Source organism: Ideonella sp. A 288, from assembly GCF_002198735.1.
In the GTDB taxonomy this organism is placed as follows: domain Bacteria; phylum Pseudomonadota; class Gammaproteobacteria; order Burkholderiales; family Burkholderiaceae_C; genus Pseudaquabacterium.
Genome location: NZ_MWLO01000149.1, coordinates 1 through 56625, shown reverse-complemented (window position 1 = coordinate 56625; position 56625 = coordinate 1). Strand labels below are relative to the sequence as shown.

The 56625-nt window shown below is 71.1% G+C and carries 49 protein-coding genes and 1 pseudogene (1 of these 50 only partly in view); 31 read left to right on the top strand and 19 right to left on the bottom strand.

Going from position 1 to position 56625, the window contains the following annotated elements:
- On the bottom strand, window positions 1-389 hold the 5' end (the start) of the coding sequence (locus EOINJALH_RS25790; protein WP_088285587.1) for a LytTR family DNA-binding domain-containing protein. The gene continues 400 nt to the left of window position 1, outside the view; the window shows 389 of its 789 coding nt (coding positions 1-389); the start codon lies at window positions 387-389; the stop codon falls past the left edge of the window.
- A complete protein-coding gene (locus tag EOINJALH_RS25785; RefSeq protein ID WP_088285586.1) occupies window positions 386-1543 on the bottom strand; it encodes a histidine kinase in 1158 nt (385 codons plus the stop codon). The genes EOINJALH_RS25790 and EOINJALH_RS25785 overlap by 4 nt, the downstream gene beginning before the upstream one ends.
- Before the next feature lie 94 nt (window positions 1544-1637).
- Between EOINJALH_RS25785 and argH the strand changes: the two genes are divergently transcribed.
- The 15 genes from argH to EOINJALH_RS25710 all read left to right on the top strand — a co-directional run bounded on the left by argH (window position 1638) and on the right by EOINJALH_RS25710 (window position 17847).
- Window positions 1638-3041, top strand: coding sequence for an argininosuccinate lyase (gene argH, locus EOINJALH_RS25780; RefSeq protein WP_088285584.1), 1404 nt, complete (start codon window positions 1638-1640; stop codon window positions 3039-3041).
- 200 nt (window positions 3042-3241) lie between these two features.
- On the top strand, window positions 3242-4126 hold the full coding sequence (locus EOINJALH_RS25775) for a hypothetical protein (protein WP_144290170.1): 885 nt from the start codon (window positions 3242-3244) through the stop codon (window positions 4124-4126).
- Between the two features lie 16 nt (window positions 4127-4142).
- Window positions 4143-4751 (top strand): PilN domain-containing protein, encoded by a 609-nt coding sequence (locus EOINJALH_RS25770; RefSeq protein WP_088285580.1) that lies wholly within the window; start codon window positions 4143-4145, stop codon window positions 4749-4751.
- Window positions 4751-5473 carry a hypothetical protein gene (locus EOINJALH_RS25765; protein ID WP_088285578.1) on the top strand — a complete coding sequence of 241 codons (723 nt, stop codon included), beginning with the start codon at window positions 4751-4753 and terminating at the stop codon, window positions 5471-5473. Before EOINJALH_RS25770 ends, EOINJALH_RS25765 begins: the two co-directional genes overlap by 1 nt.
- A 2-nt stretch (window positions 5474-5475) precedes the next feature.
- Window positions 5476-6048: a hypothetical protein gene (locus tag EOINJALH_RS25760; protein ID WP_088285576.1), complete on the top strand. Its 573-nt coding sequence runs from the start codon at window positions 5476-5478 to the stop codon at window positions 6046-6048.
- Complete coding sequence (gene mshL / locus EOINJALH_RS25755) at window positions 6045-8081, top strand: pilus (MSHA type) biogenesis protein MshL (RefSeq protein WP_234414040.1); 2037 nt, start codon at window positions 6045-6047, stop codon at window positions 8079-8081. Before EOINJALH_RS25760 ends, mshL begins: the two co-directional genes overlap by 4 nt.
- Before the next feature lie 13 nt (window positions 8082-8094).
- Window positions 8095-9804, top strand: coding sequence for a GspE/PulE family protein (locus EOINJALH_RS25750; protein ID WP_088285574.1), 1710 nt, complete (start codon window positions 8095-8097; stop codon window positions 9802-9804).
- A gap of 14 nt (window positions 9805-9818) precedes the next feature.
- Window positions 9819-11096, top strand: a complete 1278-nt coding sequence (locus tag EOINJALH_RS25745; protein WP_088285572.1) for a type II secretion system F family protein — start codon at window positions 9819-9821, stop codon at window positions 11094-11096.
- Window positions 11097-11245: 149 nt separating this feature from the next.
- The gene (locus EOINJALH_RS25740; protein WP_088285570.1) at window positions 11246-11662 is read left to right on the top strand and encodes a hypothetical protein; all 417 of its coding nucleotides are present in this window, start codon (window positions 11246-11248) and stop codon (window positions 11660-11662) included.
- A gap of 21 nt (window positions 11663-11683) precedes the next feature.
- Window positions 11684-12082: a prepilin-type N-terminal cleavage/methylation domain-containing protein gene (locus EOINJALH_RS33385; RefSeq protein WP_088285568.1), complete on the top strand. Its 399-nt coding sequence runs from the start codon at window positions 11684-11686 to the stop codon at window positions 12080-12082.
- A 49-nt stretch (window positions 12083-12131) separates the two neighbouring features.
- On the top strand, window positions 12132-15533 hold the full coding sequence (locus tag EOINJALH_RS25730) for a DUF6701 domain-containing protein (RefSeq protein WP_088285627.1): 3402 nt from the start codon (window positions 12132-12134) through the stop codon (window positions 15531-15533).
- 10 nt (window positions 15534-15543) lie between these two features.
- Entirely contained in the window at window positions 15544-16047 is a 504-nt protein-coding gene (locus tag EOINJALH_RS33380) for a type II secretion system protein (protein WP_404872799.1), read from the top strand.
- Window positions 16037-16495 carry a prepilin-type N-terminal cleavage/methylation domain-containing protein gene (locus tag EOINJALH_RS25720; RefSeq protein WP_088285566.1) on the top strand — a complete coding sequence of 153 codons (459 nt, stop codon included), beginning with the start codon at window positions 16037-16039 and terminating at the stop codon, window positions 16493-16495. The genes EOINJALH_RS33380 and EOINJALH_RS25720 overlap by 11 nt, the downstream gene beginning before the upstream one ends.
- 15 nt (window positions 16496-16510) lie before the next feature.
- The gene (locus EOINJALH_RS25715; protein WP_088285623.1) at window positions 16511-17374 is read left to right on the top strand and encodes a type II secretion system protein; all 864 of its coding nucleotides are present in this window, start codon (window positions 16511-16513) and stop codon (window positions 17372-17374) included.
- Complete coding sequence (locus tag EOINJALH_RS25710) at window positions 17371-17847, top strand: MSHA biogenesis protein MshP (RefSeq protein WP_088285564.1); 477 nt, start codon at window positions 17371-17373, stop codon at window positions 17845-17847. Before EOINJALH_RS25715 ends, EOINJALH_RS25710 begins: the two co-directional genes overlap by 4 nt.
- Window positions 17848-17887: 40 nt before the next feature.
- Here EOINJALH_RS25710 and EOINJALH_RS25705 read toward each other — a convergent pair whose 3' ends face one another.
- The 3 genes from EOINJALH_RS25705 to EOINJALH_RS25695 are packed head-to-tail and all read right to left on the bottom strand — an operon-like array spanning window position 17888 to window position 21304.
- Window positions 17888-19138 (bottom strand): DUF5666 domain-containing protein, encoded by a 1251-nt coding sequence (locus EOINJALH_RS25705; protein WP_088285562.1) that lies wholly within the window; start codon window positions 19136-19138, stop codon window positions 17888-17890.
- Window positions 19135-20007: a DUF6502 family protein gene (locus EOINJALH_RS25700; RefSeq protein ID WP_088285560.1), complete on the bottom strand. Its 873-nt coding sequence runs from the start codon at window positions 20005-20007 to the stop codon at window positions 19135-19137. Before EOINJALH_RS25700 ends, EOINJALH_RS25705 begins: the two co-directional genes overlap by 4 nt.
- 13 nt (window positions 20008-20020) lie before the next feature.
- Entirely contained in the window at window positions 20021-21304 is a 1284-nt protein-coding gene (locus EOINJALH_RS25695; RefSeq protein ID WP_144290168.1) for a DUF5666 domain-containing protein, read from the bottom strand.
- A 321-nt stretch (window positions 21305-21625) separates the two neighbouring features.
- On the opposite strand from EOINJALH_RS25695, the gene EOINJALH_RS25690 reads away from it, so the two are divergent.
- Window positions 21626-22741: a DNA polymerase IV gene (locus EOINJALH_RS25690; protein ID WP_234414045.1), complete on the top strand. Its 1116-nt coding sequence runs from the start codon at window positions 21626-21628 to the stop codon at window positions 22739-22741.
- Window positions 22742-22837: 96 nt separating this feature from the next.
- Here the strand turns inward: EOINJALH_RS25690 and EOINJALH_RS25685 are convergent, their stop codons facing one another.
- The gene (locus tag EOINJALH_RS25685) at window positions 22838-23830 is read right to left on the bottom strand and encodes a hypothetical protein (RefSeq protein ID WP_144290167.1); all 993 of its coding nucleotides are present in this window, start codon (window positions 23828-23830) and stop codon (window positions 22838-22840) included.
- A 158-nt stretch (window positions 23831-23988) separates the two neighbouring features.
- Between EOINJALH_RS25685 and EOINJALH_RS30925 the strand changes: the two are divergent.
- The 9 genes and pseudogenes from EOINJALH_RS30925 to EOINJALH_RS25640 form a co-directional block, all read left to right on the top strand.
- A pseudogene (locus EOINJALH_RS30925) lies at window positions 23989-24144 on the top strand (DNA polymerase IV); the annotation flags it as partial.
- A 332-nt stretch (window positions 24145-24476) separates the two neighbouring features.
- Entirely contained in the window at window positions 24477-25790 is a 1314-nt protein-coding gene (locus EOINJALH_RS25675; protein WP_088285550.1) for an HD domain-containing phosphohydrolase, read from the top strand.
- Between the two features lie 12 nt (window positions 25791-25802).
- Window positions 25803-26381, top strand: coding sequence for a response regulator (locus EOINJALH_RS25670; RefSeq protein ID WP_088285548.1), 579 nt, complete (start codon window positions 25803-25805; stop codon window positions 26379-26381).
- Window positions 26381-27043 (top strand): ATP/GTP-binding protein, encoded by a 663-nt coding sequence (locus EOINJALH_RS25665; RefSeq protein ID WP_088285546.1) that lies wholly within the window; start codon window positions 26381-26383, stop codon window positions 27041-27043. Before EOINJALH_RS25670 ends, EOINJALH_RS25665 begins: the two co-directional genes overlap by 1 nt.
- Window positions 27040-28263, top strand: a complete 1224-nt coding sequence (locus EOINJALH_RS25660; protein WP_088285544.1) for a sensor histidine kinase — start codon at window positions 27040-27042, stop codon at window positions 28261-28263. Before EOINJALH_RS25665 ends, EOINJALH_RS25660 begins: the two co-directional genes overlap by 4 nt.
- The gene (locus EOINJALH_RS25655; protein WP_088285542.1) at window positions 28260-30521 is read left to right on the top strand and encodes an ATPase, T2SS/T4P/T4SS family; all 2262 of its coding nucleotides are present in this window, start codon (window positions 28260-28262) and stop codon (window positions 30519-30521) included. The genes EOINJALH_RS25660 and EOINJALH_RS25655 overlap by 4 nt, the downstream gene beginning before the upstream one ends.
- Window positions 30518-31933: an ATP-binding protein gene (locus EOINJALH_RS25650; protein WP_088285540.1), complete on the top strand. Its 1416-nt coding sequence runs from the start codon at window positions 30518-30520 to the stop codon at window positions 31931-31933. The genes EOINJALH_RS25655 and EOINJALH_RS25650 overlap by 4 nt, the downstream gene beginning before the upstream one ends.
- The gene (locus EOINJALH_RS25645; protein WP_088285538.1) at window positions 31926-34121 is read left to right on the top strand and encodes an EAL domain-containing protein; all 2196 of its coding nucleotides are present in this window, start codon (window positions 31926-31928) and stop codon (window positions 34119-34121) included. The genes EOINJALH_RS25650 and EOINJALH_RS25645 overlap by 8 nt, the downstream gene beginning before the upstream one ends.
- Window positions 34122-34162: 41 nt before the next feature.
- Complete coding sequence (locus EOINJALH_RS25640) at window positions 34163-37174, top strand: ATP-binding protein (protein WP_158219898.1); 3012 nt, start codon at window positions 34163-34165, stop codon at window positions 37172-37174.
- A 29-nt stretch (window positions 37175-37203) separates the two neighbouring features.
- Here EOINJALH_RS25640 and EOINJALH_RS25635 read toward each other — a convergent pair whose 3' ends face one another.
- The 5 genes from EOINJALH_RS25635 to EOINJALH_RS25620 all read right to left on the bottom strand — a co-directional run bounded on the left by EOINJALH_RS25635 (window position 37204) and on the right by EOINJALH_RS25620 (window position 40196).
- Complete coding sequence (locus tag EOINJALH_RS25635; RefSeq protein WP_088285534.1) at window positions 37204-37656, bottom strand: universal stress protein; 453 nt, start codon at window positions 37654-37656, stop codon at window positions 37204-37206.
- Between the two features lie 54 nt (window positions 37657-37710).
- The gene (gene glgC, locus EOINJALH_RS25630; protein ID WP_088285532.1) at window positions 37711-39030 is read right to left on the bottom strand and encodes a glucose-1-phosphate adenylyltransferase; all 1320 of its coding nucleotides are present in this window, start codon (window positions 39028-39030) and stop codon (window positions 37711-37713) included.
- A 129-nt stretch (window positions 39031-39159) separates the two neighbouring features.
- On the bottom strand, window positions 39160-39294 hold the full coding sequence (locus EOINJALH_RS33250) for a hypothetical protein (protein ID WP_255407142.1): 135 nt from the start codon (window positions 39292-39294) through the stop codon (window positions 39160-39162).
- A gap of 147 nt (window positions 39295-39441) precedes the next feature.
- Window positions 39442-39774, bottom strand: coding sequence for a nitroreductase family protein (locus EOINJALH_RS25625; protein WP_255407141.1), 333 nt, complete (start codon window positions 39772-39774; stop codon window positions 39442-39444).
- Complete coding sequence (locus tag EOINJALH_RS25620) at window positions 39771-40196, bottom strand: universal stress protein (protein ID WP_088285528.1); 426 nt, start codon at window positions 40194-40196, stop codon at window positions 39771-39773. The genes EOINJALH_RS25625 and EOINJALH_RS25620 overlap by 4 nt, the downstream gene beginning before the upstream one ends.
- Window positions 40197-40513: 317 nt before the next feature.
- On the opposite strand from EOINJALH_RS25620, the gene EOINJALH_RS25615 reads away from it, so the two are divergent.
- Both EOINJALH_RS25615 and EOINJALH_RS33375 read left to right on the top strand, forming a co-directional pair.
- On the top strand, window positions 40514-43405 hold the full coding sequence (locus EOINJALH_RS25615) for an AMP-binding protein (protein WP_088285526.1): 2892 nt from the start codon (window positions 40514-40516) through the stop codon (window positions 43403-43405).
- Between the two features lie 257 nt (window positions 43406-43662).
- Window positions 43663-45240, top strand: coding sequence for a methyl-accepting chemotaxis protein (locus EOINJALH_RS33375; protein ID WP_144290166.1), 1578 nt, complete (start codon window positions 43663-43665; stop codon window positions 45238-45240).
- 212 nt (window positions 45241-45452) lie between these two features.
- On the opposite strand, the gene EOINJALH_RS25605 is transcribed toward EOINJALH_RS33375, so the two are convergent.
- Window positions 45453-46565, bottom strand: coding sequence for an alpha/beta fold hydrolase (locus EOINJALH_RS25605; protein ID WP_088285524.1), 1113 nt, complete (start codon window positions 46563-46565; stop codon window positions 45453-45455).
- A 290-nt stretch (window positions 46566-46855) separates the two neighbouring features.
- Between EOINJALH_RS25605 and EOINJALH_RS25600 the strand changes: the two genes are divergently transcribed.
- Complete coding sequence (locus tag EOINJALH_RS25600; RefSeq protein WP_088285522.1) at window positions 46856-47641, top strand: SDR family NAD(P)-dependent oxidoreductase; 786 nt, start codon at window positions 46856-46858, stop codon at window positions 47639-47641.
- 151 nt (window positions 47642-47792) lie between these two features.
- Here EOINJALH_RS25600 and EOINJALH_RS25595 read toward each other — a convergent pair whose 3' ends face one another.
- The gene (locus EOINJALH_RS25595) at window positions 47793-48212 is read right to left on the bottom strand and encodes a YbaN family protein (RefSeq protein ID WP_088285520.1); all 420 of its coding nucleotides are present in this window, start codon (window positions 48210-48212) and stop codon (window positions 47793-47795) included.
- Between the two features lie 119 nt (window positions 48213-48331).
- Between EOINJALH_RS25595 and EOINJALH_RS25590 the strand changes: the two genes are divergently transcribed.
- From EOINJALH_RS25590 to EOINJALH_RS25580, 3 genes are all read left to right on the top strand, one after another.
- Window positions 48332-48820, top strand: coding sequence for a hemerythrin domain-containing protein (locus tag EOINJALH_RS25590; protein WP_088285518.1), 489 nt, complete (start codon window positions 48332-48334; stop codon window positions 48818-48820).
- A 132-nt stretch (window positions 48821-48952) separates the two neighbouring features.
- Window positions 48953-50104, top strand: a complete 1152-nt coding sequence (locus EOINJALH_RS25585) for an alpha-hydroxy acid oxidase (protein WP_088285516.1) — start codon at window positions 48953-48955, stop codon at window positions 50102-50104.
- 236 nt (window positions 50105-50340) lie between these two features.
- The gene (locus tag EOINJALH_RS25580; RefSeq protein ID WP_088285514.1) at window positions 50341-51453 is read left to right on the top strand and encodes an ABC transporter substrate-binding protein; all 1113 of its coding nucleotides are present in this window, start codon (window positions 50341-50343) and stop codon (window positions 51451-51453) included.
- A 46-nt stretch (window positions 51454-51499) separates the two neighbouring features.
- On the opposite strand, the gene EOINJALH_RS25575 is transcribed toward EOINJALH_RS25580, so the two are convergent.
- From EOINJALH_RS25575 to EOINJALH_RS25550, 6 genes are all read right to left on the bottom strand, one after another.
- Complete coding sequence (locus tag EOINJALH_RS25575; protein ID WP_088285512.1) at window positions 51500-51826, bottom strand: hypothetical protein; 327 nt, start codon at window positions 51824-51826, stop codon at window positions 51500-51502.
- A 103-nt stretch (window positions 51827-51929) separates the two neighbouring features.
- A complete protein-coding gene (gene dcd / locus EOINJALH_RS25570) occupies window positions 51930-52499 on the bottom strand; it encodes a dCTP deaminase (protein ID WP_088285510.1) in 570 nt (189 codons plus the stop codon).
- Window positions 52500-52581: 82 nt separating this feature from the next.
- On the bottom strand, window positions 52582-53157 hold the full coding sequence (locus tag EOINJALH_RS25565) for a nitroreductase (protein WP_088285508.1): 576 nt from the start codon (window positions 53155-53157) through the stop codon (window positions 52582-52584).
- Window positions 53154-53750: a molybdenum cofactor guanylyltransferase MobA gene (mobA, locus tag EOINJALH_RS25560; protein WP_088285506.1), complete on the bottom strand. Its 597-nt coding sequence runs from the start codon at window positions 53748-53750 to the stop codon at window positions 53154-53156. The genes EOINJALH_RS25565 and mobA overlap by 4 nt, the downstream gene beginning before the upstream one ends.
- The gene (locus EOINJALH_RS25555; RefSeq protein ID WP_088285504.1) at window positions 53747-54382 is read right to left on the bottom strand and encodes a molecular chaperone; all 636 of its coding nucleotides are present in this window, start codon (window positions 54380-54382) and stop codon (window positions 53747-53749) included. Before EOINJALH_RS25555 ends, mobA begins: the two co-directional genes overlap by 4 nt.
- A 21-nt stretch (window positions 54383-54403) precedes the next feature.
- Window positions 54404-56581: a 4Fe-4S binding protein gene (locus EOINJALH_RS25550; RefSeq protein ID WP_088285619.1), complete on the bottom strand. Its 2178-nt coding sequence runs from the start codon at window positions 56579-56581 to the stop codon at window positions 54404-54406.
- Window positions 56582-56625: the final 44 nt, after the last annotated feature.

Sequence of the window (56625 nt, the reverse complement as noted above, 5' to 3'; positions counted from 1 at the left end):
GCCTGCAGGCGCTCGCGGCGCACCGGCTTGGTCAGGTAGTCGGCGGCGTCCACCTCGAAGGCGCGCAGCGCATGCTCGCCATGCGCGGTGACGAATACCACCAGCGGGCCGTTCGGCCGGCGGCGCAGTTCGTCGGCCAGGCGCAGGCCGTTGCCGCCCGGCATGACGATGTCGAGCAGCACCACGTCGCAGGGCGTCTCGGCCAGGCACTGCAGCGCCGTCTCGGCGTCGCCGGCCTCGCCCACCACGCGCGCCGATGGCTCGGGACAGGCCTCGACCAGGCCGCGCAGGCGCAGGCGCGCCAGCGGCTCGTCGTCGACGATCAGCACGTCCAGCGGGGCGGGCCGGTCGGTGCCCCGGGGTTCGGCGCCGTGGGTGTCGGCGTTCACAGCGGCACCACGATGCGGGCCTTGAAGCGCCCGTCCTCGATGCCGGTGTGCAGCGACGCGGCCACGTCGTGCAGCAGGCGCAGGCGCTCGGCCACGTTGGCCAGCGCGATGCCGCTGCCCTGCCGGCCGGGTTCATCGGGCAGGGTGTTGGTGACCAGCACCTCGGCCATGCCGCGCACTTTGCGTGTTCGCACCTGGATGCGCCCGCCGCGCAGCGCCGGCTCCACGCCATGGCGCACCGCGTTCTCCACCAGCGGCTGCAGCACCAGCGGCGGCAGCGGTGCGGCGGAGGCCTCGGGGTCGAGGTCCCATTCCAGTTGCAGGCGATCGCCGAAGCGCAGCTTCTCGATGGCCAGGTAACGCTGCGCGAGGTCGATCTCGTCGTCCAGCGTCACCGCCGCGCCGGTTTCGGCCAGCGCCACGCGGAACAGCTGCGACAGGTCTTCCAGCACCACCTCGGCCTTGCGCGGGTCGACCTGCACCAGCGCCAGCGCGGTGTTCAACGCGTTGAACAGGAAGTGCGGCCGGATGCGCGACTGCAGTTCGGCCAGCCGCGCGCTGGCCTCCACCGGCTGGGCCGCCGCGGCGCGCAGGCCCAGCCAGTGCCACACCAGGGCGGCCAGGGCCGCACCGCACACGGCGCTGCCCGCCGCCGACGGCCAGCGCGGGGGCACCAGGCCGAGTCCGGCCACCATGGCCCAGCCCACCAGCGCCGATGCGCCGCCCAGGCCGGCCAGCGCCAGTTCGCGCGGGCCGCGGCCCAGGCGGGCCAGCACCGGGCGCAGCGCGCACACGGTGGGCAGCCACAGCAGCGCGCCGCCCAGGCCGGCAAAGGCCAGCACCACGGCGCGCGTGGCGGCGTCCAGCCAGCCCTGCGCCAACGGCAGCGCGGCCAGGGCCAGCGCCACCTGCACGAAGATCAGCACGCGCAGCCCCAGCGCCGGCCGGCACAGGTCGAACTGCGTGGCCAGGCGCCAGCGCTCGCGCGACTTCTGCTCGTACAGCGGGTCGAAGCGGGTGGCCTCGAAGTGCGAGCTGTGGCCGCCACCGCGCAGGCGGGCGGTGTCGGGCCAGACACCGGACGCACGGCTGCCCGGGCCGTCGGCGTCTGCGGCGGCGGCCTCGGCGGCGGGGGGGCGGTCGGTCGGGGCCATGGTGGCGGCCGGATAATACGGGCTTCGCCCGCGGCCTTCGCCGCTGCCCGTGGGCGGCCCCGGCCGCCCTCCTCCCTCGACGAGCCCCCACCGCATGTCCGGCAACCAATTCGACAAGAAATCCCAGGCCTGGTCGGCCCTGTTCTCCGAGCCGATGAGCGAGCTGGTCAAGCGCTACACGGCCAGCGTCGGCTTCGACCAACGCCTGTGGCGCGCCGACATCGACGGCAGCCTGGCGCACGCGGCCATGTTGTCGGCGCAGGGCATCATCGGCCCGCAGGACCTGGCCGACATCCGGCGCGGCATGGCGCAGATCCGCGCCGAGATCGAGGCCGGCAGCTTCGAGTGGAAGCTCGAGCTGGAAGACGTGCACCTGAACATCGAGGCCCGGCTGACGCAGCTCGTCGGCGACGCCGGCAAGCGACTGCACACCGGCCGCTCGCGCAACGACCAGGTGGCCACCGACGTGCGGTTGTGGCTGCGCGGCGAGATCGACGCGCTGGCCGCGCTGCTGGTGGACATGCAGCGTGCGCTGGTGGAGGTGGCCGCCAAGCACACCGACACCGTGATGCCCGGCTTCACCCACCTGCAGGTGGCGCAGCCGGTGAGCTTTGCGCACCACCTGCTGGCCTACGTGGAGATGTTCGCCCGCGACGCCGAGCGCCTGGCCGACGTGCGCAAGCGGACGAATCGCCTGCCGCTGGGCGCCGCCGCGCTGGCCGGCACCAGCTACCCGCTGGACCGCGAGGCGGTGGCGCGCGAGCTGGGCTTCGACGGCGTCTGCGAGAACAGCCTTGATGCGGTGAGCGACCGCGACTTCGCGATGGAGTTCCTGGCCTTTGCCAGCATCACCATGGTGCACGTGTCGCGCATGGCCGAGGAACTGGTGCTGTGGATGAGCCAGAACTTCGGCTTCATCGACCTGGCCGACCGCTACTGCACCGGCTCGTCGATCATGCCGCAGAAGCGCAACCCCGACGTGGCGGAGCTGGCGCGCGGCAAGAGCGGCCGCGTCATCGGCCACCTGATGGGGCTGATCACGCTGATGAAGGGCCAGCCGCTGGCCTACAACAAGGACAACCAGGAAGACAAGGAGCCGCTGTTCGACACGGTGGACACCCTGGCCGCCACGCTGCGCATCATGGCCGAGATGGTGGCCGGCATCGTCGTCAAGCCGCAGGCCATGGAAGCCGCGGCGCGGCGCGGCTATGCCACCGCCACCGACCTGGCCGACTACCTGGTCAAGCAGGGCCTGCCCTTCCGCGACGCGCACGAGGTGGTGGCCCATGCGGTGAAGCTGGGCCTGCAGCGGGGCGTGGACCTGGCCGACCTGCCGCTGGCCGAACTGAAGGCGCTGCACCCGAAGATCGGCGACGACGCGCCCGGCGTGCTCACGCTGCGCGGCTCGCTGGAAGCGCGCAACGTGCGCGGCGGCACCGCGCCGGCGCAGGCGCTGGCGCAGATCGCCCGGCACCGGGCGCGGCTGGGCGCCGGCTGAACCGGCCCGCGGCGATTGCCGTGGCGATCGCCGCGGGAATCCCAGCGGAAAGCGCCCTCCCGGCGGCCGATTCGGCCGTTTATCGCCCGTAATTTCGCCCTTTGCCCCAGTGGCCGCCATGAAACGATGGCGCTGTCACATGGGGGAAAAAGGTGCTCTCGTTCCGCGCTCGTTCGCTGCTGCCCGGCTGGATCGGATGCGTGCCCCTTGGCGCGCACTCGTCCGTCGCCCTGGTGCAGCGCCGCCCGGGCGAACGGCCGGCGCTGCGCTGGCTGGCCGACACCGACTGGACGCGGCCTGAGCAGGCCCTGCGCCAGCTGCGCCGCCAGCACGCACTGCACCGCCACCGCCGTGTGGCGCTGCTGCAGCCCGCGCAGTACCAGTGCCTCACGCTCGACGCGCCGGCCGACCTGCCGCGAGAGGAGTGGCGCGCCGCGATGCGCTGGCAGCTGGAAGACAGCGTCGACTTCGCCGTCGACAGTGCCGCGGTCGACCTGCTGGCGGTGCCCGAGGGGCTGAGCTACCGCGAGCAGCCGCAGGTCATCGTCGTCGCCGCCGCGGCCGAGCAGGTGCGGCCGCTGATGGAGCAGGCCCACGACGCCGGCATGCCCTGGCATGCCATCGACATCGGCGAGACCGCGCTGCGCAACCTCAGCGTGCTGGCCGAGCGCGAAGGCCAGGCGCAGGCCCTGCTGCACTGCCAGCCGGGCCATGCCACGCTGGTGATCACCTGCCGCGGCGAACTGCTGTCGATCCGCCGCATGGACCTGGCGCTGGAACAGCTCGACCACGAGGACGAACAGCAACGCCTGGCCGCCTTCGACCATGCCGTGCTCGAACTGCAGCGCACGCTGGACGGCTTCGAGCGCGCCTACGGCCAGGCCTCGCTGGCGCGCCTGCTGGTGGGCCCGATGCCGGGCCAGCAGCGCTTCCTGGACCACGTGACGCCGCTGCTGTACGTGCCGGTGGAGCGGCTCGACCTGGCCAGCCTGGTCGACCTCGACGCCCTGCCCGGCCTGGCCGACGACGCGACGCGGCTGAACCACCACCTGTACGCCATCGGCGCCGCGCTGCGCGACGACTGAACGCCACCGACCCGCCATGGCCCAGCAGATCAACCTCGCCGACCCGCGCCTGCTGCCGCAGCGCATCGCCTTCGGCAGCACGCACGCGCTGCTGGGCGCGCTGGTGGTGCTGGGGCTGGGGCTCGGTGCCTCGGCCGGCCTGCACGTGCTGGCCGGCCGCACCGCCGACGAGACCCGCGCGCTGCAACAGGCCGCCACCGCGCTGCAGGCGGCCGCGGCCGCATCGCAGGCCACCGGCACCGCGGCGATGGCCGCCGAGATCGACCAGCTGCGCCAGCTCGAGGCCGGGCAGCGTCGCATCCGTGCCGCGCTGGACGCCGGCGTGGCCGGCGAGCGCGAGGGGCCGGCCAGCTACTTCGTCGCGCTGGCGCGGCAGGCCCAGGGCTCGGTCTGGATCACCGGCTTCACCGTGGCCGACAACGGCCAGGACCTCGAGCTCGAAGGCCGCATGACCGACGCGCACGTGCTCACCGACTACCTGCGCCGGCTCGACGCCGAGCCGCGCTTCAAGGGCCGGCCGTTCGCACAGCTCAGCCTCAACGGCCACGACGCGAAGGCCGGCGCGGCCCTGCCCTACACCGAGTTCGCGCTGCGCTCGCGCCCGCCGGCAGGCAAGGGGCCGTGATGGACCTCGCCGTCCTCGGAACACTGGCCAAGACCTGGCTGCGCCGCTTCGACCAGCGACCGCAGCGCGAGCGCGTGCTGATGGCCGCGGCCGCGGCCGCCTTCGTGTTCATGTGCGTCGATGCCCTGTGGTTCGGCGCCGCGTTCAAGACCTGGCAGGTGGCCCGCCAGCAGCAGCAGGTGGCCCGCACGGCGCTGTCGCGCCTGGAGGTGGAGGCCGGCCGACGCCACGCCGACCACGGCACGCTGCTGCGCCAGCAACAGGCCGAGCTGGCGCTGTGGCGCCAGCGCGTGCGCGAGGGCGAGGACAGCCTGCGCAGCTTCGAGGCCTCGCTCGTCGGACCCGACCAGATGCTGGCCTTGCTGGAACAGATGCTGGCGCGCCACGGCCAGGTGCGCCTGCGGTCGATGCAATCGCTGGGCCGCAGCGACCTGCTGCCCGCAGAGGCCGCGCCGCAGCCCGCTGCGGCGGCCGCCTCGGGCGCTGCGGGCCGACCGCCGGCCACCACGGCACCGGCGGGCGCGGGCCTGTACCGCCATGGCGTCGAGCTCACGCTGGAAGGCGGCTTTGCCGACCTGCTGTCCTACCTGCAGGCGCTGGAGGCCATGCCCGAGCGGCTGCTGTGGGGCCAGGTGTCGTTCAAGGTGGAACAGTACCCGCGCGCCACGCTGACGCTGCGGGTGCACACCATCAGCCGCGAGCGGCACTGGCTGGAAATCTGACCATGCCCGCCCCCCTGCGCCTGCTGCCGATCGCCGCCCTGGGCCTGGCGATGGTGGCCTGGGCCGGCCCGCTGGCCGACCCCACGCGCCCGCCAACGATCGCCGTGCCGGCCAGCACCGCCGCGCCTGCCGGCCCTCGACCCGCCGCGGCCGCCGCGGCCGCAGCACGCGCGCCGGTGGCGCCCGTGGTGGCGCCGGTGCTGCAGTCCTTGCAGGTGAGTGCGCGGGGGCCGTCCAGCGCCATGGTCGACGGCCAGGTGGTGCAGGTGGGCGACCGCATCGGCGAGCGCCTGGTGCTGGCCATCGACCACGACGGCCTGCTGCTGCGCGCCGCCACCGGCCAGGGCACCGAGCGCCTGACGCTGCTGCCCGGCGGCACCAAGCAGGCCGCGGGCTCGATCTCGATCAACCGCGTGGCCGGCTACGCGCCCGCCGCTTCGGCCGCGGCCGAAGCCGCCCAAGCCGCCCCATCCGCCGACGCCGCCAGCGCGCCGACCCGTGACCGCCCGGCCGACGACACCGCCAGGTCGCCCCAGCCCAGCCCCCTGTCCCTGGCCGGGAGAAGCAAACCATGACCCGCACCCCCCACGCACTCGCCGCCGCCGCCCTGTGCGCAGCCCTCGGCGCCACCGGCCTGGCCCAGGCCGGCGACGAACTCGACTTCCGGCGCGTGCGCGTGCCCGATGGCCTGTCGCAACCCCAGGTGCACCGCACCCTGCTGGGCTGGGCCTCGGCCCGCCCGGCCGTCGCGGCGCCCGTCGCAGCGCCCGTTGCGGCGCCCGTCGCAGCGGTTCCGGCCGCCCGTGCCGCCGAGCCGGTGGCGATGGCCCTGCCGCGCGCGTCGGCGCCTGCCGTGCCGGTGGCCGCCCCCGTCGAGGCGCCGACGCCGGCGCCGGCGGCCGCCCCGGCACCCCGCGCTGCATTGGTGCCCATCGCCACAGCAGCGGCTGCGCCGACTGCGGCGCCGGTTGCAGCACCGGTTGCAGCACCGGTTGCTGCGCTGGTGGCAGCGCCTGTCGCAGCGCCTGTCGCAACGTCCGTCGCGGCGCCGTCCACCACGCCGGCCACCGTGCCCGACACCACCCTGGCCCTGGCGCAGACCGGCACCCGCGCCGCCGCGCCGGCGGCCCCCGAGCCGCGCTTCGACCTGTCGATCAACAACGCGCCGGCCGCGCAGGTGTTCCTGCAACTGGCCAGCGGCACGCCGTACAACATGCTGGTGGCCCCCGAGGTGAGCGGCTCGCTGTCGGTGACGCTGAAGAACACCACCGTGCCCGAGGCCATGGACACGCTGCGCGAGCTGTTCGGCTACGAATACCGCATCACCGGCAACCGCATCTTCGTCTACCCGAACAGCGTGCAGACGCGGCTGTACCGCATCAACTACCTGCCCGGCCGGCGCCAGGGCGCCAGCGACATCCGCGTCACCAGCAGCGCCATCACGCTGAACGGCAGCGGCAACGGTGGCCAGAACGGCAACAACAACGGCAACAACAACAGCAACAACAACGGCCAGAACCAGAACAGCTCGCGCGCCGACGACAGCTCGCACGTGCGCACCACCTCCGACGCCGACTTCTGGCGCGAGGTGCAGGCCTCGCTGGGCGCGCTGGTGGGCACCGCCGGCGGCCGCAACGTCGTGCTCAACCCGGCCGCGGGCGTGGTGGTGGTGAAGGCCACGCCGGCCGAACTGCGCCAGGTGGAGTCGTATCTGAAGGCCGTGCAGCTGTCGATCGAGCGCCAGGTGATGCTGGAGGCCAAGATCGTCGAGGTGCAGCTGAGCCACAACGCACAGACCGGCATCAACTGGGCGGGCTTCGGCAAGATCCTGTCCGACCGCGCGTCGGTGTCCATCGGCGCCGCGGCGCCGGGCACGGTGCTGCAGACCAGCGGCAACCTGAGCAGCGGCGACGGCAACACCGTGGCGCCGGGTGTGAACCTGGCCGCCGGCGCGCTGGGCCGCGGCTTCTACGGGCTGGCCTTCCAGTCGGCCAACTTCGCCGCGCTGCTGAACTTCCTGCAGACGCAGGGCGACGTGCAGGTGCTGTCGAGCCCGCGCATCGCCACGCTGAACAACCAGAAGGCGGTGCTGAAGGTCGGCAGCGACGAGCTGTACGTCACCGGCATCACCACCAGCACCACGACCAACGGCACCAACTCGGTGTCGTCGCCGTCGGTGACGCTGCAGCCCTTCTTCTCGGGCATCGCGCTCGACGTGACGCCGCAGATCGACGAGGCCGGAAACGTGATGCTGCACATCCACCCGTCGATCAGCACGGTGAGCGAGAAGCAGAAGAACATCGACCTCGGCTCGCTGGGCGCCTTCCGCCTGCCGCTGGCGGCCAGCACGGTGAACGAGACCGACAGCATCGTGCGCGTGAAGGACGGCCAGATCGTGGCCATCGGCGGCCTGATGAAGCAGGAATCGCACGACGAGCGCACCGGCGTGCCGGGGCTGCAGGAGGTTCCGGTGGTGGGCGGCCTGTTCCGCCAGACCGGCGTCGTCACCAGCAAGCGCGAGCTGGTGATCATGCTGCGCCCCACGGTGATCCACGACGACGGCCCCTGGCCCGACGCCACCATCGCCCCGCGCGCCGCGCTGCGCTGAGCCGGGGACGACCATGGCCCGCCCCGAACGCATCCGCATCGGCGACCTGCTGATCCAGGAATCGCTGATCACCGCCACGCAGCTCGACGAGGCCCTGGCCGAGCAGAAGAAGAGCGGCCGCAAGCTCGGCCGCGTCTTCATCGACCGGCAATGGGTGACCGAGGTGCAGATCGCCAAGGCGGTGGCACGCCAGCTGCGCGTGCCCTTCGTCGAACTGGCGCACCGCAACCTGCGCCCCGAGGTGGCCGCGCTGCTGCCCGAGATGTACGCCCGACGCTTGCGCGCGCTGCCGATCGAGGACGGCGCCGGCCCGCTGAAGGTGGCGATGGCCGACCCCACCGACCTGAACGCCTACGACGAGGTGGCTCGCCTCACCCGCCGCGAGATCGACCTGGTGGTGGTCGCCGAAAGCCAGTTGCTCGCCGCGCTGGACCGCGCCTACCGCAAGACCAGCGAGATCGCCGGCCTGGCCCGCGAACTGCAATCGGAGCTGACCAGCGTCGAGGGCGAGATCGGCGACCTGCTGGGCCTGAACGCCGCCACGGCGGAAGACGCCCCGGTGGTGCGACTGCTCAGCTCGGTGTTCGAGGAGGCGCTGCGCGCCCGCGCGTCGGACATCCACATCGAGCCGATGGAGCGGCAACTGCGCATCCGCTTCCGCATCGACGGCATGCTGCACGTGCAGACCGAGGCCGACCCCAAGATCGCCGGCGCGGTGGCGCTGCGGCTGAAGCTGATGTCGGGGCTGGACATCTCGGAGAAGCGCCTGCCGCAGGACGGGCGCTTTCACGTCAAGCTGAAGACCGGCGCGGTGGACGTGCGCATCTCGACCATGCCCACGCAGCACGGCGAATCGGTGGTGATGCGGCTGCTCAACCAGAACAGCGGCCTGCTCGGGCTGGACCGGCTGAATCTGCCGGCGCGCGTGGCCAAAGCGCTGCAGCGCGCCATCCACCGGCCCAGCGGCATGGTGCTGGTCACCGGCCCCACCGGCAGTGGCAAGACCACCACGCTGTACGCCGCGCTGGCCGCGCTGAACAGCACCGACCGAAAGATCATCACCGTCGAAGACCCGGTGGAGTACCGCCTGCCCGGCCTGAACCAGGTGCAGGTGATGGACAAGATCGAGCTGGGCTTCGAGCGCGTGCTGCGCGCCGCGCTGCGGCAGGACCCGGACGTGATCCTGGTCGGCGAGATGCGCGACCGCACCACCGCCGAGATCGGTATGCGCGCGGCGATGACCGGCCACCTGGTGCTGTCCACGCTGCACACCAACGATGCGCTGTCCACGCCGATCCGGCTGATGGACATGGGCGTGCCCGGCTACATGGTGGCGCTGTCGCTGCAGCTGGTGATCGCGCAGCGGCTGGTGCGCGTGATCTGCCCCAACTGCAGCGAGGACCACCCGCTCGAGCCGCACGAGCACGAGTGGCTGCGCCTGGAACTGGGCGACGCGGTCGACACGCAGGCCTTCCGCCACGGCCGCGGCTGCGGCAACTGCAACGACACCGGCTACTCGGGCCGCACCGGCATCTACGAGTTCATCGAGATGACGCAGGAACTGGTCGAGGCCATGAACCACGGCACGCCGCAGGCCTTTGCGCAGGCCGGGCGCCGGCAGATCGCCGGCCAGACGCTGCGCCACGACGCGGTGCGCCTGGCCCTGGAGGGCCGCACCACGGTCGAAGAGGCCATGCGCGTGAGCTCCCAACTCGACGAGTGAGCGACTGAGTCGACATGGCCAACGCGTCCGGCAGAACCTCGGACGCCGCTGCCGGCGGCGCGCAGCGCTTCGCCTACACCGGCCGCTCGGCCGCGGGCGCGGTGTCGGGCGAGGTCGACGGCCCGGACGCCGCCACCGTGGCCGTGCTGCTGCGCACCCGCGGCATCACCCCCTTGCAGATCGAGGCCCAGGCCGGCGCCGGCAGCGGGCCGGGGCTGGCCGCCCTGTCGCTGAAGCGCTGGCTGGAGCCGGGCGTGTCGGTGACCGACCTGCTGCTGTTCTCGCGCCAGCTGCACACCCTGCTGCGCGCCGGCGTGCCCATCCTGCGGGCGCTGGCCGGCCTGCAGGAATCGGCCACCGGCGAGCGCATGAAGCAGACGCTGGCGCAGGTGCGCCGCGGGCTGGAATCGGGCATCGAGCTGTCGATGTCGCTGGCCCAGCACGGCCGGGTGTTCGACGCCTTCTACGTGGCCATGGTGCGCGTGGGCGAGATGACCGGCCGCCTGGACGAGGTGTTCCTGCGGCTGTTCAAGCACCTGGAATTCGAGCTGTTCATGCGCCAGCAGGTGAAATCCGCCGTGCGCTACCCGGCCTTCGTGACGCTGGCCATGGTGGCGGCCATTGGCGTCATCAACATCATGGTGATCCCGGCCTTCGCCACCGTGTTCCAGAGCTTCCAGGCCGAGCTGCCGCTGGCCACGCGCATCCTGCTGGCCACCTCGCGCTTCACGCTGCAATGGGGCTGGCTGCTGGCGCTGGGGGCGGTGGCGGCGGCCTTTGCGCTGCGCGCCTGGCACGCCACGGCGGCCGGGCGAATGGTCTGGGACCGCTGGCAGCTGCGCCTGCCGCTGGCCGGCAAGATCGTGCAAAAGGCCACGCTGGCGCGCTTCTCGCGCGGCTTCGCGCTGGCGCTGAAGAGCAGCGTGCCCATCGAACAGGCGCTGGCCGTGGTGGCGCAGACGGTGGACAACCAGCACATCGCGCGCAAGGTGGAAGGCATCCGCGACGCGGTGCAGCGCGGCGACAGCATCCTGCGCGCCGCCGCCGCGTCGGGCGTGTTCACGCCCGTGGTGCTGCAGATGATCGCCGTCGGCGAGGAGACCGGCGCCGTCGAGGAACTGATGGAAGAGGTGGCCGACCTCTACAGCAACGAGGTGCAGTACGAGCTGAAGACGCTGTCGCAGCAGCTCGAGCCGATCCTCATCGTCTTCCTGGGTGCGCTGGTGCTGGTGCTGGCCCTGGGCGTGTTCCTGCCGATGTGGGACCTGGGCCGCGTGGCGCTCAAGCGATGAGCCGCGCTGCCGATATCCCGCCAACGACTTCTGTTGCCGCCATCCCCTTCGCCCCTTCCCCGACGCCATGCCGCGCCCCATCCACGCCCACCCGCCGTCTGGCCGCGCCCGCGGCCCGACGCCAGGGGCTGTCGCGCCTGGAGTTCGCGGTGTGCTGCGCGATCGTGGGCGTGCTGCTGTCGGTGCTGCTGCCGCGGCTGGCCGAATGGCAGGCCAGCACCCGTCAGGTGCGGCTGCAGGCGGCCATGGCCGCGGTGCAGGCCGCCATTCCCCAGTTCCAGGCCCGCTGCAGCCGCGAGGCCGGCCGGCCCTGCGACCTGTTGCGGATCGACGGCCAGCCGATCGCCGGCGCCCACGGCCATGCCGCGGCCTCGGCCGAGGGCATCGCCCGGCTGGCCGCACTGTCGCCCGACCTGGCGCTTCGGCCCGGCACGCGCAACGGCGTGCCCAGCCTCACCGTGGCCGTGCCGTCCCCGGCCGCCACGCCATGCGAGTTCACCTATGTGCAGGCGCCGCAGGCGGGAGCGGCCCCACGCATCGATCGCGATTCCGCCTCCTGCCCATGACCCCCTGAAAGGACCCACTCCATGAAACCCCGTCAACACGGTTTCACGATGATCGAGCTGATCGTCGTCATCGTCATCCTCGGCATCCTGGCTGCCACCGCGCTGCCCAAGTTCATCGACATCCGCAGCGAAGCCCAGCAGGCCAGCGTCGAAGGTGTGGCCGGCGCGGCCGCCTCGGCGATGAACATCAACTTCAGCGGCTGCCTGGTGAAGAACCACGTGGTCACCGCCGACAAGTGCGCCAAGGTCGATGCCTGCGACGACGTCGCCTCGCTGCTGCAGAGCGGTGTGCCGGCCACCTATGCCGTCGCCGCGTCGGGCACCGACGTCGGCACCACCAACGGTGCCACGGCCACCTGCACGGTGACGGCGGGCGGCAAGACCGCCACCTTCACCGGCATCTCGGCCGGCAACCCCTGACCTGAGCCACCCGCGGCGCGCCCCACGCGCCCCGATGGCCGTCGAGTCGATGACCCGGTCCCTGCGATCGTCCGCTGGACAGCGCCGGGCCCTTGGCCTGGTCCGGCTGGCGTGGCTGGCCATCGCCTGGCTGCTGCTGGCCGCCGGGCCTGCCGACGCGGCCACCTACACCTTCCGCACCGACAGCTACGCCTGGGAGACCGCCAGCACCGCGATCACGTGGGACAACACCTGCACCGACTACAAGAACGACGACGACAAGGCCACGATCAGCTTCACCGGCGGCTTCAAGTTCACGTTCGCCGGCACGGCCTATTCGTCGGTGCGGGTGCTGACCAACGGGGGCCTGCAGTTCGGCAGCGACACCGGCTTCTTCCGGGATTTCACCAACACCAACCTGCCTGCCGCCGCCACGGCCGCACGCAGCGGGTGCGCGGCCGGCGCCGCAGCGAACGTGATGATGGCCTACTGGGCCGACCTCGATCCCGGCCGCCTCGGGTCGGGACGGGTCTACTGGCAGCAGAAGGGCATCGCCCCCAACCGCTACGTGGTCGTCAGCTGGGAAGCGGTGTACCAGTACGACACGTCCACGCCCTACACCTTCCAGATCATCCTGTACGAGAACGGCGAGTTCAAGTACCAGTACGGCAACGCCAATGCGTCCGGCTCCAACGCCACGATCGGCGTGCAGGTGTCGGGCAGCGACTACACGCTCTACGCCTACAACAGCGGCTACAACGCCAACGGCTCGGCCATCCGCTGGTCGATCCCCACGGGTGACCCGGTGCGGGTGGCCGAGTACCGGTTCGACGAGTACAGCTGGGCCGGCACGACCGGCGAGGTGCGCGACAGTTCCGGCAACCGCCACGACGGCACCGCAGTCGGCAAGGCCGTGAACCACGCCGACGGCTACATCTGCCGCGCGCTCGATGCAGCGGCCGACACCTCGGCTGCCACGACGGCGGCCGTGGACACGGCACTGGACGTGGACGCCGCGCTCGGCAACGAGGGCAGCGTGTCGATGTGGTACCGGAGCAACCTCGCGTGGAAATCGATGCCCGATGCGCAGCTGTTCGACGCCACCACCACCTCGGGGCGGTCGTTCCACCTGGTGCTGCGTTCCGGCGGCTCGCTGCGTTTCGCAGCCTCCGACGAGAAGGGCAGCACGCTCGTGGCCGATGCGTCGGACGCGACCATCGGTGCTGGCACCTGGGTGCACCTGACGGCCACCTGGCGCTTCAAGTCCGGCAGCAACCAGAGCGTGCTGCGGCTGTACCGCAACGGCGTGCTGCTGGGCACCAAGACCGGCACCACCACCGGCAGCCTCGACCCCAGCCTGGGCACGCTGTTCCTGGGCGACAACCGCAGCGGCATCACCAGCAACAACGCCACCGTCAACTCGGCCAACGGCCGGCTGGACGAGGTGCGCATCTACAACTACGAGATCAGCGCCGCCGAGATCGCGCTCGACATGGCGCAGAAGCACGAGTGCGCGCCGCCGCTGCACCACCTCGAGATCCGCCACGCCACCGGCACCGGCCTCACCTGCACGCCCAGCACCCTGACGCTGGCCGCCTGCCAGGACGCCGCCTGCTCCAGCCTGTACACCGGCGGCGTCACCGGCACGCTGGCGGCGGTGGGCGCCGGCATGAGCGTCAACTGGCCCGATGGCGCGGCCTTCAGCATCCCGGCCGGCAGCGGCACGGTGGACTGGCGCCTGCACCAGACCACCGCCGGCAGCACGCTGCTGTCGATCGGCAGCCCGTCGCCCGCCGCCACCAGCGCGGCCACCTGCAACTTCGGCAGCCCGTCGTGCACCTTCACGGCCAGCGACGCCGGCTTCGTGTTCAACGTGCCCGACCATGTGGCGGATGCGGTGCAGACGGTCAGCGTGTCGGCGGTGAAGAAGGCCGATGGCAGCCTGGCCTGCACGCCGGCCTTCGCCAGCGTCGGCAAGGCCGTCACCTTCACCTGCAGCACGGCCGACCCGGCCACCGGCACGCTGCCGGTGCGGGTGGCCGGCAGGGCACTGAACGCGGGCAACTCGGCGGCCTCGGCCTGCGATGCCAGCGGCCAGGCGGTGACCCTGGCCTTCGACGCCAGCGGCACGGCCAGCACCACGGTGCAGTACGCCGACGTGGGGCGCATGGCGCTCGCCGCGCGCTACACAGGCAGCGGCACCGACGCCGGCCTGTCGATGAGCGGCAGCGACGGCTTCGTCGCCGCGCCGGCCTCGTTCGCCTTCAGCGCCATCACCGCGGCGCCGATCCGCGCCGGGCTGCCGTTCAGCGCCACCGTCACCGCGCTCAACCAGTCGGGCGCGGCCACCCCCAACTTCGGTCGCGAGACCGCCGCCGAAGGCGTGACGCTGTCGTTCACCCGCCGCTCACCCACCGGCGCGGGCGCCAGCGACGGCGTGTTCAGTGGTTCGCTCGGCGCCTTCAGCGCCGGCAGCGCCACCGCCGCCACGCTGCGCTGGACCGAGGTCGGCACCGGCGACCTCGGCGCCACGCTGGCCAGCGGCAGCTACCTCGGCAGCGGCATCACGGCCAGTGGCAGCACCGGCGCGGCCGGTGCGGTGGGCCGCTTCGTGCCGCACCACTTCGACGTGGCCGTCACGCCGGCCTGCAGCGCCAGCTTCAGCTTTGCCGGCCAGCCCTTCGCCGTCACCGTCACCGCGCGCCACGGCGCCACCCCCGCCGGCACCACGCTCAACTACGATGGCAGCGCTGCCACCACGCCGTCGCAAGCCAAGGCGGTGACGCTGTCCGAGGCCACCGCGCTGGGCCTGGGCAGCCTGTCCGGTGCGTCGGTGCCCGCCAGCGCCTTCGTGGCCGGCGTGGCCGCTGCACAGCCGAGCTATGCCTTCACGGCCAAGCAGACGGCGCCGCAGACGCTGGCGCTGCGCGCCACCGATGCCGACGGCGTGGTCTCCACCGGCTTCGCCGAGGGCCAGACGCCGCTGCGCAGCGGCCGGCTGCGGCTGTCCAATGCCTTCGGCGGCGCCACGCAGCCGCTGAAGGTGCCGGTGCTGTCGGAGTACTGGACCGGCCAGGCCTGGCTGCTCAACAGCGCCGATTCGTGCAGCAGCCTGGCCGCCGCCAGCGTGGCCGTGTCGAATCCGCGCAACCACCAGGGCAGCAGCGTGGCCGTGACGACCAGCCCGTCGGCCGTGGCCATCGCCGCCGGCCAGGGGCTGCTGACGCTGGGCGCCCCGTCGCCGGCCACCAGCGGCGTCACCTTCGACCTGGCGTTGAACCTGGGCGGCACCGCCGCCGACCAGTCGTGCCTGGCCCTGCACCCGGCCACCACCGGCGCGGCCAAGCCCTGGCTGCGCTCGGCCGCCGGCGCCTGCGCCAGCGCCGCCGACCGCGACCCGGCGGCACGCGCCACCTTCGGCATCTACAGCCCCGAAACCCGCAAGACCGTCCATGCGCGCGAGATCTTCTGATCGCCCGGCCGTGCGCCACGGCACCCTCGCGAACCGCCCGGCGGCACGGCGTGTGCCGCGAGGTTTCACCGTGATCGAACTGGTGCTGGTGATCGTGCTGCTGGGCATCCTGGCGGTGGTGGCGCTGCCGCGCATGGGCGGGGCCCTCTCGGCGCGCGGCGAGGGCTGGCGCTCGCAGGTGCTGTCGGCGCTGCGCGAGGCGCACGGCGTGGCACAGGCGCACCGGCGGCTGGTGTGCGCCACGGTGGCCACCGGCGACGTGACGTTGCAGATCGCCACCACGCACCCGGCCGCCGCCTGCTCGCAGCCCTGGCTGGGGCCCGACCGCGACACCCGCAGCGCCCACCACGACCAGGCCCCGGCCACCGTGCTGTCGCCCGCCGGCACGCTGTACTTCCAGCCCTCGGGCCGCATCACCAGCGATGCAGCCGGCACCACCGCCGTGTCGGCCAGCGTGCGCATCACGGGCGAGGCCGACATCACCCTCGTCGGCGACACCGGCCATGTCGACTAGACCGCCGCCGCGCGGCTTCACGCTGATCGAGGCGCTGGTCGCCATCGTGGTGATGGGCGTGGGCCTGGCCGGCCTGCTGCTGGCCTTCAACACCAGCGTCGGCCACAGCGCCGACCCGGTGGTGCAGCGGCAACTGCAGGCCATCGCGCAGGAACTGCTCGAGGAGATCCAGCTCAAGCCCTACACCGCCGCCGCCAATGCGGCGCCGGTGGGCTGCGCGCGCGACACCTTCAACGACCTCGGCGACTACCACGGCCACGCCAGCAGCGGCCAGGTGTGCACCGTCGACGGCACCGCCATCCCCGCGCTGGCCGGCTACAGCCTGTCCATCACGGTGAGCCCCGGCACGATCGGCGGCGTGGCCGCGGCGCGGCGCATCGTCGTCACCGTGACGCGCGGCGGCGAGAGCCTGTCGCTGGTCGGCTGGCGCACCGACCATGCGTCCTGAGCACGCCGGATGACCATGCCTCGCCCGAGCCCGCGCCCCCCAGCCGGCTTCACGCTGGTGGAGATGATCCTGGCCATCGTCGTCTTCGGCGTGCTGGCCTCGACAGCGACGGTGTTCATGCGGCCGATGGTGACGGCCTATGTCGACACCTTCCACCGCACGGCCCTGGTCGACGCGACCGACACCGCGCTGCGCCGCATGCAGCGCGACGTGCAGCTGGCGGTGCCCAACTCGATCCGCTCGCCGTCGTCGGACTGCTTCGAGGTGGTGCCCACCAGCGCCGGCGGGCGCTTCCGCACGGCGGCCGACACGATCACCGCGGGCTCGGCGGTGCTGGACACCGCCACCGCCACCACGGCCTTCGACGTGCTGACGCCACTGGCCAGCGTGCCCGCGGCGGGCGACTGGGTGGTGGTCGACAACCAGAACCCGTCGGACGTGTACACCGGCGCCAACCGCGCCGCGGTCTCCGCGGTCAGTACACCGGCGGCGGCGCTGGGCCGGCACCGCATCGCGGTGGCGTCGACGCAGTTTCCGCTGGGCTACGACGGCGGGCGCTTCGTGGTCGTGCCCGACGCGCAGAAGGCGGTGTTCTACGTCTGCGGCGGCGCCGACGGCACGCTCGACGCCGCGGGCAACGGCCGCGGCACGCTGGTGCGCCTGTCGAACTACGGCTTCAACGCGGCCATGCCGGCGGCCTGCCCGGCCATTGGCGCAGGCGCCGTGCTGGCCACCGGCGTGCGCTCGTGCCGCTTCGTCTACGACCCCAACCAGGGCGCGACGCAGCAGAACGGTTTCCTGTCGATCCAGCTCGAGCTGGCGCGCCACGGCGAGACCGCCAGCCTGGTGCTGGGGGCCCATGTGGTGAACGTGCCATGACCCGCCGCGCGCCGGGCCCACGGCCGCCCTGCCCCACCCGGCCGCGCCGCGGCCTGGGGGCCGTCGCCATCATCGTCGTTCTGGTGGCGCTGTCGGCCCTCGCGGCGGCGATCGTCAGGCTGGGCATGGGCGCCCAGGCCAGCACCGCGCGCGACCTGATGGGCACGCGGGCGTCGCTGGCCGCCCGCTCCGGCATCGAGTGGGGGCTGTACCAGGCCTTCAAGGGCAGCTGGACGACCTGCAGCGGCGCCAGCCAGACGCTGGACCTGCGCAGCGATCATGGCCTTTACGTCACCGTGCAGTGCGACTCGGCCACCTACAACGAAGGCGAATCGGCCCCCGGCGTGCCGCGCACCGTGCGCGTCTACACCCTCGACGCGGTGGCCTGCCCGGCCACCAGCTGCCCCGATGCCAGCGCCTCGGCGCAGCCCGGCTACGTCGAGCGCCGGCGCGTGGTGCACGCGGTGAACTGACGCGCGGCACCAGGGGCCGGCGGCAGGCCCGCAGCGCCGATCAGTCGTCGATGCGGATGCGCGTGGCCGCCAGCACCGAGCGGTCCGCGGCCAGGCGGCCCTCGACCCGCACCTTGCGGCCCACGGCCAGTTGCGTGGCAGAGCCGCGGGTGAACTCGACGCCCGGGCCGGCGTAGCTGACCACCGTGTTGCGCACCACGAAGCGTTGGCTGGCGGTGTTCAGCGAGGTGATGGTGCCCTCGACCTCGAAGGCCTGTGGTGCGGAGGCGCTTTCCACCTGCACCCGTGTGGCCACCAGCACCCCGGCATTGACCGTGCCCGAAACCCTGACCGAGGCACCGACCGCGGGCGTGCCGTCGATGCGGGCCGCTGCGGCATCGATGCGCACGCCCTCGACCACGAAACTGGTGGCCGAGGCCAGCGACTGCACGCGGCCGCGCAGTTCGGCCGGCGCGCCATCGGTCGGGGCCAGGCCGGACGAGCCCTGGCGGCTGACCACCCAGCGCCCGCCGGCATCCTGGCCGCCCTGCAGGTCGAAGCGCACCACCGCGCCTTCGGTCAGGCCGCTGACGTTGCCCAGGGCCGAGAACGAATAGGTCTGGCCGCCGATGCGGCAGGTGCGGGCCACGGGGTCGATCTGGCTCACCGGGCCGGACACCTTGCTCGCGCTGCCGCTGCCGGCCACGTCGATGCGGGTGGCGGTGTATCGGCCGGTGGACGCGTCGAATGAGCCATAGACCTCCACCGGACCGGCGGCGGCCAGGCCGGCCAGGCCACCGGCCAGCCGATCGTCGAAGGCGGTGTCGGCGGTGACCGTGACCACCTGGCCCAACATGGTGAAGCGACCGCCGGCCACGTCCACCGCCGTCGCCGGGCCCACCAGCGCACGGGTGGTGCGCACCTGCGTGGCGGTGGCCACCGGGGTGCCGGCGCTGTCGGTCACCGCACCGGCGGTGACCTGCACCACCATGCCCAGGCGCAGCGCCGAGCGGTCGCGGACGCCGCCGTCGTCGTCTTCGACGCGCGCGGCGCTCTCGTCGTAGCGCACGCCGTTGACGATGATCGATCCGAAGCCCGTGATCGGGCCCTGCGAGAACGAGGCGATGGTGCTGCCGGTGCCGCCCACCTCGACGCCACCGCCACAGCCCGCCAGTGCGGCGGCCACGACCGCGGCCACCACCGCGGCCGCGATGGCGCTGCCGAAGGCCAGCACGTCGGGCCAATAGCCCAGGACGCGGCGGGTGAATCGGTGCCAGGCGGCACGCAGGTCGGGGGCGGGGTGGGCGTTCATGTCGGGGTTCCCTTTGTCGAGCCGTCCCCCTCGGCGGGGGGGGCCGGCATGTCCTTGTCGAAAGCGTAGAGGCCGATGCGCACGCGCCGATGCGGGCCCGGCGCCTGTTCGCCGGCCGCCACGGCGGCCTCGAGGGCCGGCACCATGGCCTGCAGCAGCCCTTGCCACTGGGCATTGACCCGTTCGGCGATCTGCGCCAGCGCGGCCTCGGGCAGGCCGGTGGCCGAGACCGCCCGCTCGAAGTGCCGGCGGCCATCGCCCAGCACGTTGTCCACGGCGCCTTCCAGGTGGTCGCCCACATTGGCGCCCAGGAACTGCAGCCGGCCCGCGTCGGCCTTGGGCGTGGTGGCATCGGCGTCCAGGCACACCGTGTCGGTGGCCGGATCGTGGCGCACCATGCCCAGGCGGACCATCTCGTCGAGCAGGCTGCGCGGGTGCACGTCGCGCGTCACCGCCTGGGCCAGGGCCTCGAAACTGGACTCGCGTCCCTGCCGCGGCAGGTTTCGCGGCAGGCCGCGCGCGTCGCAGAAGCACGGCGTGGCCAGCCAGTGCGCCAGGGCCTCGCGGGCGCGCGATCGGCGCGGCAGGGCTTCCTCGGTGCGGCCTTCGCGCAGCACCTGCATCAGTCGGGTGACCTCGCGGCGGTGGATGCCGGTGGCGGTGCTGATGCGGCTGACGCGCCGGTGCGGCGGCAGTTCGGGGTGCGCGGCGTCGGCCGCGTCGACCAGCGCCTGCTTCAGGAGTTCTTCCAGGCTCGCATGCGACACCCCACGGGCCACCGCCAGGCGGGCCATCGGGCCCATCAGCCGGCGCAGCGCGGCCAGCAGGAGATCCTGCTCGCTGGGCGCGGCGTCGGGGGGGAGGGTCATGCAGCGTTGGGGTTCAGGAGCCGAGCTCGATTGTCGTCGCCGCCACCGTGGTGCCGTCGGCCGCCAGGCGGCCCTTCACCTCGATGCGGCGGCCCACCACCAGGTCGGCCGCGCTGCCGCGCTTCCAGTTCACCGTGCCGGCCCAGCTGACCCGGGTGTTGCGCACGGTGAAGGTGTTGGCCACCGCATCGACCGCGGTGATCATGCCGTGCAGCTCGATGCGTCGGCTGTCCTCGGACTGGCGGCGACTTTCGACCTCGACCTCGGTGGCCACCAGCACGTTGCCGACGATCGTGCCCTTGACCTCGACGAAGGCGCCCAGCACGACACCCGCCGTGCCATCCTCGAACGTGGCGCCGCTGGCATCCACCGCGATGCCGTTGAGGCTGAACGCGTGGGTCGAGGTGAACGCGGTGATGAGGCCGCGCACATGGCCCCGGGCCTTGTCCACCGGCCGCGGGCCGCCCACGCCGAGCGACGTGGCCACCCATTGGCCGTTGCTCTGCGCCGTCTGCAGTTGCACGCGCAACACCGATCCGTTGACCAGCGTGGACGGCACCGACGACGCCGGCAGCGTGCCGTAGGCGATCACCGCGCCGCCGATGGCGAAGGTCTTGGCCGTGGTGTCCAGCGAGGCCACCGTGCCGCGCAGCTTGTAGGCCGTCGCCGCGCCCTTGCCTTCGACGCGGGTGGCGGTGATCACGCCGGTGGCGGCGTCTGCCAGGCCATGCACCTCGACCACCTGGCCGACGGCCAGTGCGGCCAGCCCGCCGCTGAGGCCGTCGTCGAACACCGTGGTGCCGGTCACCTTGACGGTCTGGCCCAGCGTGGCGAAGGTGCCGGCGCTGGTGTTCACCGCGGCCACCGGGCCCAGCAGCGAACTGCCGTGGCGGATGACCAGCGCGCGGGCCATGCCGGTGGCCGAATCGACCGCGGAGCTCTCCACCTCGACCTGCATGCCCAGGCGCAGCACGCTGGCGTCCTGCCGCTGCTGGCGGTCGTCGAAGACCTGCGAGGCGCTGTCGTCGAAGCGCACGCCGTTGACGAAGACCGAGCCGAAGCCACCGATCGCGCCCTGCGTGTAGACGGTGGCACCGCTGGCCGTGGCCACGCCGGTGGCGGCATCGGTGCTGGTGGCCGGCGTGCCGGACGTGGCGTCGCCGCCGCCCCCGCCGCAGGCGGCGACCAGGGCCAGCACCGCCGCGCCCAGTGCCGTGCCCCATCGGATCCACACCGTGTCACGGCGGCTGCCGGGGCGGTCGGACGTTTCACGCGGCTCGTTCGGGGATCGGTTCATCGGGTGCTCCTTCGGGGTGGCCACAGGGGCCGAGAGATTCCAGTATATGTGCTGTTTGCACATTTACACGGCCACCCCACCCATCCACGGGTGACAGCCGCAAGCAGATGCAACCGGCGGCGCCGGCCCAGGCCCACCGGCCGCGCCGCACAATGGCCGGATGACCCCGCCGCCATGCCCGCCCCGCCCTCGCCGATCGGCCCGGCACGCGGGGCCGCGGCGGCCCGCCCAGCGCCACGGGCCCCTGCGGCCCGCCCGAGGCGCCACCCGCCGCAGGCCACCGTGAGCGCCGGCCGCCGCCGCTGGATCGCGCACCTCGACATGGACGCCTTCTATGCGTCGGTGGAGCTGTTGCGCTACCCCGAGCTGGCCGGCCAGCCGGTGGTCATCGGTGGCGGGCGGCGCCACCAACCGGTGCTGCAGCCCGATGGCCGGCGGCAGTTTGCGCGGCTGGCCGACTACACCGGCCGCGGCGTCATCACCACCGCCACCTACCCGGCGCGCGACCTGGGCGTCAATTCGGGCATGGGCCTGATGAAGGCCGCGCTGCGCGCCCCGCAGGCGGTGCTGCTGCCGGTGGACTTCGAGCAGTACCGGGCCTACTCGCGCCGCTTCAAGGCCGCGGTGGCCGAGGTGGCGCCCATCATCGAAGACCGCGGCATCGACGAGATCTACATCGACCTCACCGACCACCCCGGCGCGCAGGACAGCGTGGCGCACGATCCGCACGGCGGCGTGCGCGCGGTGGCGCTGGACATCAAGAACAACGTGCGCCGCGCCACGGGCCTGAGCTGCTCGGTGGGCATCACGCCGAACAAGCTGCTGTCGAAGATCGCGTCCGAGCTGGACAAGCCCGACGGCCTGACGCTGATCACCCACGCCGACCTGCCCGAGCGCATCTGGCCGATGCCGGTGCGCCGCATCAACGGCATCGGCCCCAAGGCCGGCGCGCGCCTGGCGGCGCTGGGCATCGAGACCATCGGACAGCTGGCGGCCCAGCCGCGCGCCGAACTGGTGGCGCAGTTCGGCAAGAGCTACGGCGCCTGGCTGCACGACGCCGCGCACGGCGTCGACGACCGGCCGGTGGTGACGCACAGCGAGCCGGTGTCGATGAGCCGCGAGACCACCTTCGAGCGCGACCTGCACGCCAAGCGCGATCGGGCCGAGCTGTCGGCCGTCTTCACCGAACTGGTCGAGCAACTGGCCGGCGACCTGCAGCGCAAGGGCTACGTCGGCCGCACCATCGGCATCAAGCTGCGCTTCGACGACTTCAAGGCCGTCACCCGCGACATGACCATCGACCACCCCACCGCCGAGGCCGGCACCATCCGCCTGGCCGCCGGCCTGTGCCTGAAACGGGTGGACCTGACCAAGCGCATCCGGCTGCTGGGGGTGCGCGTGGGCAGCTTGCGCAAGGCGTCGGCGCCGGATGGGTGACAGGGCTGCCCACGCCGCGGCCCTGGCGGTCGGCATGCCGAACCACGGCGCCTGACGCCCCCCCTGCAGGGCAGCACCGCCGACGCTGACCGGTCGTCAGAAGTCCTTGGGCAGGTAGACCAAGGGCACGTTGTTGTTGAAGGCCGACTGCGACGCGAGCTCGAGAAACCGTTGCCCCAGGTCGCCCCGCACGTGCAAGGCGCCTGCCATCGTGGTGCACACGAACACGCCGAGCAGCGTCAGAAGCTCCGTCGTGCCGTGGGGCAGTTTCACGTTGGGCCGGCCGCAGACCACGATCTCGTTGTAGTGGTGCGCCGCGGACCCGTGGATCACGTCTGACGGTGTGCGCAGGCCGCCCTGTTCCGCTGCGATGCGGATGATCTCGTCGGCCAGCGCGGCTTGCCCCTGCGCGCCAAGGCGATGAACCGACGGCTGGTAGTTGGGAAAGGCCATGTCCCGGGACGAGGTGACGAGGATGTTGTTCATCGGCACGCGGAAGATGAACCCCTGCATCGAGTGCGTGTAAGGGTGTTCATTGCCGATCAGGCTCATGCTGAGCGCGTCGCAGTTCGCCAGCTCGGTCACCGGGTCATGGAAAAGGCTCACCCGACTCAAGGGTTCCCGGACCGTGTGCACGATGAACCGGTAGCGGGGGACGCTGCGTTCACGCCAATCGTCCTGCCGGTGCAGCGCGACCAGGTTGGCCGGGTCGGTGAAGAAGGCGGGGTGCCACGAACTGCGGTTGCCGTTGTCGAGCAGGGCCGGGAAGAGGAAGACGAACTCGGCTTTCAACTCCTCCAGCGAAAAGGATTCGGATCGCTCCCGGAGTTGGGCGTGCTGTTGCACCGGGAAGCCTTTCATCAGGAAGTTCGCCAGCATCACGGCGCGGACCGCACGCCGTTTGTGCTTTTGCGATTCGATGTGCAGCAGGTAACCCCCGAGGGTCAGCGCCGACTCGATGGCGGCCCTGTTGTCGGCGGCGTCGAACTTCGACTGGAGGATGGCACCGTAGGTCTTGCCGCGTGGCTGGTCCAGGAACCAAGGTTCGGCAAGTTCGGCGATCGTCTTGGACACATGTGGGTAAGCCATGAAGCCTCCAGCGAGTTGGCGTGACAAAGCTACTCTTGAGACGAGGCTATCCCTCAACGGTCGCTCCGATGATGCTCTTGCTCAATGGCAGGACCGGCGCGTCCGCCCGGCTGGGCCGCGCCGCCTGCCGCATCGGCCGACGGGCCGCGCTCTGGCGGTCGCGCGACATGACGATCGACCACCCCACCGCCGAGGCCGGCACCATCCGCCTGGCCGCCGGCCTGTGCCTGAAGCGGGTGGACCTGACCAAGCGCATCCGGCTGCTGGGCGTGCGCGTGGGCAGCTTGCGAAAGGCGTCGGCGCCGGATGGGTGATCGGGCTGGCGCCCGCGTGGCCGCCGGTCGAACGCCGCGCTGGCCCGCCGTCCGCTGACGATGGCGAGATGCAGGCTCCTGGTCCTTCGGGTCGTCGACATCGCGCCGGAGGACAGCGCACGGTGGCCACCAGACGATGGCGCGTTCGGCGCCGCGCTGACCTCGTTGTTCGATCCACCACGGCCCCATCGGCCATGGCGCGCGAAACCCGAGGCCTGCGCAGGCCCGGGCGGGGCAAGAACACCGGGCATTCACGTCGTCCTGCTTGAGAAGCATCAAGGCCCGGCGGTGGCGGCCCCTGACAATGGGCAGCCCGTCCCAAGGGACCAGGAATGGTCGCAATCGCAACGGTGCCCGTGCCAACCTTGTTGCTCGTCGATGACGAGCCCAGCATCCTGTCGGCCCTGCGGCGGCTCTTCCGGCCCCACGGCTACCGCATCCTGACGGCCGACAGCGGCGCTGCCGGCCTGGAAGTGCTCGAGCATGAGGCGGTGGACCTCATCATCTCCGACATGCGAATGCCGGAGATGGACGGCGCCAAGTTCCTCGAGCTGGCGCGCGCGCGCTGGCCCGACGTGATGCGCTTGCTGCTCACCGGATATGCCGACATCGGCTCCACGGTGGCCGCCATCAACCGCGGCGAGATCTACCGCTACGTCGCCAAGCCCTGGGTCGACGCCGACATCCTGCTGATCGTCAAGAAAGCACTCGAGCAGGCGGGCCTGGAGCGCGAGAACCGGCAGCTCACGGCGCAGATCCGGCGCCAGAACCAGGAGTTGCTCGAGCTCAATGCCAGCCTGGAGGACAAGGTCGCGCAGCGCACCGCCGAACTGGGGCAGATCAATGCCTTCCTGAACCTGGCCAACGAAGAGCTCAAGCGCAACTTCATGGTCTCGATCAAGATGTTCGGCAACCTCATCGAGATGCGCGAGGGCGCCGTGGGCGGGCACTCGCGTCGGGTGGCCGATCTGGCGCGCCAGCTGGCCGCCAGGCTGGGCCTGGACACCAAGACCCAGCAGGACATCTTCCTGGCCGGACTGCTGCACGACATCGGCAAGATCGGCCTGCCCGACGTGCTGCTGGCGCGGCCGGTGTCGCGCATGTCGGCCGACGAACAGGTGCGCTACCGCAAGCATGCGGTCGCCGGCGAGGCGGCGCTGATGCCGCTGTCCGAGCTGCAGAACGCCGCCCGGTTCGTGCGATCGCACCATGAGCGCTTCGACGGCACAGGCTACCCCGACGGGCTGATCGGCGAGGAGATCCCGTTCGGCGCTCGTGTGCTGGCCGTCGTCAACGACTACGACGCACTGCAGATCGGCACGCTGGCGGAAAAGCGCTCGAGCGCCGACGAGGCCCGGCAGTCGCTGGTCCCGGGCCGCAACCGGCGCTATGACCCACGGGTGCTGGATGCTTTCCTCGAGCTGCTGGTCGGTGCCACGGCCGAGTCCGTGCGCGAGCGGGTGGTGACCGCCCCCGAGCTCGAAGCCGGCATGGTGCTGTCACGCGACCTCGTCGGCCACGACGGCACGCTGCTGCTGGCGGCCGACTATGTGCTCGACAGTCGGCTGGTCGGGCAGATCCAGCAGTTCGCTCTGCGCGAAGGCGCCCTCATGCGACTTCACATTCGTGCCGATAAACGATTCTGAAGTGGAGTGAACATGAGCCGTGTCCTATTGGTCGACGACGAACCCGGGGTCCTGAAGGCGCTCAAGCGCGTGCTGACCCTGGTGCCGTGTCGGCACGACGGCGTCACCTACTCGTTGCAACTCGATCTGGCCGACTCGCCGGAGAAGGCGCTGGAGCTCATCAACGGCCACGCCTACGACCTGATCCTGTCGGACTTCAGGATGCCGGGCATGGACGGCGTGCAACTGCTCAAGCGGGCACGCGAGATCCAGCCCGGGGCAGCGCGCATGATCCTGTCGGGCTACGCCGACCTCAACGGTGTGATGGCGGCCATCAACGAGGCGCAAATCGTGCGCTTCCTGTGCAAACCCTGGAGCGACTACGAACTGGTCTCGGCCATCGCCCAGGCCCTGGCCTACCGCGCGCTGCTGCTCGAGAACCAGCGCATGGCCGACCTGCTGCGGCTTCAGAAGCGGCAGCTCACACCGCAGGACTACGAACGCCGCCGGCTCGAAGAAGCCGAGCCCGGCATCACGGCGGTGCGCTGGGCCGATGATGGCTCCTTGCTGCTGGACGAGGACCTGGCGAGCCAACTCGACCCGAGGCCCTGATGCCTGAATTCGACGAAGGCGCCGGCCGGCTGACCTTCAAGCTGGTCTATTACGGGCCGGCGCAAAGCGGCAAGACCAGCAACCTGGTGCAGTTGCACGATCTGGTGAGCGCCCAGCTGAAGGGCGAGCTGATGACGCTGGAGACGCAGAGCGACCGCACGCTCTTCTTCGACCTGCTGCCACTGGGCAGCCGGGCGCCTTCGGGGCTGCTGGTCAAGCTGCGCTTGTTCACCGTGCCCGGCCAGGTGCAGCACGACGGCACGCGCAAGGCCGTGCTGTCGCGGGCCGACGGCGTGGTCTTCGTCGCCGACTCGCAGCGCCGCGAGGCCAGCAACAACGCCGAGGCTTTCCAGAACCTGGCCGACAACGCAGCCCGCGTCGGGCTGGATTTCGAGCACCTGCCACTGGTCGTGCAGTTCAACAAGCGCGACCTGCCCGATGTCGCGCCCGAGGCCGAGATCCTGGCGCGCTACGCCGCCACAACCTGGCCGGTGACCTTTGCCACCGCCACCCGGGGCGAGGGCGTGGCCGAGAGTCTTGCGCGGCTGCTCCAGGCCGTGTACCAGCGCCACGACGTCGATCTTGGCCTCAGCGCGCGCCACGGCCTGAGCACCGAGTCCTTCGTGCGAGCCTTCGTCGGCAACACCCAGGGGACGATGTGAACGGTTCCATCGCCTTCGACCGCGAACTCACCCTGCCCGAGGTGGTGCGCGGGCTGCCGCTGGACCGTGTTGCCGCGGCGCTCGAGATACTGGTCGGCGCGCCGGTGGGCATCGAAGACCCCACGGGCCGCATCGTCGCCGGCCACGCCGTGCCGGGCGGCCAGGCCATCCCGGTGGAACTCGAGATCGAGCCGCTGGGCGTGCTGCGCGTGCAGGCAGGCCAGTTGCAGCAAGGAGCCGCCGCGGCCACGCTGCTCAAGTTGCTGCTGCACGCGCGCGCCCAGGTCATTCGCGCCGGCGACCTGCACGCCAGCGCGATGAGCACCGAGTACGACGCGCTGCGCGAGCGCCACGAGGCACTGCAGCAGTCCGAAGCCCGCTACCGCGAGCTGGTGCAGTCACTCGAAGAACGCGTCAAGCAGCAGGTGGCGCTGCTCGACGAACGGCAGCGCCAGATCTACCTGGCAGAGCGCCTGGCCTCGGTCGGCCAACTGGCCGCGGGCATCGCCCACGAGATCAACAACCCGATCGGCTTCATCCTCAGCAACCTCGAAACCGGTCGCCGGTACCTGCCGAAGCTGCACGAGCTCAGGGCGACGCTGACGGAGGGCACGGCAGCCGCAGCCAGCTGGCAAACCCTGGACCTCGACTTCGTCGCCGAGGACCTCGGCGATCTGATGGCCGACTGCATCGTCGGCGCCCAGCGCATCGCCCGCATCGTGCGTGACGTGAAGGGCTTCTCCAGCATCGACCGGCCCGACCCCGAAGACGTGGACCTCAACGCCCAGTTGGCCACCGTGGTGGCCATCATCGCCGCGCAGAAGCCGGCCGGCGTCGCCCTCACCGAACACTACGCCGACGGCATGCCGCCCCTGCTGTGCCTGCCGGGACACCTGAATCAGGTGTTCGTCAACCTGATCAACAACGCCGTCCAGTCGGTCGAAGGGCGCGAGGGTGGCCGGGTCGAGGTGCACACCCGACACGACGGCGCCGACCTCCGGGTGGAGGTCATCGACAACGGCGTGGGCATCGCGCCCGAGGTGCTGCCGCGCGTCTTCGACCCCTTCTTCACCACCCGAGGTGTCGGGCGCGGCGTCGGCCTGGGACTGACGGTGGCGCGCGACATCGTGGGCGCCCATGGCGGCCGGCTGGTGCTGAGCAGCCTGTGCGGACAAGGCACCACAGCCAGCGTGAGCCTGCCATTGACGCCGACGCGATGACCAACCCGTACGCAGCCCTCTTTGCCGAAGGCACCGCAGCGGCGGCGCCGGCGGCGGATGCCGCCCGCGCGCCGGCCCGTTATCGGGTGCTGATCGTCGATGACGAAATCGGCGTGCTCAAGGCATTGACGCGGGCCTTCCGCCAGGAGAACTACGACGTCGTCACCGCCGGCAATGCCGCCGAGGCGCTGGCGTGCCTGCGCCAAGGTGCGGCCCAGGTGGTGATCAGCGACTACATGATGCCGGGCATGAACGGCAGCGACCTGCTCAAGCAGATCAAGGCGCTGTACCCCGAGACCATCCGCATCATGCTCACCGGCCACGCCGACACCGGCGCGGTGATGGGCGCCATCAACGAAGGCGCGGTCTACAAGTTCGTCCTCAAGCCCTGGAACGACGACGACCTGCGGCTCACGGTGGCGCTGGCGCTCGAGCAGTTCGATCTGCTCCGCAAGAACCGTGAACTGGCCGCCGACAACCTGCGCAAGACCAAGGAGATCAAGGCGCTGGCGAGGCTGGCCGTCACCAACCGCAGCCGGCTGGCGGTGATGCTGCACAAGCACGGCCTGCTCTCCACCGGCCAGTTGCAGGAACTGCACCGCCTGCAGCAGGCCCACAAGGAACCGCTGCTCAAGCTGCTGCTCGACAAGGGCTGGGTCGGCGAGCCGGCGATCCGTGCCGTGCTCCGCAAGGAGCTGATGATCGACGAGGTGGCGCTGGCCGAGTTCACGCTCAGCCCGCAGATCGCCGGCCTGCTGCCGCGCAGCTTCTGCGAGCGCCAGTGGGCGTTGCCGCTGCACCTCGACGGCCACCTGCTCACCATCGCCCTGGCCGACCCGCTGGACGAAGGCCTGATCGAAGACCTGCGCTTCACCTCGGGCCTGCAGATCAAGGTGGTCAGCGCCTCCAGCGGTGCCATCAAGACCAAGCTGGCCGAGGTCTTCGGTGCCGACGAAATGGTCGACTTCAAGGAGCTGGAGACCCTGTCCGGCAACGCCGACCCGATCGACAACATCGAGATCGTCATCGACGACGATGGCGACGCGTCCATCGAAGACCTGCTGCGCGGCACCGACGAGCCGCCGGCCATCCGCCTGGTCAACGCCATCATCCTCGAGGCCATCCGCCTGGGGGCGTCGGACATCCACATCCAGCCGCGCACCAAGAGCGTGGTGGTGCGCTTTCGCATCGACGGCGTGCTGCACGACAAGATCCAGATCCCGCACGCGCTGCACCAGTCGCTGGTGTCGCGCCTGAAGATCATGGCCGAGCTCGACATCTCCGAGCGGCGCAGGCCGCAGGACGGGCGGCTGACGGTGAAGACACCGATGCGCATCATCGACCTGCGCCTGTCGTCGCTGCCCACCATCAACGGCGAGAAGATCGTGATGCGGCTGCTCGACCGCAACGCCGCGGTGCACCGGCTCGAAGACCTGGGCCTGGGCGCGCACGATTTGGGGCTGATCCGACGGGCCATCGACAAGCCGCAGGGCATGATCCTGGCCACCGGCCCCACCGGCAGCGGCAAGACCACCACGCTGTACTCGCTGCTGCAGCACAACGCCAACCCGGGCAAGAACTACGTCACCATCGAAGACCCGGTCGAGTACTACCTCGACATGGCCGGTCAGGTGCTGATCCGCGAAAAGATCGGTTTGACGTTCCCGGTGGTGCTGCGCTCCATCCTGCGCCAGGACCCCGACGTGGTGCTGCTGGGCGAGATCCGCGATTTCGAGACCGCCGAGGTGGCCTTTCATGCCGCGCTCACCGGCCACCAGGTGTTTTCCACGCTGCACACCAACTCGGCCGTGGCCACCATCACCCGGCTGCTCGACTTCGGCCTCAAGCGCTACGTGGTGGCCACCGCGCTCGAGGCCATCATCGCGCAGCGCCTGGCCCGCAAGATCTGCGAAGGCTGCCGCACTGAAGTGGCCCCCGACGCCGCGCTGTGCCGGCGCATCGGCGGGCCTTTCTTGCAGCGGCCACTGCGCAACTGGCGCGGCGTGGGCTGCCCGGCCTGCAACCGCAGCGGCTACCGCGGCCGCGTCGGCATCTACGAGGTGCTGGTGCCCGACATGCCGATGCGCGACCTGATCGCCTCGGGCGCCAACCTGCTCGACATCCAGCGCCTGGCCGGCGCCTCGGGCCTGCGCACGCTGCATGCCGATGCGGTCAACAAGGTCGACCTGGGACTGACCACGCTCGACGAGGTGTTGCGCGTGCTGGGGCCTGAACACACTGCGGAGCAGCAGCCATGAAAGCCGCCTTTGCCTGGTCAGAGGTTTACGCCACCGGCTTTGCCGACGTCGACGCCCAGCACCAGCGCCTGGTGGCCATGGTCAATCAGATCGCCGCGCACGACAGCGTGCCGGGCCCCGAGGTGCTCGACGCGCTGACCGACTATGCCGCGCAGCACTTCAGCGACGAAGAGGCGCTGATGGCCCGCAGCCGCCTGGCACCCGCGTCAGTGGCCGAGCATGTGGCCCAGCACCGCGCCTTCGTGGCCGAGGTGCTGTCGATGCGCCAGCACGGCGCCGCCGGCAGCGACCTGGCGACGACGCAGCGCTTCCTGGCCAGCTGGCTGGCCTTTCACATCCTGGGGACCGACCGCGCCATGGCGGCGCAGATCCGGCTTATCGAAGCCGGCATGGACGCCGAGGAAGCGCACGTGCGATCGCGCCACGCCCAGGATGGCGCGGCCGTGCAGCCGCTGCTGGACGCGCTGGCCAGCCTGTACAGCGTGGTGTCGGTGCGCAAGGAGGCGCTGGCAGCGCAGGTGGCCGAACGCACGGCCGAACTGCAGCACGAGCGCAACGAACTCGCGGCCGTCCTGAAGCAGGTCGAACGAAGCCAGAGCCAGCTTCTGCAGTCCGAGAAGATGGCCGCCGTGGGCCAGCTGGCCGCCGGTGTGGCGCACGAGATCAACAACCCGGTGGGCTTCGTCAGTTCCAACATCGGCACCTTGTCGACCTACGTGCAGCGCCTGTTCGAGGTGCTCGACGCCTACGCCGCGCTGAAGGCCGAGCGCGGCAGCGTCGCCACGCAGGCGCGCCTGGCGAGCGTGCTCGCCACGGCCGATCTGGACTACCTGCGCGAGGACGTCGTGGCCCTCATCAAGGAATCGCAGGACGGCCTGAACCGCGTCAAGCGCATCGTCTCCGACCTCAAGGACTTCTCGCACGTCGACGAGGCCCAATGGCAGCTGGCCGACCTCAACGCCGGGCTCGAAAGCACGCTCAACGTGGTCTGGAGCGAACTCAAGTACAAGGCCCAGATCGTCCGGAACCTGGGCGAGTTGCCCCCGGTGCCCTGCATCGCCGCCCAGATCAACCAGGTGTTCCTGAACCTGCTGGTCAATGCGGGGCAGGCCATCGAAAGCCAGGGCACGATCACCTTGGCCACGCGCGTGGATGGCGGGCAGGCGGTGGTCGAGATCGCCGACACCGGCCATGGCATTCCGCCCGAAACGCTGAGCCGCATCTTCGAGCCGTTCTACACCACCAAGCCCGTCGGCAAGGGCACCGGCCTGGGGCTGTCGATCGCCTGGGACATCGTGGCCAAGCATGACGGCCGCCTGTCGGTGCGCAGCAAGCCGGGCGATGGCACTTGCTTCGAACTGAGGCTGCCGCTGAACAACCCCAATTACCCGAAGGAGAGCGGCCATGCCTGAGGAGGCACTGGGCGGGCACGGCGACACCTTGCTGGCGGTGCTGCAGGGCAGTCGCATCGGCGTGCTCGCGACCGATGCGGCCGGCACCGTGGCGCACGCCAATACCGCGCTCTGGTCGCGCACGGGCTTTGCCGCTGACGAATTGATCGGGCTGCCGCTGGCCGAGCTTCCCATCTGGCGCCCATCGCCCCTGCTGGGCGAGCAGTTCGGGCAGGCGCTGGCCAAAGGGGAATCCTGGCAGGGCCAGCTCGAGTTGCGGCACAAGGACGGGCACCTGATGCCCTCCGCGGCGGACCTGCTCCCGATCCCGCTGCCCCTCGGCGGCATCGGCGGCATCGGCGGCTTCCTGCTCCTGCTGCATGGCGCGCCCATGGCCGAACCGCCGCCCACCGAGGCCTTGCCCGCCGCCTTCGACCGCCTGACCGGCTTGCCCGGCGAACCCGTGTTCCGCAAGGTCTTGCGGGACAGCGTCGAGCGGGCGCGGCTCACGCAACAGCCGCTGACGATCGCCCGTGTCGACATCGACCAGTTCAAGCAACTCAACGAAGGCCTGGGCACCGACGGAGCCGACGGGGTGCTCGTGGAGGTGGCGCAACGGCTGAGTGCCTCGATCCGCCGCGAAGACATGGTGGCACGGTTGAACGGAGACGAGTTCGGGCTTCTGATGGGCGAAGCGGCGTCCGAGCCCGCGCCTCTGGACCGCATCCTGGCCGCCATCAGCAAGCCCATGACCGTGGCCGGCCACCCGCTGGCGGTCACGGTGAGCATCGGTTCCGCCAGCTTCCCGGCGGATGGCGAGACGGCCGACGAGTTGATCAGCGCCGCCGACGCCGCGGTGGCCGACGCCAAGCGCAAGGGCCGCAACCAGATCAGTCACGCCAGGCCTTCGTCCTGCGCCGACCGGGGATTCGGCAGGCGGCAGATCCTGGCCGGCCTGCGCCAGGCCATCGACAGCAACGAGCTGGTGCTGCACTACCAGCCGCAGCTCAACCTGTTCTCGGGCGAGATCGTGGGGGCCGAAGCCCTGCTGCGCTGGGCCCACCCCGAGCAGGGCTTGATCCCGCCCATGCAGTTCATCCCCCTGGCCGAGGAAAGCGGGCTCATCATCCCGATCAGCGAATGGGTGCTGGACCGCGCCTGCGCGCAGGCGGCGGCCTGGCGCGCCGCCGGCCTGCCGCCGCTGCGCATGGCGGTCAACATCTCGGCGCGTCACTTCCGCTTTCTCGACCTCATCGAAACCGTGCGCGGGGCCTTGCAGCGCAGCGGCCTGGAGCCTCGCCACCTGGAGATCGAGCTCACCGAGAGCGCCATGATGCACGACGTCTCAGCGGCCATGCGGGTCGTCGATGCGCTCAAGGCCATCGGCTTGCGGATCTCGCTGGACGACTTCGGCACCGGCCACTCGTCGCTGGCCTACCTCAGCCGCTTCGACATCGACGCGCTCAAGATCGACCAATCCTTCGTGCGCGACGTGACCACCAACGCGGTCAACGCGTCCATCGTGTCGGCCACCATCGCCATGGCGCACAAGCTGGGCAAGTCGGTCATCGCCGAGGGGGTGGAGACGGCCGGGCAGATGCACTTCCTGCGCGGCCGCGAATGCGACGAGATGCAGGGCTTCCTGTTTTCGCCCGCCTTGCCGGCCGCCGAGTTCGAGGCACGGCTGGCGCGCGGGGATCGCCTGGAACTGCAGGCAGCCCGCACGCGGGCGGGAAGCAACCGCCTGCTGATCGTCGACGACGAGCCCAACATCCTGAGTGCGCTGCGCCGCCTGCTTCGCCACGAGGGCTACGAGATCCACACCGCGGCCAGCGGCACCGAGGCGCTCGAGTTGCTCGCGATCGAGCCGATCCAGGTCGTCGTGTCGGACCAGCGCATGCCGGGGATGTCCGGCACCGAGTTCCTGGGCCATGTCAACTCGATGTACCCGCAGACGGTGCGCATCGCGCTGTCGGGTTACGCCGACCTCACGGCCGTCACCGAGGCGGTGAACCAAGGGGCGATCTACCGGTTCCTGTCCAAGCCCTGGAACGACGAAGACCTGAAAGGTGCCTTGCAGGCGGCCTTCAGACACTGGCGAGCCAAGGCGAACCCGCCCGAAGTTCAGCCCGCCGACCTCGAAACAGTGGACCGTGCGGTGTCCGTGCACGCCGCCCCACACGGAGCGCCTTCATGTGGCAACCGATGACGATGTGGGTGGCCCTGCGCCGAGCCCGGCAGGATCGACCCGTGCGAACCCTGACGGGCGCTGTGGTGATGTTCAACCTGGCGCTGGCCGTGGTGGCCGGCGTGGGCACCCTGCAACTCCAGCGCACCAGCGAGGACACTGCGGCGCGGTGGGTGGCCGACACGGCCAAGCAGATCGAGCGCGAGATCGAACAGACGCTGGGGGTGACGGATCTCGTCCTCCAGAACGTCGTTGACCAGCATCTCATCTACAAGTCCCAGACGCCGCGCGTGAAGGGCGAGGCCTTGGCCCGGCTGGCGGCGCGGCATCCATGGCTGAACGTCCTGCTGACCACCACCGCCGAGGGCGAGGTGCAGTACTGGCCACCCCGGCCGCCCGGCGCCGGCGTGAGCCTGGCCGACCGCGCCTACTTTGTGCGCCTGCGCGACGACCCGGAGGCTGCCCTGCAGGTGTCGCCACCGGTGATCAGCCGCACCACGGGCCTGCCCGTGTTGGCGCTGGCGCGGCGGTTGTCGGATGCCCAAGGCCAGTTCGATGGCGCGACCGTCGCATCGATCCCAGTCCGCCACTTCGTCGCCGGCTTCGAGTCGAAGCTCCAGCATCCGAGCGACACCCTCGAACTGTTCGACGCCCAAGGACATCTGATCGTCAGCATGAGCGCGGCTGGCGTCGAGCTGCCAGACCCCACCGGCACGGCCAATGCGCCCCTGCGCAGCGCCGCGCAGCCCCCATCGGATGCCAGGCTGATGCGCAGCGAGGTGCGCAATCCCACGTACGGCTACTCGGTGGCCTTGGCGATCGCGCCGCACGAGCGCTTCGGCGGCTGGAAGCCGGAGACGCTCGCACTGCTGGGAGGCTGGATGGCCTTTGGCCTGGGCAGCCTGGTCTGGCTGTCTCAGGCCTTGGTCGAGCGGCGCCGGCAAGCGCAGGACGAGCGCGCGCTGCGCGAGAGCGAAGGCCGATTCCGCTCGTTCTTCGACCACGCCATGATCGGCATGGCAGTGCTGTCGCCCACGCGCGAGTGGCTTCAGGTCAACCCGGCGCTGGCGTCGATCCTGGGCCGCACTGCTGCAGAGGTGATGGCCACCCCCTTGACCGGCCTCGTCGACGCCCAGAGTGCAGAGCAGCTCGAACTGAAGTTGGCCAAGGTCTTTTCAGGCGAACAGGACGGCGCCACGATGGAGGCGCGGCTCGTGCACCCGCAACTGGGCTCCTTCGAGGCGCAATTGTCGCTGCGCGGCTTCGATGGCGGCGAGAACCTCAGGTTCATGGCCTTGTGCGTGCAGGACATCTCCCAGCACAAGCACAGCGAGCGCCGCGCCGCGAGTGCACTGGCGGTCACGCAGCACTTCATCGACCACTTCCCGGGAGCCGCCTTCCTGAAGGACGAGAACCTGCGCGTGGTGCTGGCCAACCGCGGTTTCAAGGACATGCTCGGCCTCGAGCCGGGCGAACTGATCGGCAGGACCAACGAAGAGATTTTTCCCGGCGAGTTCGGCGCGAAGCTCAGCCGCGACGACCGTCGCGTGCTGGAGAGCTCGAAGAGCGAGGTCGTCGAAGAAGTCCTCGGCAATCGCTACTTCGAGACCCACAAGTTCAGGGTCACCGGCAGCGACGGCCGGCTCATGCTGGGCGGCCTGACGGTCGACGTCACCCTTCGGCACCAGATCGCCGCCCGCGTGCGGGTCATGCTCGAGCTCAACGGGCTGGGCTCGCAGTTCGGCGAGCGGGAGTTCGTCTCGAAGGCCCTCGAAGCGGTCGAGAAGCTGACCTACAGCCACATCGGCTTTCTGCATTACATCAACGACGATCAGGAGACCATCGAACTCGTCACCTGGACCCAGGGTGCGCTGAAGGGCTGCCAGGCGGCCCACGACACGCACTACCCCATCAGCAAGGCCGGCATCTGGGCCGATGCCTTCCGCACCCGCAGTGCGGTGGTGTTCAACGACTACCCAGGTTATGCCGCCAAGCGCGGCCTGCCGGACGGCCATGCGCATCTGTTGCGCCTGGTCTGCGTGCCGGTCATGGAAGGCGACAAGGTTCGCATGCTGTTGGGGGTGGGCAACCGCAAAACGGAGTACGACGACTTTGCCGTCACGTCCCTGCAACTGCTGGGCAACGACATCTGGCGCAACGTGAGGCGGCTGCGCGCCGAGGCCGCGCTCAGGCTGCGCGTCGACGAACTGAATGCACTCAACCAGCAGCTGACGGTCGCCCAGAACCAGCTGCTGCAGTCAGAAAAGATGGCATCGATCGGGCAGCTGGCGGCCGGCGTCGCGCACGAGCTGAACAACCCGATCAGCTTTGTCCATTCCAACCTGGCCACGCTGACGGAGTACGTGACCGACCTGCTGCATCTGCTCGACCTGAGCCAGAGTTGCGCGCAGCAGCATCTGACGGCAGAACAATCGCAGCCGCTGGATCAGGCCTGGCGCGAACGCGACATCAACTACATCCGCAGCGACATCGTGCAGTTGCTCGCCGAATCGCGTGAAGGGGCCAACCGGGTGCGCGTGATCGTCAAGAATCTGAAGGACCTGGCGCACGTGAGCGACGACGAGCTGGTCTGGTCCGATCTGCGCGATGGACTGAACAGCACGATCAACATCGTCTGGAACGAGCTCAAGTACAAGGTCGAACTGGTCAAGGAGTACGCCGACATACCGCTCGTGCTGTGCATGCCGACGCAGATCAACCAGGTGTTCATGAACCTGCTGATCAATGCCGGCCATGCCATCCAGACCCGCGGGGTCATCACCATCCGCACCGGTGTCTCGGACCGCGAGGTCTGGGTGGAGGTCGAGGACAACGGCCAGGGGATCGCGCCAGAGCACATCCACCACGTCTTCGAGCCCTTCTTCACCACCAAGCCGGTGGGCCAAGGCACCGGCCTGGGCCTGTCGGTGTCGCACAGCATCGTGGCCAAGCACCGCGGCCAGATCACGGTGCGCAGCGAACTCGGCGTCGGTACCTGCTTCCGGCTGTCGCTGCCGCTCATCACCACCGAGGTGCCCGCCGACACAGAGCGACTCGACGCAGTGCCCACCTGAGGCAACGGCCGCTGGCGCGGCGGCGGCGCTCAAGCCAACGGTGGGCCGCCGGTTGCGCCGTGCTTGACGATCGTCACCGGCACCGCGGCATCCTGGACGACGCGCTGCGACACGGAGCCGAGCAGCGCACTGCGCAGTGCCCCCCGGCCACGTGCGCCCATGATGATCGCGTCGCAGCCGTGGCGATGGGCCAGATCGATCAGCACCGGCGCCGGTTCGCCCGAGGCGATCTCGCGTTCGTAGGCCACACCCGCCGCCTCGAGCAAGGCCTCGGCGCCGGCCAGCGCCCTGCCCCCCACCGCGCCGGTCACCCGCTCGAGCACGTCCGAGTCGGGGGGCAGCACCCTCTCGTACAGATAGACCGGCTCCTGCACGGTCGCCAGCACGACGCTGGCGCGCAGACCTGACTGCAGCAGTTGCAGGGCGTGGCGCACGGCGTCCAGCGCCGGCTCGGAGCCATCGACGGCGATGAGGATCTTCATGGTTCGACTCCAGGCAATGGCGAAGCAGTCGGGGCAGCAGGCCCGGCCCCCGCTTCAACCGACACGATGAACCTGCTGGCCCAGCATCTCGGGCGTGATGAGCGTGACGCCGCGCTCGGTGACGTGGAAGTTCGCCCGGTCCTCGGCGAGGTGGACGCCGGCCCTGAAGCCGTCGGGAATGACGCAGCATTCGTCGACGATGACCCTGCGCAGCGTGACGCCGCGCCCGACCTCGACACCGCCGAGCAGCACCGAGTCCTCGATCAGGCTGCGCTCGCCGAGGCGCACCTTCGTGAACAGGATCGAGCGCCGGACGGTGGCACCGCTGACGATGCAGCCACTGGACACCAGCGAGTCGACCACCACGCTGCGCCGCCCGTCGTCGTCGTCGAACACGAACTTGGCCGGTGGCAGCTGGGCCTGCAGGCTGCGGATGGGCCAGTCGTCGTCGTAGAGGTTGAGCTCGGGCACCACGTGGGTCAGGTCCAGGTTGGCATCCCAATAGGCATCGACGGTGCCCACGTCGCGCCAGTAGGGGTGGTCGCCGACCATGTTGACGCAGCTGTCGACGAACCGGTGCGCGTGGACGCGGTGGCTGCCGACCAGGCGTGGAATGAGGTCGCGCCCGAAGTCGTGGCTCGACGCCGCGTCGGCCGCGTCGAGCGCGAGTTGTTCGCAAAGAAGCACCGCATCGAACACGTAGATGCCCATGCTCGCCAGCGCACGATCCGGCGGGCTTGGCAGGGCCTTGGGTTGCGCCGGTTTCTCGTCGAAGCCGCGGATGCGTGCATCGTCGTCCACCGCCACCACGCCGAAGTTGCGGGCGTCCAGCAAGGACACGTCGGTGCAGGCCACGGTGACATCGGCGCCGCTGGCAACGTGGTCGGCCAGCAGGCGCGCGTAGTCCATCTTGTACACGTGGTCGCCGGCCAGGATGAGCACATGCACCGGGTCGGCTTCGCGCAGCAGGTTCAGGTTCTGGTACACCGCGTCGGCGGTGCCGACGTACCAGCCCTCGCCCACCTGCTGCTGGGCCGGAACCACGTCCACGTACTCGCGCAGGCCTGCGTCGAGAAAACCCCAGCCGCGTTCGATGTGGCGGATCAGGCTCTGGGCCTTGTACTGGGTCAGCACACAGACACGGCGGAGGCCGGAGTTGACGCAGTTGCTGAGCGCGAAGTCGATGATGCGCAGCTTGCCGGCAAACGGCACCGCAGGCTTGGCTCGCCCGTCCGTGAGTTGCTTGAGCCGGCTGCCGCGCCCACCCGCGAGCACCATCGCATAGGTGCGCTGGGTCAGATGGAGCAGGCTGCTGCTGGGCCCGACGTCGCGGGTGCGATGGCCGTGGCCGGGGCGGTGCTGATCGGTGCTCATCGGCAGTCTCCGAGGGGGAAGTCGACGGGGCCGCAGGCGTGCGGCGCTGCATCGGCAATGGAGTCCCGGGCGCAGGACTTCGTTCCCCGAGTCCGCAACCTGCCAACGAGACCCGCGCAGGCACTCAGGCTACCGGCGGGCTGCGGCAAAGCGTTGCTGATGATCAATAGCGCAGCCGCTGCACGGCCTGCAGCCACAGGCACCGAGACCGCCGATGCGTTGCGCCATTGCCGTGCCGCGGCCGGTGGCGGTGACGACCTTCATGCCGTGACGACCTTCTGGCGGCGCGGCCGCTCCCCAGCACGCGGTGGTCCTGGGCCCAAGGCCCGGGACACGCGGCGGATGCCACACCGACCTGCGCAGAGCGCCGGGCTCCCGGTCGAACGGGTCCTTGCGCTCGGCATCGGATGCTCAGCGCCTGTGGCCGATCGGCACGATGGCTAACGGCTGCTCGGCCTCAGCCAGTGCCAGGCTGCGGCGCAGTGCGGCGTCGTCGAGGGCGCCGACCACGGTGCCGCCCAGGCCGAGCGCCGCCGCCTTCAGCAGCAGGTTCTGCGCCGCTGCGCCGGCTTCCATCGCCACGTAGGCTTCGGCCCGCGCGCCATAGCGGGCCGCGGTGCGCGCGGGCTGTGCGGCGATCACCACCAGGGCCGGGGCATCGGCGATCCAGCGCTGGCCACGCGTGGCCATGACCACCCTGCTCCTCAGGCTCGCCAACGCGGGCGCCGCGCGCAGCGGGTTCACTTGACCAAGGTGACCGGCACGCTGGCCAGGTGCACTACTTTCTGCGCCACCGAGCCCATCACCAGGCCGGCCACGGCACCCATGCCGCGCGTGCCCATCACGATGGCATCGCAGCCCTGTTCGGCGGCGTAGGCCGCAATCTCCTCGGCCGCGGCGCCGATGCGGACTGCGGGCACACAGGCAATGCCCTCGGCCAGCGCCATGCTCCCCGGCTGGGCGAGAAGCTTCTCGCCCTGGCTGTGCAACTCGGCCGCGATCATGTCCGGCGAGACCAGCTTGCCGGGCCAGGGATGCAGCATCGGCGCCTGCACGTTCAGCACATGGACCTGCCCTTCGGCCTGGCCGCGCACGGTGTCGAGCGCCAGGGCCAGGGCGCGAAGCGCAGCGGGAGAACCGTCGATCGGGATCAGAGCGTTCTTCATCGTGAGCTTCCCTTCGGGCCGCCATGTCGTGGATGGGCAATGCAGCGCCGGCAAGGCCGCGACCGTGCATCCACAAGGCGCGCGTTGACCTGCACCATGAGACAGATCGCGCCTGGCGTCGACAGGTTCAATCGGGCGCGGAAAGGCCGTTGACGCGCGTCAACGTCGACGTCGCGCAAGGGAACGATTTGCGCTTCGGAGCATCTGCAGTGGTGGCTGCGGCCCCATTCCTTGGTCGGATCGTGGGCCGTTGCGCAGTGCCTCGCATCGGTCGGGCCTGCCTCGCCGTGTGCCGACCAGACGCAGAGGATGACCGCATGGCAGCCCCTTCGACGACGGCGCCACCGTGCGAGACAGCCGGGTCGGCTGACCTGGCCGCGCGCGTGGTCGCCACCGTCGAGGGCACCCTGCGCGAGTTGCACGCGGGCGACCCGGAACTGCCGCCGGTGCTGCTGTCCAGCGTGCTGGATCGCGACCTCGGCTTCGACAGCCTGGGGCGCATGGAACTGCTGCTGCGCACGGAACGGGCCTTCGGCCTCGACCTGCCGGCCGACACGCTGCAGCGCGCCGACACCGTGGCCGACCTGCTGGGCGCGGTGCAGCAGGCCCTGTCGCAGCCCGGCGCCGGGCTCACGCGGCCAGACGGCACCAAGGGGCACGCGCTGCCCGGGCCCCTGGCCAGCCCCCTGCCGCCGGACGCAAACAGCGCGCAGAGCGGCGCGCCGGCACAGGCCGGCACCCTGCTCGACGTGCTGGCCTGGCACCTGCAGGAGCACCCCGATCAGACGCAGCTCGTCGTGCTGGCCGACGACATGCCGCCAGGCGGCGAACAGCGCATCAGCTACCGCCAGCTCGCCGAGGCGTCGGCCGCCGTCGCTGCCGGCCTGCAGCGCGCCGGTGTCGTGCCGCGCCAGTGCGTGGCCATCATGCTGGCCACCTCGGCCGACTACTTCAGCACCTATTTCGGCATCCTGATGGCCGGCGCCATTCCGGTGCCGATCTATCCGCCGGCGCGTGCCTCGCAGCTCGAAGACCATGTGCTGCGCCACGGCGGCATCCTCGACAACGCGCGCGCCGTGATGCTGGTCACCGTGGCCGAGGCCATGGTGGTGGCACGCCTGCTGCAGGCGCGGGTGCCGGGTCTGCGCCACGTGGTCACGCCGCAGCAGCTGGCCGCGGGCGGCGGCACGCCCACGCCAATGGCGGTGCGCGGTGACGACATCGCCTTCATCCAGTACACCTCGGGCAGCACCGGCCAGCCCAAGGGGGTGGCGCTGACGCACGCCAACCTGCTGGCCAACATCCGCGGCATGGCGCAGGCCATCGAGGCCACGCCGCGCGACGTGTTCGTCAGCTGGTTGCCGCTGTACCACGACATGGGCTTGATCGGCGCCTGGCTGGCGCCGCTGTACGTGGGCTTTCCGCTGGTGGTGATGTCGCCGCTGGCCTTCCTGGCCAAGCCGCTGCGCTGGCTGCAGGCCCTGCACCACTGGCGCGGCACGCTCTCGGCGGGGCCCAACTTCGCCTACGAGCTGTGCCTGAAGCGCATCGACGATGCGGCGCTGGCCGGGCTCGACCTGAGCACCTGGCGCCTGGCCTTCAACGGCGCCGAGGCGGTCAGCCCCGACACCGTGCGCCGCTTTGCCGAGCGCTTTGCGGCCTGCGGCCTGCGGCGCGAGGCGATGACGCCGGTGTACGGCCTGGCCGAGGCCTCGGTGGGCCTGCTGTTCCCGCCGCTGCCGCGCGTGGCGCCGATCGACGCCGTGGCACGCGAGCCCTTCACGCGCGAGCGCCGCGCCGTGCCGGCCGCGGCCGACGACGCCGGCGCGCTGCGCTTCGCCGCCTGCGGGCGGCCGCTGCCGGGCCACGCGGTGCGCATCGTCGACGAGGCCGGCGCCGAAGTCGGCGAGCGCATCGAAGGCCGGCTCGAGTTCAAGGGGCCGTCGGCCACGCGCGGCTACTTCCACAACCCCGAGCAGACGGCCAGGCTGTTCCGCGACGGCTGGCTCGACAGCGGCGACCGCGCCTATGCCGCCGACGGCGACTTCTACATCACCGGCCGCGTCAAGGACATCGTGATCCGTGGCGGGCGCAACCTGTACCCGCAGGAAGTGGAAGAAGCCGTGGGCCGGGTCGACGGCGTGCGCAAGGGCTGCGTGGCCGTGTTCGGCAGCCCCGACCCCGCCACCGGCACCGAGCGCCTGGTGGTGCTGGCCGAGGCCCGGCCGGTGGGTGCCGAGGCGCGGGCGCAGCTGCGCGACGCCGTGTCGCGCGCCGTCATCGACGCCATCGGCGAGCCGCCCGACGAGATCGTGCTGGCGCCGCCGCACACGGTGCTCAAGACCTCCAGCGGCAAGGTCCGGCGCTCGGCCTGCCGCAGCGTGTACGAAGCCGGGGGCGTGGGTGCCGCGCCGGCCAGCGCCTGGCGCCAGGTGCTGCGGCTGGCCTGGGGCGCCGTGCTGCCGCGCGCCCGCCAGCTGGCGCGTGCGGTCGCCCAAGGGCTGTACGGGTGCTGGGCGACGCTGGTGTTCTGGCTGCTCGCGCCGCTGACCTGGTTGCTGACGCTGCCGCTGCCCAACCCGGCCGCCGCCTGGGCGCTGGGCGGCGTCGCGGCGCGCCTGCTGTTGCGCCTGACCGGCACGCGCTTGACCGTGCGCGGGCTGGACCGGCTGCCCGGCGGACCCTGCGTGCTGGTCAGCAACCATGCCAGCTACCTGGACGGCGTGATCCTGGTCGCTGCCCTGCCGCGCCCGTTCGCCTTCGTGGCCAAGCGCGAACTGCAGCAACAGATCGTGGCCGGCCCCTACCTTCGGCGCCTGGGCACCGAGTTCGTCGAGCGCAGCGACCTGCAGCGCAGCGTGGCCGATGCCGGCCGGCTGGCCGAGCTGGCGCAGCAGGGCCGATCGCTGGCGGTGTTTCCGGAAGGCACGTTCGTCGCCCGGCCGGGCCTGCTGCCCTTCCATCTGGGCGCCTTCCTGGCCGCCGCGCGCGCGGGCGTGCCGGTGGTGCCGGTGGCCGTGGGCGGCAGCCGCGAGCTGCTGCCGGACGGCCACTGGTGGCCGCGGCGCGCATCGCTGCAGGTCGATGTCTGTGCGCCCGTTCCCCCTGTTGCGCAGGCAGGACCGCAGGCACCCGACCTCTTCGCCGCCGCCGTCGCGATGCGCGAGGTGTCGCGACGGGCCATCGCCGGGCGCCTCGACGGCGCGTGAGCCGCTGCCGTCGCCGGGCAGCGTCTCGCGGGCGACCTGCGGCACCGGCGTGGGCGTGCTGACCACACACAAGCAACCCCAGTGCCTGGCAATGGACTGCCGCACCCGGTCGGACAGGGCGCCCGAACCCTGGGGGCGCCGACGGCATCGCGCCCGCAAGTGCCGAAGAAGCGGGCAAGCAGCCTGCTGTTCGGCGCTTGCGCGGCTCGCTGCCCGCCTAAGCTGTCAGCACGAATTTGGGACGAACGGGTACCCCCATGGCAGGCAACATCAATATCACTCGGCTCATCACCCTGGTGCTGGCCGCCTTCTGGGCCGCCTTCATGCTGGTGGGCGGCGGCGCCTGGTGGGCGTTGAGCGACAGCGGCAAAAGCCTGCGTGACGTTCACGACAACCACATGGCGCGCTCCGAATCGCTGGCGCAGATGGCGTTGGCCGTGGAGGGCGCGCGCCTGGAGATCATGCGCGCCTTCCAGCACGACCCCGCTTCGCCGCTGGTCAAGCTGCACGACCACGCCATCGACTCGCACTTCAAGACCGCGCAGGCGCGTGAAGACAAGGTCGCGGCCCTGTGGAAGGACATGCAGGCGCAGGCCATGCCCGGCGAAGAGGCGCGCGCGGTGGAAGAGGCCCTGCGACTGCGCCAGGCCTGGGAGGCCAAGGCCCAGCAATCGCTGGACCGGATCAAGGCAGGAGACTTCTCGGTGCCCGTGATGGGCACCTTCCTGCTGGCCGGTCGCAATGAAGGCGCGGTGCTGATGGCCGCGCTGGAAAAGTTGCGCAAGTGGCATGCCGACCAGGCACAGATCAAGGCAGACGCCGCGATGGCGCAGCAGGCACGCGCCGGCTGGATCTTCCTCAGCCTGCTGTTGTGTTTCGGCGTGCCGGCGACGTGGTTCACGTTCAGCGTGCTGAGGCGCCTGAAGCTGGGCTTTGCCGAGGCGGATGCGATGGCCGCTGCCATCGCCTCGGGCGATCTGGGGGTCAAGGTCCGTTCCGGAGGCCAGGACGAGATCGGGCGCCTGCTGTCCAACATGGATCGCATGAATGGCCATCTGGTCGCGGTCATCAGCCAGGTGCGCCAGGCGGCAGACAGCATCGGCACGGCCTCGGCCGAAGTGGCTGCGGGCAACGTCGACCTGAGCCACCGCACCGAGACGACTGCCAGCAACCTGCAACAGACGGCCAGTTCCACCGAACAACTGGGCGCCACGGTGCGCCAGAACGCCGGCCATGCCAAGCAGGCCAGCGAACTGGCCAATGGCGCCTCCGGCGTGGCCACGCACGGCGGCGAGGTGGTGTCGCAGGTGGTCAGCACCATGCGCGAGATCAACGAAAGCTCCAAGCAGATCGCCGAGATCACCGGCGTCATCGACGGCATCGCCTTCCAGACCAACATCCTGGCGCTGAACGCCGCGGTGGAAGCCGCGCGCGCCGGTGAGCAGGGCCGCGGTTTTGCGGTGGTGGCGGCCGAAGTGCGCAGCCTGGCACAGCGCTCGGCCGACGCCGCGCGCCAGATCAAGACCCTGATCCAGGCCAGTGTGGATCGCGTGGAAGCGGGCAGCCGTCAGGCCGATGACGCGGGCCAGACCATGGCCGAGGTGGTGCAGGCCATCAAGCGCGTGTCCGAGATCGTGGCCGAGATCAGCCAGGCCAGCCGCGATCAGAGCGAAGGTGTGGCCCAGGTCGGCCAGGCCGTCTCGCAGATGGACCAGGCCACCCAGCAGAACGCGGCCCTGGTGGAGCAAAGCGCGGCCGCGGCGGAAAGCCTGCGAGCCCAGGCCCAGCAACTGGTGCAGGCGGTGTCCGCCTTCAAGCTGGCCCAGCACGCCTGACCCAGCGCGTGCCGTGCGGCCTGCGGTGATGTGATCCCGAGGCCCGGCGCGGCCCACGCAGCGAACCCTTGCTCCGCCTCACACGCCCGGTCCTCGGGCGGCGGCAACCAGACCGGCCCCGTGCCGCCGCAGATCAGCGGCGACCCCCGGGCCGGCGCCGTGAAGGCGGGCCGGCGCCCCCGCGGTCCGCACGCACCGGAAGCCGCCCGGCCTCAGGCGCTCAGCCGGCCCAGGAATGCCAGCAACGCCGCCGCAACCGCCTGCGGCTGTTCCTGCTGCACCCAATGGCCGGCGCCGTCGATGAGCACGGGCGGGCCCATGTCGGTGAAGGTGTGGGTGTGCATGCGGGCCAGCGCGCCCGGCGACTGGTGGATGCCCCAGTCCTGCGCGCCGGCCACGAACAGGGCCGGGATGCCGATGGTGCGGCCGGCGTGCATCTGCTGCTCCGCCACCAGTCGGGCGTCGAACCGGCAGCGGTACCAGTTGAGCCCGCCCTGAAAGCCGGTGCGGGTGAATTCGCCGCTGTAAACCGCCAGGTCGGGCTCGGGCAGCCAGCGGCAGGCGGCGACCTGGGCCGGGGTGGGCATGTGCGGCGCCACGGTGGCCGCCATGCCGGCGTCGAGGTCCATGATGTAGTAGGTGGGCATCCTGGCCAGTTCCTCGGCCGCCCAGCCGGCCAGTGGCGTGGGCTGGTTGCCGGGCCAGTCGGCCGACTTGTGGTGGTAGTAGGCGCGCAGGAAGGCATGCACGCCCTGCGGCGCCTGCCACATGTCGGCATTGGCCAGCGGCGTCGCGTAGTAGCGCTGGTAGTGCTTGCGCGGGCGCGGCAGGGCGGACAGCGCCGCGTCGATGTCGATGTCGGTGGTGCCCAGCGCCGGCGCGCCGTTGAAGGGCGCGCTCATCAGCACCACCGACCGGTACACGTCGGGGCGCAGCAGCGCGCTCCAGCCCGCCACCGACGCGCCGAAATCATGGCCGACCACGCAGGCCACCTGCGCGTGGCCGAGGGCGTGCACCAGGCCGAAGGCGTCGCGGGCGAGATTGGCCATGCGGTAGCTGGCCAGGTCGCCGTCCCAATCGGGGTTCCAGCCCGTGGTGCCGCCGTAGCCGCGCTGGTCTGGCGCCACGGCGTGGTATCCGGCGCGGGCCAGGGCCGGCAGCACGTGGCGCCAGGACCAGGCGAGTTCGGGGAAGCCGTGCAGTAGCAGGATGAGAGGCTGGGCGGCGTCGCCAGCCTCGAGCAGGTGCATGTCCAGCCCGTTGATGCCAGGCAGGACGCGCGAGCGCACGTGCGGCGGCAGTGGGGCGGCGCGGTATCCGGTCATGGCTTCACTCCGGTGACGACGGCGACGAACAGGTGGCGAGCGGCCCTGCACAAGGAGCGGGACACGCGCGGGGCGGGCCACCCGTGCGGCGCGACCCAGCGAGCAGACGGGGCGCGCGGGATTCAAGGGTGGCCCCAGGGAGAGGCACTTCGATACTAGACTGCCTGCGCTCCGGCGGCCTTGGGCGCGGCCGGTGCGCAGGCAGTCTAGTANNNNCTCCGGCGGCCTTGGGCGCGGCCGGTGCCCCCCCCCCCGTTCCGACCACCGCTCCACGCCTGGACCATGCCGCCATGACCGCCCCCACGCCCCGCCGCACTGCCCTCGTCACCGGCGCCGCGAGCGGCATCGGTGCCGCCACCGCCCGCCGGTTCCTGCGCGAAGGCTGGAACGTGGTGATCGGTCACCTGGACGGGCAGCAGGCCGAGGCCCAGGCGGTGGCCAACGCAGCCGCCCAAGGCGCGCGCGCCTTGGGCGTGGTCAGCGACGTCACGCGCGACGACGACTGCGTGCGCACGGTGCGCGCCGCCATCGACGCCTTCGGCGCGCTGCACGTGCTGGTCAACGCGGCGGGCATCAGCAAGATGGTGGCGCACTCGCGCCTGCACGATGTGTCGGCCGAGGATTTCCAGCGCATCTACGCGGTCAACACCATCGGGCCGTTCCAGATGACGCGGGCCGCTGCCGACGCGCTGAAGGCGTCGTCGACCGACGCGGTGCGCTCGGCCATCGTCAACATCTCGTCTCGCGCGGCGCTGATGGGCAGCGGCTCGTCGGTGCCGTACGCGTGCAGCAAGGCGGCGCTGAATGCGCTGACGATGTCCACCGCGCGATCGCTGGCGCCGCAGGTGCGGGTGAACGCGGTGTGCCCGTCGCTGGTGGAACAGGGCTTCGTGGAGCGGCTCGCGCCAGAATCGTTCGCCGACCGCAGCGCGCACCAGAAGACGGTGTCGCCGCTGCAGCGGCTGGGGCATCCTGACGAGGTGGCCGAGGCGATCCACTGGCTGGCCACGGGGGCCTCGATGATGACCGGCGCGATCGTTGAGCTGGACTTCGGGATGCACCTCAACGCCGTATGAAGGCGGCGGCGGTGCGGCGAGATCGGCACTGCGACGGTCGCTCCGGGGTCGTCAGTTGCCCTCCCTTGAGCAGAGTGCTTCTCCCACCTCCCCTCCAACAGCCGCCGTGACGCGTGTCAGCCGGTTCACGGCTGCGACACCCGCCCACCGATCACCTGTCCGACGCCCCAGCCGCCTCCCGCGTCGGCAAGCTCCACAACCACGCCGCCACCAAAGCGCAACACACCGCCGGCACCCAGCCGATGCGGCCGGGCAGCAGCCAGGCGGCCCAGGCCGAGCCCAGGGTCATCATCACCGTGGCCAGTTGCTTGGCGCGCAGCGGCACGGCCCGGTTGGCCCGCCAGGACTGCACCATCGGGCCGAAGCGCGGGTGGTTCAGGATCCACTGCTCGCAGCGCGCGCTGCCGCGCGAGAAGCAGAACGCCGCCAGCAGCACCAGCGGCGTGGTGGGCAGCAGCGGCAGGAAGATGCCGATGATGCCGATCGCCAGGCTCAGGCCGCCGGCGATCAGCCACAGCACGCGTTGCCAGGCCGGGCGCTCTGGCAGCACGGGCTCGAGGGATTCGCTCATGGCGGCATCGTACCGCCCGCACCCGGGCTTGACGCCGGACAAATGCCCGGCCGGCCGAGGGCTGTTAGGCTGCGCGTCCAACTGCATCCTCCACCCGCCCTGCCGAGGCCCGCACCACCATGAATGCCCCCCTCACCTGGTCCGAACAGTTCGCCCTGCAGCAGCCGCAGATGGACACCACGCACCAGGAGTTCGTGGCCCTGCTGGCCGACGCCCATGCCGCGCTGGACGGCCCGGCCGACGCGCTGCTGCAGCGCTGGGACACGCTGGTCGAGCACACGGTGGCGCACTTCGCCCAGGAAGACCGCTGGATGGCGGCCACCGGCTTCGCGTCCGAGAACTGCCACAGCTTCCAGCACCAGGCGGTGCTGCAGGTGATGGTGGAATGCGGCCGCCGCGCCCGCGAAGAGGCCGACTTCGAGCCGCTGCGCATCGCCGTCGGCGAACTGGCGATCTGGTTCCCGCAGCATGCGCAGATGATGGACGCGTCGCTGGCCGAGCACCTGCTGCGCGTCGGCTTCGACCCGGTGACCGGACAGGTGCGCGACACCGCGCTGGCCGGCACCACGCCGATCACCGGCTGCGGCGGCGGCAGTTGCTCGACCTGACCACCTTGCCCTGACGGCGGCGGCGCGCCCGCACGCGCTGCGGATGTGCAGGTCCGCAACGCGGCCGGGCGGCGACACCCACGGCGGCAGGCCCCTCCCCGGGCTAGCATTCGGCCCCGAGGAGACCGCCCCATGACCGTCATCACCACCATCGAAGACCTGCGCGTGCTTGCCAAGAAGCGGGTGCCGCGCATGTTCTACGACTACGCCGATTCGGGGTCGTGGACCGAATCCACCTACCGCGCCAACGAGGGCGATTTCCAGTCGATCAAGCTGCGCCAGCGCGTGGCGGTGAACATGGAGAACCGCAGCACGGCCACCCAGATGGTGGGCGTGGACGTGCGCATGCCGGTGGCCATCGCCCCGACGGGCCTGACCGGCATGCAGCATGCCGATGGCGAGATCCTGGCGGCCCGGGCGGCCGAGAAGTTCGGCATCCCGTTCACGCTGTCGACGATGAGCATCTGCTCGATCGAGGACATCGCCGCGCACACCAAGGCGCCGTTCTGGTTCCAGCTGTACGTGATGCGCGACCGCGATTTCATCGAGCGGCTGATCGACCGCGCCAAGGCCGCGAAGTGCGGCGCACTGGTGCTCACGCTCGACCTACAGATCCTGGGGCAGCGCCACAAGGACCTGAAGAACGGTCTGTCGGCGCCGCCCAAGCTGACGATCCCCAACATCCTGAACATCATGACCAAGCCGCGCTGGGCGCTGGGCATGCTGGGCACGCCGCGCCGGCAGTTCGGCAACATCGTCGGCCACGTCAAGGGCGTCACCGACATGGGCAACCTGTCGGCCTGGACCTCGCAGCAATTCGACCCGCGGCTGAACTGGGGCGACGTCGAGTGGATCAAGAAGCGCTGGGGCGGCAAGCTCATCGTCAAGGGCATCCAGGACGTCGAGGACGCGCGCATCGCCGCCGACTCGGGCGCCGACGCGCTGATCGTCAGCAACCACGGCGGCCGCCAACTCGACGGTGCCGAATCCAGCATCCGCGCGCTGCCGGCCGTCGTCGACGCCGTGGGCTCGCGCATCGAGGTGCACATGGACGGGGGCATCCGCTCGGGCCAGGACGTGGTCAAGGCCTGGGCCCTGGGCGCGCGCGGCACCTACATCGGCCGCGCCATGCTCTATGGCCTGGGCGCCATGGGCGAGGCCGGCGTGACCAAGGCGCTGGAGATCATCCGCAACGAGCTCGACCTGACCATGGCCTTCTGCGGCCGCACCCAGATGGCCCAGGTGGACAAGAGCATCCTGCTGCCGGGCACCTACCCCACCTGAACCACGGCCACGTCCCGGACCTGGGTCGGGGGCCTTGAACCGTTTTTTGGGAGATGATGCGGGCTAACTGACAAAGTGATCTCTCCGGCGCTGCCGTGCCCCTTGCGCGGCAGGAGGCTGGCCGATTGTTGAATGGAGCTACCGTGCCCGTGCCCTCCCCTGCCTCGACCCCCTGGCCCCGGGCCATCGATGCACGGCCTTTCCGGATCCGGCCGCCCCACCAGAGCGGGCCGCTGATGCTGGCGATGGTCCTGGCCGGCCTGTCGGCATGGCCCGCCCCGGTGGCCGCGCAGGACGACGCCATCGTCATCGGCGCCAGCCTGCCGCTGTCCGGCCCCAATGGGGGTGTCGGCCAAGAGGCGCTGTCGGTGATCAACGCCTACTTCGATTCGGTGAACAAGGCCGGCGGCATCGGTGGCCGGCGCCTGAAGCTGCAGGCGCTCGATGACGAGTTCAATGCGCAGAAGGCCGTCGAGAACGCCACCCGGCTGGCCGACGGCAAGGCGGTGGCCCTCTTCAACTGCTGGGGCACGTCCAACTGCGCGGCGATGATGCCGGTCATCACCCGGGTCGGCCTGCCGATGGTGGCCGGCATCTCCGGTGCCGGCCCGATGCGCGAAAAGCCGGGCCGCTATGCCTTCAACGTGCGAGCCACCACCGAGGCCGAGATCACGCGCATGGTGCAGCACCTGACGACGATCGGGCAGACTTCCGTCGCGCTGGTCTACCAGAACGACCCCTTCGGCAAGAGCGGCCGTTACGCCGCGCAGGCTGTGTTCGACAAGGCGCAGATCTCCCCCGCGGCCGAACTGTCGATCGAACGCGACGGCAGCAACGCCGAAGCCGTGGTCGAGTCGCTGAAGAAGCTGCCGGGGCTGGGCGGCGTGATCCTCGTCGCGGCGCCGCCGGCCACCGTGAAGCTGATCCCGATGGCGCGCGAGCGGCGCGTGTCGGTGCAGTTCTACAACCTCGCCGCGCAGGCCAACCGCAAGGTGGCGGCCGACCTGGGCCCGCACACGGCCGGGGTGGTGTTCACCACGCTCGTGCCCAACCCGTGGCGCGACGGCATCCCGGTGGTCCACGACTACCAGAAGTTGCTGGCCACCACCGACGACAAGCGCGAGTTCTCCTACCTGGGCCTCGAGGTCTACATCAACGCCAGGGTGCTGGTCGACGGCCTGCGCAAGGCCGGCCGCACCGTGCAGCGCGACAGCCTGGTCACCGCGCTCGAAACCATGGGGCTGCGCAAATACGGGCCGGTGACGGTGGACTACGCCCAGGGCGAGCGCAAGGGCTCGCGCTACGTGGGCCTGACCATGATCGACCGCACGGGCCGGTTCGTCGAATGACCGGCCGACCGGCCGGGCCTCGCCGGCCGGTCGCCGAAGGACCGGCTCAGGGCGCCGGCGGCGTCACCGGGTCGATGTAGCGGTCAAACAGCGCCAGCGCCACGCGGCGCAGCACGCGGAAGCGCGAGCAGTGCGCCAGCGCGATGAGGTCCAGCGCGTAGCGACGGTCGTAGCGCATGCGGTGCACCGAGACGGCCTCGCCGGCCCCGGCCATCAGGTCGCGGAAGCTGGTGAGCAGGCCGATGTCGAGGCTGCCCTCGGGCACCAGGGCCGGCACGCGGCGCCCGACGTCGAAGAAGCCCGGCGGCATGCGGTCGAGTTCGGTGATGGCCGGCATCAGTGCCGGGGCGGCGCGGTGGGTGTGTTGCGGCATGCCACATCTTCGGCGGCACGGCCCACCGGCCAAAGCGCGAGAAACGGCGCCGCAGCGCGCCAGTTCGGTGCGTTGCCGGGCACCCTGCCCGGCCACGGCGCGCTCAGGCCTTGGGCAGCGTCACGCCGCGCTGGCCCTGGTACTTGCCGCCGCGGTCCTTGTAGCTGGTCTCGCAGACCTCGTCGCTCTCGAAGAACAGCACCTGCGCGCAGCCCTCGCCGGCGTAGATCTTGGCCGGCAGCGGCGTGGTGTTGCTGAACTCCAGCGTCACGAAGCCTTCCCACTCGGGCTCGAAGGGCGTGACGTTGACGATGATGCCGCAGCGCGCGTAGGTGCTCTTGCCCAGGCACACGGTGAGCACGTTGCGCGGGATGCGGAAGTATTCGACCGTGCGGGCCAGCGCAAAGCTGTTGGGCGGGATGATGCAGACGTCGGCCTCGATGTCGACGAAGCTGCGCTCGTCGAAGTTCTTCGGATCGACCACCGTGCTGTAGACGTTGGTGAAGACCTTGAACTCGCGCGCGCAGCGCACGTCGTAGCCGTAGCTCGAGGTGCCGTAGCTGACGATCTTCTGCCCGTCGGCCGACTGCCGCACCTGGCCCGGCGCGAACGGCTCGATCATGCCGTGCTGCACGGCCATGCGGCGGATCCACTTGTCGCTCTTGATGCTCATGCTGCGCCCTCTGCGCCGGTGGCGCCCATTGCGGAATGCCGGCGGATTATCCCTGCCGCCAGACCGACGCCCGCGGGCCGCGTCAGCTCGGGTCGCCGAGCCAGTTGCCGATGACGTCGGCCGCGCGCGGCTTGTCGTGGCCGCGCGTCGGGCTGGCCTTCGGCGTGCCCAGCGCCACCCAGCCCACCAGCGTCTCGCCCGGGCCGCAGAAGGCCTGCTGCACCCGCGGGTGCCGCACCTTGCCGCCCGACAGCATCTTGCCGGCGAAGCCCAGCGCCTGCGCGGCATTGAGGAAATTGGCCAGCGCGCCGCCCAGGCAGATCCACTGCTCGTGCACCGGCACCTGCGGGTGGCCGAGGTCGGGCCGCGCGATCACCGCCACGGTGACGGGCGCGCGCCGGGCCCGCTCGGCATCGAGCGCGGCGCCGTCGGCGTCCTTGCCGGCGTCGCGCGCGGCCTGTTCGAACAGCGCCGCCAGCCGGTCGCGCGCCGGGCCAGCCACCACCGAAAACCGGAAGGGCACCAGCCCGGCATGGTCGGGCGCGCGCAGCGCGGCGTCGGCCATCCGCCGCAGTTGCGCGGCGTCGGGCCCGGGCTCGGCCAGGTGCTTGGCGCCGACCGACTGGCGGTCGAGCAGGCGCTGCAGCAAGTCGCTCACTTCGATTGCAACTGCTGCAGGTCGGCCAGGGTGTTGGCGTTGAAGAAGGCCGCGGCGTCGTCGAAGGGCACCTCGATGCAGCGGTGCTGGCCGGTCCAGCGGTCGATCTTGCGCTGGCCGCCCTGGATGAAGCGCACCAGGCTTTCCATCAGCCCCGACTGCATCAGGCAGAACACCGGCTGCACCTGCATCCGGCCTTCCTCCATCGTCGAGGCCATCGCGATCTCGGCGTCGGCGGCCTCCAGCGCGGCGGCCAGGCGCTCGACCAGGTCGAGCGGGAAATTCGGCGTGTCGCAGGGCACGGTGACGAGGTAGGGCGTCTCGCATCGCTCCAGCCCGGTCAGGAAGCCGGCCAGCGGGCCGGCGTAGTCGGGCACCGCGTCGGGCCACACCGGCACGCCCATCGATTCGTAGGCGCTTAGGTTGCGGTTGGCGTTGATCATGCTGGAGCCCACCTGCAACTGCAGCCGCATCAGCGCGTGCAGCGCCAGCGGCATGCCCAGGTGGTTCTGCAGGCCCTTGTCGACGCCGCCCATGCGGCTGCCGCGCCCGCCGGCGAGCACGAGGCCGGTGATGTCGTCGGGGGAGATCATGTTTCGAGCAGGTCGAAGCCCTGCGTTTCCACTTGCACGAAGGCGCGGGTGAAGCCGGCCACCGCGTGCCACAGCCGGGCGCGCGGCTGGGCCTGCACCGCGTCGCACAGTGCCTCGGCCCAGGGTTGCAGGTGGCGGCGGAAGAAGCGGCGCTGCTGCTCGAGGTTGCAGGTGGCCACGTCGTCGCCGGCGATCAGCCAGCGCATCACCTCCAGCTCGTAGGCGATGTGGTCCTCGGTCTCCAGGCGCTGGTCGTCGCGGGCCAGGCCCAGCCCGGCCAGGTCGGTGCGCAGGTCGGCCAGCGGCTTCTCGTGAAGGAAGCCGCTCAGGTAATACGAACCGTACGCGAACACCTCGGGCTTGCCGACGCCGTGGAACAGCGCCTCGTGCTCCTCGGCCGCAGCGGCGGCCGTGGAGGCGCGCATGGCCGCCACCAGCTCGCCCCAGGGCGCTTCGAGGAAGCCGCCGGGCTCGGGGGCCTGCGTCACCGCGACGCGAAACTCCTGCAGCAGCGCCTCGTCGGGCGGCGCCAGCCACAGCCGGGCCAGCAGGCCGTACAACTCGGCGCGGGCCAGTTCCTCGCTGTCGTCGGCGCTGGCGAAGCTCAGCGCCCTCAGATGGGATTCATTCATGCGCGCTCGGCTCGTCGTGGGTCACAGGTCGGTGATGCGGGTTTCGTTCGGGTTGGTGTGGATGTCGATGACGCGGCAATCGCCGCACATCTTCAGCCGCTCGGCCGCCGCGCCCTGGAAGGCGGCGTGGCCGGCCAGCTTGGCCACCATCATCTCGATCGCGCGCAGCGTGCCGAAAGGCTTGCCGCAGCGCACGCAGGCGAAGGGCTCCACCTCGTGCAGCACCCGCGCCGCCTTGCGCGCCTTGCCGTCGTCGGCCAGCCACAGCCGCGGGTGCAGCGTGATGGCGGACTCGGGGCAGGTGCTGGCGCACAGGCCGCACTGCACGCAGTTCTTCTCGATGAAGCGCAGCTGCGGCTTGTCGGGGTTGTCGGCCAGCGCCGCCTCGGGGCAGGCACCCACGCACGACAGGCACAGGGTGCACTTGTCGGTGTCGACCACCAGGCTGCCGAAGGGCGCACCGGCCGCGGGCAAGGCGACCTCGTCGACGGCGCCGGGGGCCTGCGCCAGCAGGTGGTCCAGCGCCATGTCGAGCGTGCCGCGCTTGTCGGCCCCCGTGGCGAAGGTGGCCGCCTGGCGCACGCCCTGCGCCGCCGGCGCGCGCAGCGCGGCGTCGAGCGCCGGCAGGTCGCGGGCGTCGCGCGCCTCGATCAGCCGGAAGTGCTGGCCGGCGAAACCCAGGCCGCTGACGATGGCCTGCGCCACGGCCATCTGCTCGGACAGCGCCTGGCGGTACTCGGGCGCCTCTTCGCCGGTGGCCAGCACCCACACCTGGTTGGCGCCCTGCGCAAAGGCCGCCAGCCACAGGTCGATGCCGGTGGAGGCGGTGTGCCACAGCGCCACCGGCAGCACCCGCGCGGGCACGCCGTGCACGCTGCGGTCGGTGCGCGCGGCGCGGCCCAGCTGGTCGACCAGGCGTTGTCCCTCACCCTCGCTGTGCAGCAGCAGCGCCGCGTCGCGGCCGCCGGCCTGGGCGTAGGCGCGCAGCATCGTGCGCAGGCGCTGGCCCTGGTCGGCCGGGCCCGGGTAGGCGAAGCTGAGGGCGCCACTGGGGCACACCGTGGAACAGGCGCCGCAGCCCACGCACAGGTGCGGCTCGACGATGATGCCGCCGCCCTGCCCGACCGGCGCACCCGGGGCCGGCGCGCCGGGGATCGGGCCGCGGCTCTTGCCGGTGCGCTTGCCTTTCAGCGCCGCATCGCTGCGGATGGCGCGCGCCGAGCACACGTCGATGCAGGCGGTGCAGCCGATCTGCTCGTTGCGGCTGTGCGCACACAGCTTGGGCCGGTACTGGAAGAAGCGCGGCTTGTCGAACTCGCCGGTCAGGTCGCGCAGCTTCAGCACCGCGTCGAACAGCCGGCGCTCGTCGCTGCCGACATGGAAGTAGCCCTGCGGCGGCTGGTGCATCGCGAAGGCCGGTTGCTCGCGCAGGTCGAGCACCAGGTCCACCGTGTCGCCCACGGCCTGCGGCTCGCGCTGGAAGTCGATGGCACCGGCCGCGTCGCACACCCGAACGCAGTCGCGGTGGCTCTTGCAGGCGGACAGGTCCACCTGGTAGCTGAAGTCGATGGCGCCCTCGGGGCAGGCTTCGATGCAGGCGTTGCAGCGGGTGCACAGCTCGAGGTCGATCGGGTTGGACGAAGCCCATTCCACCTCGAAGGCGCCCAGCCAGCCGGTCAGCCGGGTGAGGCGCCCGGTGTGCACCGCGTGCGCGCGGGCCTGCGGCAGCGCGCCGCCCGGGCGGTCGATCAGCTGCACCACGTCCAGCGTGTCGACCAGCATCGCCGCGGCGCGCTCGGTGGCGTCGGCACCGCCGATCACCAGGCAGCGGCCCGCCGACTTGTAGCCGATGGTGGACACCGGGTCGGGCGGCGGCAGCTGCGCCGCCGCAATCAGCGCGGCGATCTTGGGCGTGGCCTCTTTCGCGTCGCGCGACCAGCCGCCGGTCTCGCGCAGGTTGACGAAGCGGATGGGCCGCTCGGCCACCGGCCGCGCGCCCTCGGTCTCGGCATTGAGTTCGAGGAACAGCCGGCTTTCCTGCGTGCAGGCCACCAGCAGGTCCTCGCCCGACTTGGCGGCGCGCTGGAACGCACCGGCCTCGCGCCGGCACAGCAGCGTGTGGACGGTGTCGAGGCCGTCAGTGCTCGCGCCCGGTGTCTTCGCCAGCGCCTGGCCCAGGGCCTTGGCGTCCAGCGGCATCGTGCGGTTGCAATCGCAGATCAGGGTCTTCATCGGGGGTGGGG

What these genes read in the sequence shown, in the direction of transcription:
- EOINJALH_RS25595 (WP_088285520.1), bottom strand. Translation starts at nt 48,212, where the DNA reads ATGAGCGAATCCCTCGAGCCCGTGCTGCCAGAGCGCCCGGCCTGGCAA.
- argH (WP_088285584.1), top strand. Translation starts at nt 1,638, where the DNA reads ATGTCCGGCAACCAATTCGACAAGAAATCCCAGGCCTGGTCGGCCCTG.
- EOINJALH_RS25600 (WP_088285522.1), top strand. Translation starts at nt 46,856, where the DNA reads ATGACCGCCCCCACGCCCCGCCGCACTGCCCTCGTCACCGGCGCCGCG.
- EOINJALH_RS33375 (WP_144290166.1), top strand. Translation starts at nt 43,663, where the DNA reads ATGGCAGGCAACATCAATATCACTCGGCTCATCACCCTGGTGCTGGCC.
- dcd (WP_088285510.1), bottom strand. Translation starts at nt 52,499, where the DNA reads ATGAGCATCAAGAGCGACAAGTGGATCCGCCGCATGGCCGTGCAGCAC.
- EOINJALH_RS25750 (WP_088285574.1), top strand. Translation starts at nt 8,095, where the DNA reads ATGGCCCGCCCCGAACGCATCCGCATCGGCGACCTGCTGATCCAGGAA.
- EOINJALH_RS25590 (WP_088285518.1), top strand. Translation starts at nt 48,332, where the DNA reads ATGAATGCCCCCCTCACCTGGTCCGAACAGTTCGCCCTGCAGCAGCCG.
- EOINJALH_RS25685 (WP_144290167.1), bottom strand. Translation starts at nt 23,830, where the DNA reads ATGGCTTACCCACATGTGTCCAAGACGATCGCCGAACTTGCCGAACCT.
- EOINJALH_RS25675 (WP_088285550.1), top strand. Translation starts at nt 24,477, where the DNA reads ATGGTCGCAATCGCAACGGTGCCCGTGCCAACCTTGTTGCTCGTCGAT.
- EOINJALH_RS25745 (WP_088285572.1), top strand. Translation starts at nt 9,819, where the DNA reads ATGGCCAACGCGTCCGGCAGAACCTCGGACGCCGCTGCCGGCGGCGCG.
- EOINJALH_RS25620 (WP_088285528.1), bottom strand. Translation starts at nt 40,196, where the DNA reads ATGAAGAACGCTCTGATCCCGATCGACGGTTCTCCCGCTGCGCTTCGC.
- mobA (WP_088285506.1), bottom strand. Translation starts at nt 53,750, where the DNA reads ATGATCTCCCCCGACGACATCACCGGCCTCGTGCTCGCCGGCGGGCGC.
- EOINJALH_RS25555 (WP_088285504.1), bottom strand. Translation starts at nt 54,382, where the DNA reads ATGAATGAATCCCATCTGAGGGCGCTGAGCTTCGCCAGCGCCGACGAC.
- EOINJALH_RS25710 (WP_088285564.1), top strand. Translation starts at nt 17,371, where the DNA reads ATGACCCGCCGCGCGCCGGGCCCACGGCCGCCCTGCCCCACCCGGCCG.
- EOINJALH_RS25720 (WP_088285566.1), top strand. Translation starts at nt 16,037, where the DNA reads ATGTCGACTAGACCGCCGCCGCGCGGCTTCACGCTGATCGAGGCGCTG.
- EOINJALH_RS33385 (WP_088285568.1), top strand. Translation starts at nt 11,684, where the DNA reads ATGAAACCCCGTCAACACGGTTTCACGATGATCGAGCTGATCGTCGTC.
- EOINJALH_RS25655 (WP_088285542.1), top strand. Translation starts at nt 28,260, where the DNA reads ATGACCAACCCGTACGCAGCCCTCTTTGCCGAAGGCACCGCAGCGGCG.
- EOINJALH_RS25730 (WP_088285627.1), top strand. Translation starts at nt 12,132, where the DNA reads ATGACCCGGTCCCTGCGATCGTCCGCTGGACAGCGCCGGGCCCTTGGC.
- glgC (WP_088285532.1), bottom strand. Translation starts at nt 39,030, where the DNA reads ATGAGCACCGATCAGCACCGCCCCGGCCACGGCCATCGCACCCGCGAC.
- EOINJALH_RS25770 (WP_088285580.1), top strand. Translation starts at nt 4,143, where the DNA reads ATGGCCCAGCAGATCAACCTCGCCGACCCGCGCCTGCTGCCGCAGCGC.
- EOINJALH_RS25690 (WP_234414045.1), top strand. Translation starts at nt 21,626, where the DNA reads ATGGACGCCTTCTATGCGTCGGTGGAGCTGTTGCGCTACCCCGAGCTG.
- EOINJALH_RS25550 (WP_088285619.1), bottom strand. Translation starts at nt 56,581, where the DNA reads ATGCCGCTGGACGCCAAGGCCCTGGGCCAGGCGCTGGCGAAGACACCG.
- EOINJALH_RS25705 (WP_088285562.1), bottom strand. Translation starts at nt 19,138, where the DNA reads ATGAACGCCCACCCCGCCCCCGACCTGCGTGCCGCCTGGCACCGATTC.
- EOINJALH_RS25695 (WP_144290168.1), bottom strand. Translation starts at nt 21,304, where the DNA reads ATGAACCGATCCCCGAACGAGCCGCGTGAAACGTCCGACCGCCCCGGC.
- EOINJALH_RS25645 (WP_088285538.1), top strand. Translation starts at nt 31,926, where the DNA reads ATGCCTGAGGAGGCACTGGGCGGGCACGGCGACACCTTGCTGGCGGTG.
- EOINJALH_RS25585 (WP_088285516.1), top strand. Translation starts at nt 48,953, where the DNA reads ATGACCGTCATCACCACCATCGAAGACCTGCGCGTGCTTGCCAAGAAG.
- EOINJALH_RS25785 (WP_088285586.1), bottom strand. Translation starts at nt 1,543, where the DNA reads ATGGCCCCGACCGACCGCCCCCCCGCCGCCGAGGCCGCCGCCGCAGAC.
- EOINJALH_RS25575 (WP_088285512.1), bottom strand. Translation starts at nt 51,826, where the DNA reads ATGCCGCAACACACCCACCGCGCCGCCCCGGCACTGATGCCGGCCATC.
- EOINJALH_RS25650 (WP_088285540.1), top strand. Translation starts at nt 30,518, where the DNA reads ATGAAAGCCGCCTTTGCCTGGTCAGAGGTTTACGCCACCGGCTTTGCC.
- mshL (WP_234414040.1), top strand. Translation starts at nt 6,045, where the DNA reads ATGACCCGCACCCCCCACGCACTCGCCGCCGCCGCCCTGTGCGCAGCC.
- EOINJALH_RS25715 (WP_088285623.1), top strand. Translation starts at nt 16,511, where the DNA reads ATGCCTCGCCCGAGCCCGCGCCCCCCAGCCGGCTTCACGCTGGTGGAG.
- EOINJALH_RS25760 (WP_088285576.1), top strand. Translation starts at nt 5,476, where the DNA reads ATGCCCGCCCCCCTGCGCCTGCTGCCGATCGCCGCCCTGGGCCTGGCG.
- EOINJALH_RS25580 (WP_088285514.1), top strand. Translation starts at nt 50,341, where the DNA reads ATGCTGGCGATGGTCCTGGCCGGCCTGTCGGCATGGCCCGCCCCGGTG.
- EOINJALH_RS25670 (WP_088285548.1), top strand. Translation starts at nt 25,803, where the DNA reads ATGAGCCGTGTCCTATTGGTCGACGACGAACCCGGGGTCCTGAAGGCG.
- EOINJALH_RS25665 (WP_088285546.1), top strand. Translation starts at nt 26,381, where the DNA reads ATGCCTGAATTCGACGAAGGCGCCGGCCGGCTGACCTTCAAGCTGGTC.
- EOINJALH_RS25605 (WP_088285524.1), bottom strand. Translation starts at nt 46,565, where the DNA reads ATGACCGGATACCGCGCCGCCCCACTGCCGCCGCACGTGCGCTCGCGC.
- EOINJALH_RS25635 (WP_088285534.1), bottom strand. Translation starts at nt 37,656, where the DNA reads ATGAAGATCCTCATCGCCGTCGATGGCTCCGAGCCGGCGCTGGACGCC.
- EOINJALH_RS25615 (WP_088285526.1), top strand. Translation starts at nt 40,514, where the DNA reads ATGGCAGCCCCTTCGACGACGGCGCCACCGTGCGAGACAGCCGGGTCG.
- EOINJALH_RS33250 (WP_255407142.1), bottom strand. Translation starts at nt 39,294, where the DNA reads ATGAAGGTCGTCACCGCCACCGGCCGCGGCACGGCAATGGCGCAACGC.
- EOINJALH_RS25700 (WP_088285560.1), bottom strand. Translation starts at nt 20,007, where the DNA reads ATGACCCTCCCCCCCGACGCCGCGCCCAGCGAGCAGGATCTCCTGCTG.
- EOINJALH_RS25765 (WP_088285578.1), top strand. Translation starts at nt 4,751, where the DNA reads ATGGACCTCGCCGTCCTCGGAACACTGGCCAAGACCTGGCTGCGCCGC.